The 57,124-nt window shown below is 51.3% G+C and carries 46 protein-coding genes and 3 pseudogenes; 5 read left to right on the top strand and 44 right to left on the bottom strand.

All coding sequences use genetic code 11. The features are described 5' to 3' along the window. The 4 genes from EDM59_RS31650 to EDM59_RS23235 form a co-directional block, all read right to left on the bottom strand. A partial coding sequence (locus tag EDM59_RS31650; RefSeq protein ID WP_148040854.1) for a beta strand repeat-containing protein occupies nucleotides 1-3,256 on the bottom strand: 3,256 nt, incomplete at its 3' end. A 126-nt stretch (nucleotides 3,257-3,382) separates the two neighbouring features. Further along, the gene (locus tag EDM59_RS23245; protein ID WP_122925797.1) at nucleotides 3,383-4,231 is read right to left on the bottom strand and encodes a hypothetical protein; all 849 of its coding nucleotides are present in this window, start codon (nucleotides 4,229-4,231) and stop codon (nucleotides 3,383-3,385) included. After that, on the bottom strand, nucleotides 4,203-4,535 hold the full coding sequence (locus EDM59_RS23240; RefSeq protein ID WP_122925796.1) for an alpha-helical endospore appendage domain-containing protein: 333 nt from the start codon (nucleotides 4,533-4,535) through the stop codon (nucleotides 4,203-4,205). The genes EDM59_RS23245 and EDM59_RS23240 overlap by 29 nt, the downstream gene beginning before the upstream one ends. Before the next feature lie 56 nt (nucleotides 4,536-4,591). Continuing rightward, nucleotides 4,592-5,668, bottom strand: coding sequence for a tetratricopeptide repeat-containing glycosyltransferase family 2 protein (locus EDM59_RS23235; RefSeq protein ID WP_122925795.1), 1,077 nt, complete (start codon nucleotides 5,666-5,668; stop codon nucleotides 4,592-4,594). Between the two features lie 144 nt (nucleotides 5,669-5,812). Between EDM59_RS23235 and EDM59_RS23230 the strand changes: the two genes are divergently transcribed. From EDM59_RS23230 to EDM59_RS23220, 3 genes are all read left to right on the top strand, one after another. Further along, nucleotides 5,813-6,925 (top strand): glycosyltransferase family 2 protein, encoded by a 1,113-nt coding sequence (locus EDM59_RS23230; RefSeq protein WP_122925794.1) that lies wholly within the window; start codon nucleotides 5,813-5,815, stop codon nucleotides 6,923-6,925. After that, on the top strand, nucleotides 6,922-8,493 hold the full coding sequence (locus tag EDM59_RS23225) for a glycosyltransferase family 2 protein (RefSeq protein ID WP_122925793.1): 1,572 nt from the start codon (nucleotides 6,922-6,924) through the stop codon (nucleotides 8,491-8,493). Before EDM59_RS23230 ends, EDM59_RS23225 begins: the two co-directional genes overlap by 4 nt. Nucleotides 8,494-8,640: 147 nt before the next feature. Then, complete coding sequence (locus tag EDM59_RS23220) at nucleotides 8,641-10,044, top strand: methyl-accepting chemotaxis protein (protein ID WP_122925792.1); 1,404 nt, start codon at nucleotides 8,641-8,643, stop codon at nucleotides 10,042-10,044. Between the two features lie 164 nt (nucleotides 10,045-10,208). On the opposite strand, the gene EDM59_RS23215 is transcribed toward EDM59_RS23220, so the two are convergent. The 19 genes from EDM59_RS23215 to EDM59_RS23130 all read right to left on the bottom strand — a co-directional run bounded on the left by EDM59_RS23215 (nucleotide 10,209) and on the right by EDM59_RS23130 (nucleotide 23,160). After that, complete coding sequence (locus tag EDM59_RS23215; RefSeq protein WP_246011198.1) at nucleotides 10,209-11,066, bottom strand: N-acetylmuramoyl-L-alanine amidase; 858 nt, start codon at nucleotides 11,064-11,066, stop codon at nucleotides 10,209-10,211. Then, nucleotides 11,067-11,531, bottom strand: a complete 465-nt coding sequence (locus EDM59_RS23210; RefSeq protein WP_122925791.1) for a phage holin family protein — start codon at nucleotides 11,529-11,531, stop codon at nucleotides 11,067-11,069. A gap of 176 nt (nucleotides 11,532-11,707) precedes the next feature. Beyond that, nucleotides 11,708-11,818 carry a CD1375 family protein gene (locus EDM59_RS31645; protein WP_281274591.1) on the bottom strand — a complete coding sequence of 37 codons (111 nt, stop codon included), beginning with the start codon at nucleotides 11,816-11,818 and terminating at the stop codon, nucleotides 11,708-11,710. Continuing rightward, nucleotides 11,818-12,000, bottom strand: coding sequence for a hypothetical protein (locus tag EDM59_RS23205; protein WP_122925790.1), 183 nt, complete (start codon nucleotides 11,998-12,000; stop codon nucleotides 11,818-11,820). The genes EDM59_RS31645 and EDM59_RS23205 overlap by 1 nt, the downstream gene beginning before the upstream one ends. Next, nucleotides 12,000-13,424 (bottom strand): Ig-like domain-containing protein, encoded by a 1,425-nt coding sequence (locus EDM59_RS31315; protein ID WP_221176065.1) that lies wholly within the window; start codon nucleotides 13,422-13,424, stop codon nucleotides 12,000-12,002. The genes EDM59_RS23205 and EDM59_RS31315 overlap by 1 nt, the downstream gene beginning before the upstream one ends. Nucleotides 13,425-13,481: 57 nt before the next feature. Further along, nucleotides 13,482-13,754 (bottom strand): hypothetical protein, encoded by a 273-nt coding sequence (locus EDM59_RS23195; protein ID WP_122925789.1) that lies wholly within the window; start codon nucleotides 13,752-13,754, stop codon nucleotides 13,482-13,484. 1 nt (nucleotide 13,755) lies between these two features. Further along, nucleotides 13,756-14,073 carry a hypothetical protein gene (locus tag EDM59_RS23190; protein WP_122925788.1) on the bottom strand — a complete coding sequence of 106 codons (318 nt, stop codon included), beginning with the start codon at nucleotides 14,071-14,073 and terminating at the stop codon, nucleotides 13,756-13,758. Then, nucleotides 14,070-14,642 carry a putative phage tail protein gene (locus EDM59_RS23185; RefSeq protein ID WP_122925787.1) on the bottom strand — a complete coding sequence of 191 codons (573 nt, stop codon included), beginning with the start codon at nucleotides 14,640-14,642 and terminating at the stop codon, nucleotides 14,070-14,072. The genes EDM59_RS23190 and EDM59_RS23185 overlap by 4 nt, the downstream gene beginning before the upstream one ends. Beyond that, on the bottom strand, nucleotides 14,639-15,454 hold the full coding sequence (locus EDM59_RS23180) for a baseplate J/gp47 family protein (RefSeq protein WP_122925786.1): 816 nt from the start codon (nucleotides 15,452-15,454) through the stop codon (nucleotides 14,639-14,641). The genes EDM59_RS23185 and EDM59_RS23180 overlap by 4 nt, the downstream gene beginning before the upstream one ends. Beyond that, entirely contained in the window at nucleotides 15,442-15,876 is a 435-nt protein-coding gene (locus tag EDM59_RS23175; protein ID WP_122925785.1) for a DUF2634 domain-containing protein, read from the bottom strand. The genes EDM59_RS23180 and EDM59_RS23175 overlap by 13 nt, the downstream gene beginning before the upstream one ends. Further along, a complete protein-coding gene (locus EDM59_RS23170) occupies nucleotides 15,876-16,124 on the bottom strand; it encodes a hypothetical protein (RefSeq protein ID WP_122925784.1) in 249 nt (82 codons plus the stop codon). Before EDM59_RS23170 ends, EDM59_RS23175 begins: the two co-directional genes overlap by 1 nt. A 2-nt stretch (nucleotides 16,125-16,126) precedes the next feature. Next, nucleotides 16,127-17,080, bottom strand: coding sequence for an XkdQ/YqbQ family protein (locus EDM59_RS23165; RefSeq protein ID WP_122925783.1), 954 nt, complete (start codon nucleotides 17,078-17,080; stop codon nucleotides 16,127-16,129). After that, nucleotides 17,077-17,676 (bottom strand): hypothetical protein, encoded by a 600-nt coding sequence (locus tag EDM59_RS23160; protein WP_246011197.1) that lies wholly within the window; start codon nucleotides 17,674-17,676, stop codon nucleotides 17,077-17,079. Before EDM59_RS23160 ends, EDM59_RS23165 begins: the two co-directional genes overlap by 4 nt. Next, complete coding sequence (locus tag EDM59_RS23155; RefSeq protein WP_148040853.1) at nucleotides 17,673-19,958, bottom strand: hypothetical protein; 2,286 nt, start codon at nucleotides 19,956-19,958, stop codon at nucleotides 17,673-17,675. Before EDM59_RS23155 ends, EDM59_RS23160 begins: the two co-directional genes overlap by 4 nt. Nucleotides 19,959-20,342: 384 nt before the next feature. Beyond that, nucleotides 20,343-20,723, bottom strand: a complete 381-nt coding sequence (locus EDM59_RS23150; RefSeq protein ID WP_122925781.1) for a phage tail assembly chaperone — start codon at nucleotides 20,721-20,723, stop codon at nucleotides 20,343-20,345. A gap of 15 nt (nucleotides 20,724-20,738) precedes the next feature. Then, a complete protein-coding gene (locus EDM59_RS23145; RefSeq protein ID WP_122925780.1) occupies nucleotides 20,739-21,191 on the bottom strand; it encodes a hypothetical protein in 453 nt (150 codons plus the stop codon). Further along, nucleotides 21,192-22,529, bottom strand: a complete 1,338-nt coding sequence (locus EDM59_RS23140; protein WP_122925779.1) for a phage tail sheath subtilisin-like domain-containing protein — start codon at nucleotides 22,527-22,529, stop codon at nucleotides 21,192-21,194. 2 nt (nucleotides 22,530-22,531) lie between these two features. After that, nucleotides 22,532-22,711 carry a hypothetical protein gene (locus EDM59_RS23135; protein WP_122925778.1) on the bottom strand — a complete coding sequence of 60 codons (180 nt, stop codon included), beginning with the start codon at nucleotides 22,709-22,711 and terminating at the stop codon, nucleotides 22,532-22,534. Next, nucleotides 22,711-23,160 (bottom strand): hypothetical protein, encoded by a 450-nt coding sequence (locus tag EDM59_RS23130; protein WP_122925777.1) that lies wholly within the window; start codon nucleotides 23,158-23,160, stop codon nucleotides 22,711-22,713. The genes EDM59_RS23135 and EDM59_RS23130 overlap by 1 nt, the downstream gene beginning before the upstream one ends. A 484-nt stretch (nucleotides 23,161-23,644) precedes the next feature. Here EDM59_RS23130 and EDM59_RS23125 point away from each other — a divergent pair. Beyond that, nucleotides 23,645-23,907: pseudogene (locus tag EDM59_RS23125) on the top strand (iron chelate uptake ABC transporter family permease subunit); the annotation flags it as partial. Between the two features lie 160 nt (nucleotides 23,908-24,067). On the opposite strand, the gene EDM59_RS23120 reads toward EDM59_RS23125, so the two are convergent. From EDM59_RS23120 to EDM59_RS23050, 16 genes and pseudogenes are all read right to left on the bottom strand, one after another. Continuing rightward, entirely contained in the window at nucleotides 24,068-24,733 is a 666-nt protein-coding gene (locus tag EDM59_RS23120; protein WP_122925776.1) for an MgtC/SapB family protein, read from the bottom strand. A gap of 82 nt (nucleotides 24,734-24,815) precedes the next feature. Continuing rightward, nucleotides 24,816-25,472, bottom strand: coding sequence for an ArpU family phage packaging/lysis transcriptional regulator (locus EDM59_RS23115; protein WP_246011196.1), 657 nt, complete (start codon nucleotides 25,470-25,472; stop codon nucleotides 24,816-24,818). A 266-nt stretch (nucleotides 25,473-25,738) separates the two neighbouring features. Next, complete coding sequence (locus tag EDM59_RS23110; RefSeq protein WP_122925775.1) at nucleotides 25,739-26,686, bottom strand: 3-hydroxyacyl-CoA dehydrogenase family protein; 948 nt, start codon at nucleotides 26,684-26,686, stop codon at nucleotides 25,739-25,741. Further along, complete coding sequence (locus EDM59_RS23105) at nucleotides 26,683-27,444, bottom strand: SDR family NAD(P)-dependent oxidoreductase (RefSeq protein WP_122925774.1); 762 nt, start codon at nucleotides 27,442-27,444, stop codon at nucleotides 26,683-26,685. Before EDM59_RS23105 ends, EDM59_RS23110 begins: the two co-directional genes overlap by 4 nt. A gap of 38 nt (nucleotides 27,445-27,482) precedes the next feature. Continuing rightward, nucleotides 27,483-28,760: a histidinol dehydrogenase gene (hisD, locus tag EDM59_RS23100; protein ID WP_122925773.1), complete on the bottom strand. Its 1,278-nt coding sequence runs from the start codon at nucleotides 28,758-28,760 to the stop codon at nucleotides 27,483-27,485. A gap of 154 nt (nucleotides 28,761-28,914) precedes the next feature. Continuing rightward, nucleotides 28,915-29,916 (bottom strand): LacI family DNA-binding transcriptional regulator, encoded by a 1,002-nt coding sequence (locus tag EDM59_RS23095; protein WP_122925772.1) that lies wholly within the window; start codon nucleotides 29,914-29,916, stop codon nucleotides 28,915-28,917. A 106-nt stretch (nucleotides 29,917-30,022) separates the two neighbouring features. Then, nucleotides 30,023-31,309 carry an L-rhamnose isomerase gene (gene rhaA / locus EDM59_RS31310; protein WP_221176066.1) on the bottom strand — a complete coding sequence of 429 codons (1,287 nt, stop codon included), beginning with the start codon at nucleotides 31,307-31,309 and terminating at the stop codon, nucleotides 30,023-30,025. Between the two features lie 111 nt (nucleotides 31,310-31,420). After that, nucleotides 31,421-32,782, bottom strand: a pseudogene (gene rhaB, locus EDM59_RS31305) (rhamnulokinase); the annotation flags it as partial. A gap of 25 nt (nucleotides 32,783-32,807) precedes the next feature. Continuing rightward, nucleotides 32,808-33,122, bottom strand: a complete 315-nt coding sequence (gene rhaM / locus EDM59_RS23085) for an L-rhamnose mutarotase (protein WP_122925770.1) — start codon at nucleotides 33,120-33,122, stop codon at nucleotides 32,808-32,810. A gap of 22 nt (nucleotides 33,123-33,144) precedes the next feature. Continuing rightward, nucleotides 33,145-35,214: a bifunctional aldolase/short-chain dehydrogenase gene (locus EDM59_RS23080; RefSeq protein WP_122925769.1), complete on the bottom strand. Its 2,070-nt coding sequence runs from the start codon at nucleotides 35,212-35,214 to the stop codon at nucleotides 33,145-33,147. Nucleotides 35,215-35,260: 46 nt separating this feature from the next. Then, the gene (locus tag EDM59_RS23075) at nucleotides 35,261-36,250 is read right to left on the bottom strand and encodes an ABC transporter permease (RefSeq protein ID WP_122925768.1); all 990 of its coding nucleotides are present in this window, start codon (nucleotides 36,248-36,250) and stop codon (nucleotides 35,261-35,263) included. A 2-nt stretch (nucleotides 36,251-36,252) separates the two neighbouring features. Continuing rightward, complete coding sequence (locus EDM59_RS23070; protein ID WP_183193014.1) at nucleotides 36,253-37,260, bottom strand: ABC transporter permease; 1,008 nt, start codon at nucleotides 37,258-37,260, stop codon at nucleotides 36,253-36,255. A 28-nt stretch (nucleotides 37,261-37,288) separates the two neighbouring features. Continuing rightward, nucleotides 37,289-38,836, bottom strand: coding sequence for a sugar ABC transporter ATP-binding protein (locus EDM59_RS23065; protein WP_122925766.1), 1,548 nt, complete (start codon nucleotides 38,834-38,836; stop codon nucleotides 37,289-37,291). Between the two features lie 368 nt (nucleotides 38,837-39,204). Then, nucleotides 39,205-39,849, bottom strand: a complete 645-nt coding sequence (locus EDM59_RS23060) for a response regulator (RefSeq protein WP_246011195.1) — start codon at nucleotides 39,847-39,849, stop codon at nucleotides 39,205-39,207. Between the two features lie 4 nt (nucleotides 39,850-39,853). Next, nucleotides 39,854-44,911: an AAA family ATPase gene (locus EDM59_RS23055; protein ID WP_183193013.1), complete on the bottom strand. Its 5,058-nt coding sequence runs from the start codon at nucleotides 44,909-44,911 to the stop codon at nucleotides 39,854-39,856. Between the two features lie 189 nt (nucleotides 44,912-45,100). Beyond that, nucleotides 45,101-48,637: a cadherin-like beta sandwich domain-containing protein gene (locus EDM59_RS23050; RefSeq protein ID WP_183193012.1), complete on the bottom strand. Its 3,537-nt coding sequence runs from the start codon at nucleotides 48,635-48,637 to the stop codon at nucleotides 45,101-45,103. 282 nt (nucleotides 48,638-48,919) lie between these two features. On the opposite strand from EDM59_RS23050, the pseudogene EDM59_RS23045 reads away from it, so the two are divergent. After that, nucleotides 48,920-50,272 (top strand): annotated as a pseudogene (locus EDM59_RS23045) (FAD-binding oxidoreductase). Nucleotides 50,273-50,550: 278 nt separating this feature from the next. On the opposite strand, the gene EDM59_RS23040 reads toward EDM59_RS23045, so the two are convergent. The 5 genes from EDM59_RS23040 to EDM59_RS23020 all read right to left on the bottom strand — a co-directional run bounded on the left by EDM59_RS23040 (nucleotide 50,551) and on the right by EDM59_RS23020 (nucleotide 56,834). Beyond that, the gene (locus EDM59_RS23040) at nucleotides 50,551-52,236 is read right to left on the bottom strand and encodes a methyl-accepting chemotaxis protein (RefSeq protein WP_183193011.1); all 1,686 of its coding nucleotides are present in this window, start codon (nucleotides 52,234-52,236) and stop codon (nucleotides 50,551-50,553) included. A gap of 127 nt (nucleotides 52,237-52,363) precedes the next feature. After that, nucleotides 52,364-52,927 (bottom strand): DNA-3-methyladenine glycosylase I, encoded by a 564-nt coding sequence (locus EDM59_RS23035; protein ID WP_122925761.1) that lies wholly within the window; start codon nucleotides 52,925-52,927, stop codon nucleotides 52,364-52,366. 150 nt (nucleotides 52,928-53,077) lie between these two features. Then, nucleotides 53,078-53,719, bottom strand: coding sequence for a flavin reductase family protein (locus EDM59_RS23030; RefSeq protein ID WP_122925760.1), 642 nt, complete (start codon nucleotides 53,717-53,719; stop codon nucleotides 53,078-53,080). Nucleotides 53,720-53,882: 163 nt separating this feature from the next. Further along, the gene (locus EDM59_RS23025; protein ID WP_122925798.1) at nucleotides 53,883-55,313 is read right to left on the bottom strand and encodes a polysaccharide deacetylase family protein; all 1,431 of its coding nucleotides are present in this window, start codon (nucleotides 55,311-55,313) and stop codon (nucleotides 53,883-53,885) included. 69 nt (nucleotides 55,314-55,382) lie between these two features. Continuing rightward, the gene (locus EDM59_RS23020) at nucleotides 55,383-56,834 is read right to left on the bottom strand and encodes a polysaccharide deacetylase family protein (protein ID WP_122925759.1); all 1,452 of its coding nucleotides are present in this window, start codon (nucleotides 56,832-56,834) and stop codon (nucleotides 55,383-55,385) included. Nucleotides 56,835-57,124: the final 290 nt, after the last annotated feature.

Genomic DNA, 57,124 nt, shown 5'->3' with positions numbered 1-57,124 from the left:
CGGTTGCTCCTGTTGCTCCGGTGGCTCCTGTGACTCCAGTGGCTCCTGTTGCTCCGGTGACTCCGGTGGCTCCGGTTACTCCAGTGGCTCCGGTGGCTCCGGTGGCTCCGGTGACTCCGGTGGCTCCTGTTACTCCGGTGGCTCCGGTGGCTCCCGTGAGTCCTGTAACTCCAGTGGCTCCGGTGGCTCCGGTGGCTCCGGTGGCTCCGGTGACTCCTGTTGCCCCTGTGATTCCGGTTACTCCGGTTGCTCCAGTTGCCCCTGTGACTCCCGTTTCTCCAGTGGCTCCGGTTTCTCCAGTTACTCCTGTGGCTCCAGTTGCTCCTGTGACTCCAGTTGCCCCTGTGATTCCGATTACTCCGGTTGCTCCAGTTGCCCCTGTGACTCCCGTTTCTCCAGTGGCTCCGGTTTCTCCAGTTACTCCGGTGGCTCCTGTGGCTCCTGTGACTCCAGTTGCCCCTGTGATTCCGGTTACTCCGGTTGCTCCGGTGGCTCCCGTGAGTCCTGTAACTCCAGTGGCTCCTGTTGCTCCGGTGGCTCCGGTTTCTCCAGTTACTCCGGTGGCTCCTGTTGCTCCTGTGACTCCAGTTGCCCCTGTGACTCCAGTTGCCCCTGTGATTCCGGTTACTCCGGTTGCTCCAGTTGCCCCTGTGACTCCCGTTTCTCCAGTGGCTCCAGTTGCTCCGGTGACTCCAGTTGCCCCTGTGATTCCGGTTACTCCGGTTGCTCCGGTGGCTCCTGTTGCCCCTGTGACTCCCGTTTCTCCAGTGGCTCCAGTTGCTCCTGTGATTCCGGTTACTCCGGTTACTCCGGTTACTCCGGTTACTCCGGTGGCTCCTGTTACTCCCGTAGCTCCGGTTGCTCCCGTGGCTCCTGTAACTCCGGTTGCTCCCGTGGCTCCTGTAACTCCGGTGGCTCCCGTGGCTCCGGTGGCTCCAGTTACTCCGGTGGCTCCGGTTGCTCCAGTTGCTCCCGTTGTTCCCGTTACTCCTGTAGCACCTGTGGCTCCCGTGGCCCCAGTTGACCCTGTGACTCCGGTGGGTCCGGTGGCTCCAGCTACTCCCGGCACTCCTGTCGCTCCCGTGGCTCCCGTTGCCCCCGTAACTCCTGTTGCTCCCGTGTCTCCAGTTACTCCCGCAGCTCCGGTTTCTCCCGTGGCTCCTGTTACTCCCGTGAGTCCTGTAACTCCAGTGGCTCCAGTGGGTCCAGTGGCTCCAGTGGCTCCGGCTTCTCCTGTTGCTCCAGTTATTCCTGTGGCTCCGGTGGCTCCGGTTACTCCCGGCGCTCCCGTGACTCCGGTGGCTCCAGCTACTCCCGGCGCTCCCGTGACTCCCGTGGCTCCTGTTACTCCGGTGGCTCCAGTTACTCCTGTTGCTCCCGTGAGTCCTGTTACTCCAGTGGCTCCGGTTGCTCCAGCTACTCCCGGCGCTCCTGTCGCTCCCGTGGCTCCGGTTTCTCCGGTTTCTCCGGTTTCTCCCGTGGCTCCTGTGACTCCGGTTACTCCCGTGGCTCCGGTTACTCCTGTGACTCCTGTGGCTCCGGTGGCTCCGGTTGCTCCGGTGGCTCCTGTGACTCCGGTGGCTCCGGTGACTCCGGTTTCTCCAGTTACTCCTGCTGCTCCTGTTGCTCCCGTGGCTCCAGTTGCTCCTGTGACTCCGGTTGCTCCGGTGGCTCCGATTGCTCCGGTGGCTCCAGTTGCTCCTGTGACTCCGGTGGCTCCGGTGGCTCCGGTGGCTCCGGTTGCTCCTGTTTCTCCTGTTACTCCGGTGGCTCCCGTGAGTCCTGTAACTCCAGTGGCTCCTGTTGCTCCGGTGGTTCCGGTGGCTCCGGTGACTCCAGTTGCCCCTGTGATTCCGGTTACTCCTGTTGCTCCTGTTGCTCCGGTTACTCCCGCAGCTCCGGTTTCTCCCGTTGCCCCTGTGACTCCAGTGGCTCCGGTGGCTCCGGTGGCTCCTGTTTCTCCAGTGGCTCCCGTAGCTCCTGTGCCCCCTGTAACTCCGGTTTCTCCGGTGGCTCCAGTGGCTCCTGTTTCTCCAGTTGCCCCTGTTACTCCGGTGGCCCCGGTGGCTCCGGTTACTCCGGTTGCTCCTGTTGCTCCCGTGAGTCCTGTTTCTCCAGTTGCTCCGGTGGCTCCCGTGAGCCCTGTTACTCCGGTTGCTCCCGTGAGTCCGGTTACTCCGGTTGCCCCTGTTACTCCAGTTGCCCCTGCGATTCCGGTTACTCCGGTTGCCCCTGTTACTCCAGTTGCTCCTGTTACTCCGGTGGCTCCTGTTACTCCTGTTGCTCCTGTTGCTCCTGTTGCTCCCGTGAGTCCTGTTACTCCAGTGGCTCCGGTTACTCCGGTTGCTCCGGTTACTCCCGGCGCTCCCGTGACTCCGGTTGCTCCGGCTTCTCCTGTCGCTCCAGTTATTCCCGTGGCTCCGGTGGCTCCGGTTGGTCCTGTTACTCCGGTTACTCCCACAGTTCCGGTTGCTCCCGTGGCTCCTGTAACTCCTGTGGCCCCTGTTACTCCGGTTGCTCCTGTGCCCCCAGTTGCTCCAGTTACTCCAGTGGCTCCCGTGAGTCCTGTTTCTCCAGTAGCTCCGGTGGTTCCCATGGCTCCAGTTACTCCTGTTACTCCGGTGGCTCCTGTTTCTCCCGTGGCCCCGGTGGCTCCCGTGGCTCCTGTGGCTCCTGTTACTCCCACAGCTCCGGTTTCTCCCGTGGCTCCTGTTACTCCCGTAGCTCCGGTGGCTCCGGTTTCTCCAGTTGTTCCCGTTACTCCTGTTACTCCCGGCGCTCCTGTTACTCCGGTTACTCCTGTTACTCCGGTGGCTCCAGTTACTCCGGTTGTTCCCGTTACTCCTGTAGCTCCCGTGACTCCAGTTACTCCCGTTGCTCCCGTACTATCCCAAGAACCCGTCGAACCAGTCGCACCTATCGCACCCGTTGTCCCTGTTGGGCCAGTCGGACCGCGCTGCGTCGAGGCATTCAGTACGGTTTGGACTTTTTGCTGGAGGATTATATCTTGTTTGATCGTGGCATCGAGCATTTCTCGAACACTCTGATCGATGGCAAGAAGGTCTTCAATCGTAGCATCTGATCCCGTCATGCCTGGCAGCGTGCCTAAAACATATTGAATCTTTTCTCCCTCTGCATTCAAAATGTGGCTGAGACTTAATTCTTCCAATGCAAAGGAAGAGAGAAGCAGGTTAATAGCTTCCTCACGTGTTACCGTTATGGTTGGACTAATATTGGGTATATTGGGAAACGACATGACACCCCTCCCCCTCTCTTGAAGACCTCCTCATTTTCCACGATCAGAAACGGGGTTCCCACGCTTGCTTATGTGCCAGAGGTTTCTCCGGATCTTCAAGTATGATCAAACGGCAACCGTTCTTTGCTACTCATCCCACTTTCTTGGATACCGATCTGTTCGCGACTTTTGCTTCCATCCGCCCCACACACTCTCATGTAACCACGGCTTTCCAAAAGAAGGTTGTAGAGGCTCCATATGGACTCTTACCATTGTTTGTTCAGAATTGCTCCCGCTCTCCTCTCCTTCTTTTGAAGTGATTGCCGTCTGAATGTCCGAAGGGGGGCGCAGGGAAGCACGCGAAAATCCCCACGTTTGTTGTGCCAATCGCAAAAGCTCCTCTTCCTCCTGGGACGATGCCTCCCTTTGGCTCTCTTCCGGAGACAACAGCATTTGAAGCAACTCCTCCTTTTGTCTCAGTAACCGAAAGATCTCCTCCAGCACACGCTGCATTCCTGCTTTCCTCTTCTCCAGCGCTTCTTGTTCTACATGCTGTGCGGCTTGTAAAAACAGCAACAGCACTCCCTCGGAAAAGGAATCCGCCGCTGCCACAGCCTTGTCATATCTCTCCTCTACAACCGGGGAAAGCTTTTCGTTTCGCCCACTCTTGCTCCTGGCCAGCAGACGAGGCAGCAGCCTCGCGAGCCGATTGAGAGAGACCCTATGCAACGAAGCGATGACTTCCAAGCAATGCTGTACCGACTCGAGCCAGTGGAAAAACAGTGGAGTCCCTTCTCCGGGGAACTGCCCTTTCTTTATTTGCTGGGTAAAACCATTCATCAAGGCCGTCAAAGCATTCTCCGCCGCGCGTTCGGCCTCGAACAATCTCCAAAAGTGATCTCGCTGCTCTTCCTCTCCTTCATTGCGGAGCCATTTTTGTACTTCCTTCTGGAGCTGATCCTCTAGCTTAGTCGTCATCATCGTCGTCGCAGGCATCGTCGTCCTTACTCCGCTTGCTTTTGCCTTCCAGCTCCAATATGTTGTCAAACTTGAATTGCAAAAGGATTTGCTTGCTGACGATACTCCGCAGCATCCGTTCCACGCTCTGGTTTACCCGAAGGAGATCTTCCAGACTAACATCGTCCTTTTCCAAAAAATGCTGAATTTTTTCGCCCTCTGCATTCATAATATGGGACAAACTGATTTCTTCCATCGCGATTGAGGTCAACAGCAGATGAATGACTTCTTCTCGTTTTAGGTTAATGCGAGGGGTAATATCCGGAATATTGGGCAGCGACATCCCTCCCACCCTCCATTTCTCGAAAGTAAGTTGACTACCAAACCCCTACAAGTCAATCACTGCGCCTGGGAACGCGCTGCAAAGTAGGCTTCGTTGTACACCACGCTTGGATGCTGTGGATGGTACATTTTGGCCATCTCATGATGAATCCGCGCTTTCTTCTGATCGCCAATCCGGTCGTAGCAATAACAGAGCTGCAGATGTGGCAGCCACGTCCAGGCAGCGTTGTCTGTCATTCCCATGGCATCCTGCCGCTGTTCCAGCAAAGTCGCTTGCCGATACCAGTAAATCGCCGTCTGAAAGTCCGCTTTATCCGAGAAATAGCCCCCGAGCCTGCAGCAAAGCTCAGCCCGTGGAGCATCGTAGGCCAAGGCGCGCAGCAGCGATTGCACCTGTTTCTCTGACAGCCCCAAATGAGCGTAGCACTCCGCCAGCTTGTAGCAGGCTGCCAGCTGGTCCTCTACCCAGCCTTTGCCACCGTCCAAAAACAGCTCGTATTGCTCCGCGGCTTCCGTATAGCGCCCATGATCTTTGAGCTCGTTGGCAAAATAGTACGTATCTCGCGGGCTAAACTCTTCCTGCCTCTCCCTTCGTTTGAGGTACATTTGCAGATTTCGGTCTGTGTAGGCACGCTCTTTCCGGTGCGTAACCGCAATCTCGCTGTGCAGCACTCGTCCCCCGACCGCCAAATACTCATGGACAGCACCCTGCCATTGAAAGCGGCAAGCTCTTCGCACAAGCCGATTTCTGCGCAAGTACTGAACGGGCTTTCCCTCCGCATCCAATGTGAGATGATAGGGCATGGAGACGGCGTCGTAGTCAAAATCCTGCTGCTCCTTCAGGAGGTGGAAACGAGCACGGTCCTGCTCCTCCAATACGTCATCTGCGTCCAGCCAAAGGATATAGTCCTTCGTGGCCTTTCCAAACGCAAAGTTGCGTGCAGCAGAAAAATCATCGATCCAGGCAAAATCGTAAAGCGTGGCACCAAAGCTTCTGGCAATATCCTTGGTGTGATCGGTGGAGCCTGTATCCACGATGATCATCTCATCCACCAAATCCCGTACGCTCGACAAACATCGAGCCAAAGTCCCCTCCTCGTCACGAACGATCATGCACAAGCTGATCGTGAACATGCAGACCGCTCCCTCCCCCCAAAACATTACTACCATCCTATTTCCGCTTGCCTTGCAATATGTATCCCGGCATTTCATAAGAGATGGAAGGAAGGAATATCTTGTAAAAAACAGGATAACCACGGAAGGAACGGTGAGGGCTTGATGACAGCTCCCTTGATCTCTCTGTGCATGATCGCGAAAAATGAAGCGGAGCAAATTCCGTTGGCTCTGCAAAGCGTGCTTCCCAGCGTAGACGAAATCATCGTGGTCGATACGGGCTCGACGGACGGGACTCCCGACCTCTGTCGTTCTTTCGGGGCTACCGTAGTGGATCATCCCTGGGAAGGAAGCTTTGCACAGGCACGCAATCGCGGACTGGAGCATGCAACGGGGAAATGGATCCTGTGGATGGATGCGGACGAGGAGCTCGACGCCGACGACCAGAAGAAGCTGCGGTCCCTGGTCGAAGCGAGCGATGCAGCTGCACTGTCTTTGAAGCTCATTCACTACTTCGGTCCTAGCAAAGATACCCTCCGCCCTCATTTGGCACATCGCTGCCCGCAAGTACGACTGTTCCGCAATCAGAAAGGTTTTCATTTTGTTCGTTCGATCCACGAGGGATTGCAGACTACTGAAAGCGGCCTACTTGACCCGCCGATCCCCCTGCTCCCCGTCCAGATTCATCACTACGGCTACATGGACGACGCCTTTTCCAGCAAAGCCAAATCAGCGCGCAACAAGCACTACCTGCTTCAAGAAAAAGCCCAAGGCGATTACGATCCTTGGTGCGACTACCATTTAGCCGCAGAAGTTTACCGCGAAGGAAAATGGGAAGAAGCCTTCTCGTTGGTCAACCTGTCCATGGAAGGCTTTTTGACTCGACAACAAATCCCGCCTTCTCTGCTCTACAAATTGAAATACGAAATCCTTTTTCATCACGGCAGCATGCGGGGAGCATGGCCTGGCATCGAGCGCGCCATCCAGCTCTATCCCACCTATGTTGACCTGCATTTTTACAAAGGTGTCTTCTTGCTGGAACACGGTTTTTACCCGGAGGCTGTCAAAGCGCTGGAGCAATGCCTCTATCTCGGTGAAGACCAGTGGGAGCATCTGAGCCTTCGCGGTGTTGGCAGCTTCCGCGCTTATTCTGCTCTCGCCCGCTGCATGGAGAAAATGGGCAAACCAAATGATGCGCGCGTATACTCGCAACACGCCGCTGCTTCCACTGCTTTCTTTTCCCCAAACAGATTGCTGGAACAAGAGGTGACTCGATGAACATGAAACCACGGGTTCTGATCGGCAGCCCCATCTGCCAAAAGCCAGAGATTCTCCGCATGTTTTTCTATTCGCTGGAAAAGCTGGACAGCCAGATGGCAAGCATTCACTACGCCTTTGTCGATGACAATACACAGGCTTTATCCAGCAAAATGCTTCGTGCATTCACAGACCGATTTCCGGATCGCTCTGTCATCTTTCCAGGGGAGACCGAGCGCCAGCCTTACATTTGTGATGAGAACACGCACTATTGGAACCAAGACTTGATTCGAAAGGTCGCCGAATACAAAAACCGGATCATCGACTATGCCAAACGTCAGCATTTCGATGCCCTTTTTTTGATAGACTCGGACCTGTTGCTCCAGCCGGATACACTGGAGGTTTTGCTCAACAGTCAAAAAGACATCGTATCGGAGATCTTCTGGACGAGTTGGCAGCCCAATGCTCTCCCTGCCCCGCAAGTCTGGCTCTCGGATCAGTACACACAATATGAACACGCACCGAACGAGCAGCTCTCCGCTCAGGAAAAGCTCGTACGACAAATGGCTTTTTACAGCAAGCTGCGCGTTCCCGGCCTGTATGAGGTAGGAGGGCTGGGGGCTTGCACATTGATCCGGCGCTCTGCTTTGGATGCCGGCGTTGATTTTTGTCCCATCAAAAACGTCAGCTTCTGGGGCGAGGACCGGCATTTTTGCATACGAGCTGCTGCATTAGGATTTTCCCTCTATGTGGATACCCATCGTCCCGCCTTCCACGTCTATCGGGAGTCGGACTATACGGAAGCTGCAAACTGGATGAAAAAAGTCTATGGCGCCGCCCCAGTCCGTACCGTTACACCTTCTATTCCCATCAAAAGAGCCTCCGCCCGGGAGCGTCCCAAGATCACGCTTTCTATGATCGTTCGCAACGAAGCAGACAAGTATCTCATCCAAGCCCTCTCCAAGCATCGCGAATACATCGATGAGGCCGTCATCATCAACGACGGAAGCACGGATCACACCGTAGAAATCTGCCACGAGCTGCTGAAAGGGATTCCGCTGTACATGACTCACAACGAAACCTCTCCGTTTTTGAATGAAGTAGCCTTGCGCAAGCAGCAATGGCAAGAGACCATCCGGCGAAATCCCGAGTGGATCCTGAACATGGACGCAGACGAGGTTTTTGAAGATGGCTTCGCCGAAGGGGTTCGTGAGCTGCTCGTGCGCGAGCGTGGCGACGTCTGCTGCTTCCGTTTGTACGATATGTGGACCGACACGCATTACCGGGAGGATTCCTACTGGCGTGCCCATGAAGTATATCGCCCCTTCCTTCTGCGGTACCGGCCTGACCACCACTATAGCTGGAAAGAGCAGCCCCTGCACTGCGGACGCTTTCCCAACAATATTTTCGAGCTGCCCTCCTTCCTCAGCCGTTACCGCGTCAAGCACTTAGGCTGGTCCTCCCAAGAGATTCGCCATGAAAAGTACGAACGTTACAAACGTTTGGACCCCTCTGGGTTGTACGGGTGGAAAGAGCAGTATGAATCTATCCTCGACCCGCAGCCCAGGTTGATTGCCTGGAGTGAGTAAAAGGATGAAAAGTAAGAATACATGACATGAAACTGCCTGTTTTGGCGGTTTCTTTTTTTACGAAAGAGAACTTGTAAAAAAACCAGACATTAATGTAAGATTATATAACATAAACATAACGTGAACTTACAGAGGGGACTGAGTCATGTGGGGTTATTACTGAAAATCGTCAACGCGTACAAAAATCCTTCCGCCAATGAGACCGCTGCAGAAAATCAACTCTTGACCGACGATATCGTAGTCGCGACAGACCGGCTAGAATCCATCGTAGAGCGCATCTACAACGAATCCGGAAGAATCGAGAGGGCTTCGGGCAATGTACTGACGATGAGCGAGAGCATTTTGCGCAATCAGACAGAAGCTCTCGACGGTGTAGAGACCTTGACCCACTTCCTGCAAACGGTTCAGCACCGCGCTGAAGATACGTCTGCACAAGCGAAGACGATGCGCGAGACGAACGCCTCTCTGGAAGAAGACCTGCGCCATGCTACAAAAGCACTGGATCACACCAGCGAAACGTTTGCCAGCCTGTTCGAAAATACGATGCGTACGACCCAATCCGTTCACTTTCTGCTCGAGCAAATGAAGCACGTCGCGGAAATCCAAAAGCTGCTGAAAACGATGGTGGAAGAGACTAGTACACTGGCTATGAACGCCTCGATGGAAGCCTCTCACGCTGACGCTTCTGACCGCAGCTTTGCCATCGTCGCAGACAGGATCAAAGAGCTGGCTGACCAAGGCAAGCGCAATCTCCTCGACATCGATCCCCTCCTCCACAACATCCAGAGTGCCTCCCGAGAAGTCCTCACTGTCCTGGACAAAAATCGAAGCCTGATCGCAGCAAACAAGCAGGAGCTGGAGGACAGCCATCGTTTTCTTGGCCAGGTTCAAGGCCGTTTCGATGTCCTCGAACAAATTATTTCCGAGAATGAGGCTTCTTGCCTCAAGCAGGTCGAGACTGTGCAAAACATGACCGGGCAGCTATCGCATCTCCTGAACAAGTCAAAGGAAAGCACTCAGCTGGCTTCCGATGTACAGAGTATTTCTGCCAGTCAAAACAACATCGTCAGACAGCTGCTCGAAGCGAGTAAACATCTCACGGATATCTCCGATGAGTTTTCCGTAGTAGTCAAGCAGCACAGTGATCCTGCAGAGATAATCGACAATCCACAATTTACGATCGACACCTTCGCCCAGTGGAAAAGCCAAATGGAGGCGTGGGCGAGCCAGGAAGACCTCCTGTGCTCCTCCCCCGATGCGCTACAGGAGATTTTTCAGGCATGGATGGGCGAAACGGCTGCGCTGGAGGCCGTATGGCTCAACAATGCGGATGGCGATTTCCTGCACTCGCTGCCACCGGCTGGCATACTCAACGCCAAAAGACGCCAGTGGTTCACCGGCGCACTACAAGATGGTTTTTATATCTCCGCCCCCTACATTTCCGCTATCACCAAGCGACCGTGTGTGACCATCTCCACCTGCCTCGTGGACAAAGACGGAACCAGCGGTGTGCTAGGTGCAGATATTCACTGCAACGTGATCGAAAAATAAGAAAAAACCCCGCTTCTATCGTTTTCCTGCCAGATCAAATGGCATAGGAAACAGGGCGGGGTTAGTTATTCACAGGCAATTGAGGAAATTGTGAATAAGTCTGAATTATCTGTGGGTATCAAGCAAAACAGCTGTGGATAGTTTGTGGATGCCATTTTCTCGTTTTATCCGGTATTCTGCGATTTCGGTACTAAAGTAACAGTTCTGCTGGCCGACTCCCAGGAAGCTTCCCGGTTCAAGACTTCGGCAAGCTTTCTGGCTGCGGCGTAAGCGATCCCGTTCTCGATAGAAACATCCAGCTGCTGCCCATTCACCGTCACCCTTTTCGTGTCAGCTTCCCATCCCACTACTCCCCCAACCGCCTCCGCAACCATCCGGACAGGCAAATAGGAGACACCAGCACGCAAAATCCCCTTAGCTGGAAGTGCCACCTGTATGTTGCAGTTATCCACATGATCCTGTGGTTTTTGTGGATTACTTGTTAGTAAGTTGTGGATATCTTGTTTAAAACGATTCCATGCCTCTGCTGCTCCCGTACCGAAATATTTATGGGCGTAATCGTCTGCTGTAAAAAAGGCCGGACAGTTTTTGCCCGTAATATCGTAATGGCGCCATAGTCTCTCGATTCCCCATTGATATCGCTTCAGGATGTCTACCGCAAGCTCCAGCGTCTTTTTGTACATCGCCTGAAAGCTTCCATCCGTATTGACGCACATCTCGATGCCAATCGTGCAATTATTGGGGTACGCACTGAGCCGCTTTACCGCTTCCGGCTTATACGATTTAGCCCCCACATGATAGCCCATCTCGTTTTCTGGAAGGCACCGGATGATTTCCACGTCATCCACAATGTAATGGGCGCTCGCCTCCGTCGTCGGCTGGTTGAAATAGCTGCGGTTGGCCCTTGCATCTGCCCCTTTGCTTTCATTCGCCGTCCAATGGATGACCAGCGCTTTCGGCGTCATGATGATTCCGGGCCTTGCCGTCTTGTTGGTCAAAAGCATTTCCGTGATCTGCAGCATTCATTTTCCCTCTTTCTGTTTCATCGCGCGTTCGGTTTTTGCTTTAATCTCGGACTCTACCAGATTGGCGATCGCCTTCGGTACGGGCCAGCCTGCGCGTGCCGCATTGGCTGTCAGGCTGTTCCATGTGTGATAAATCAGCCCAAAGGTCACGCCATAAAAAAGAAACCCCGGCGTTGCCATTACCCGGTCCAAGAGGTTCGCTAAAGCAGGCAGAGCCAGGAAAAATAGCGTTCGCGGTATGCGGCTCAGTCCGTACTCGGAAGAATAGGTCTGGTCCTGTTTTTTGGCTGCTTGGATCCCCGTCACCCAGTCAAGGGCAATACAAAACAGGAGAACCACCAAAATATCCGTTCGCCCAGGTCCATACAAATAGTGAAAGATAGGGGCAGTGATCGTTCCTGCTGTCGCTGCCCACCCATGTGACGGGGATGCTGCATGCTCGAAGATCTCTAGAAACTTCATGTGCTCATCTCCCTCCTCACCCCCTTGGGGTCATTGTTCATTTCCGGTCTGCGCGGGATGCATGAAGCTATTCGTAAAAAGAAATACCCTCAGGATGTCCCGAGGGTCGTTGATGAATTGTTTACTTTTCCTTAGTGATGAAGCTCCAAATGTTGAAGCTCCAGAGGCGCATCCTGCTAAGCGCTGTCAGCATGGAGCATCTCCTGCACTTCCCCGCGTAGATTTTCTGGTACAGAATCGATCGTACGACGTCCAGCTTTCACAAGACTGTAGTATATCAAGGCCATCAGGTCGTGCCTCCCTTCAAACCCTGCAGCTCTTCATACAGGAAGGCTGTCGCTTCCATGACCGCGAGCGTTTCCTCTTTCGCTGCTGCAAGCGCTGCTTCCAGACGTGCGATCTTTTGAGCTGGGGACTCTTTCTCCTGTTCTCGAATGATTGAGATCGGGGTCTGATCATGAATTTGCATCAGTCAAACGCACCTCCATATCCGTTCAGTCTGACTCGCTCCGTCGCTGTACCTTTTGCGATAATGACCCAGATGTTAATCGCCCAGTTCGCAGCCGTCTTGTTCGTGTTTGTGAAGACAAAGCCGCGATTCGCTTTTACAGCGCTTGTAGCGTCTTCCCACGTAGGCGAAGCATCCAGCGCATTATTGCAGACTTTAACGCTTTGAATCTCCGCACCTTCTGGGATATAGCGCTCAAGCGTCACAAGCACCCGCTGCGGCATGCCGTCCAGAATAAAGTGGCCTTGCACGTCGGGACTGTCGAGGTTGAACATGAACTCGATATGCGTCTCGGTGCGGGTAAAGGTGTAGATTCGCTCAGAAGATAATCCAGCGCTGTCTGTCGCCTTGATCTTGATCTGATGCTGTACATCGAGATCTAGTCTGATCCAGGCATCATGACTAATTTGCACTGTGTAGTTTTGTCCAGCCGTACTTGTGAATGATCGGATCTCTTTACCGTTCAGGTACTCCGTGAAAGTGAAGGTATTCCCTTCTGAGTCTACAGCTGAGTATTCGATCGTCGGGGGTACCAGAAGTGTTCCGAGTTCATTGTCTTCACCGTTAATTGTCGGTGGCCGGTTCCATATGACCCGGAACTTTCGTGTGATCTCGGCACTCTTTCCCCCTTGGTTGTCCTCGGACCAAACAGCAAGGATGTGGTCGATGTTCTCGGCTAATTCATCCCCTGAAACATTCGTAGAACCATCCCAAAGCCTCTTATTGCTGTACTTTAATGCCTTGTCAAAAGTGAGACTACTACTACCATCCGAAACACCAGAAGCGAGAGCCCTTGCTGAGCCGTTATTGATTTTGTACATTACGGTCATTACATTTCCGCTGTCAGCATCTGTGGCGTTACCTTTTATTGGGTAGTTGTTTCCTTCCGCTAATAAAAGATTATTGGAAGGCGATGAAAGTACGATTGTTGGTAAATTATTTTCAATATAATCAACTGTAACAGTATATTGATAATAATACGTATAGGTTCTGGTATCACTAGCAGGTCTTGTGACATTGCCGGAATAATAATACGAATATCCACTTCCCTCTCTCAAAGATAATGAGAGAGTCCCAGAATACCCGCCAGAATTATAAAATACAGTAGTAGGGAGACGGCTAAGTTCATCGATACTCGACGCGGTACCACCGCCATAGCTACTAATATATTTTGTATCAGCAGGTGTGTAACTCCCACCCGTTTGAACTGACCTAGAAACAGCTCCATTAGATAGATTAAACGTAATGGCATCCCCGGCGGCAGAATAAGTAACATTTCCGGCATTTACAGTGACACTCGAGACCGATTTTAAATTTGGAATCACCCACGTTTGAGTTTGATTTCTTGATGTGCTCTCTGGAAATGTTTTTGAACTTTTAGTCACTCCTTATCCACCCTTCCTGCGTAATGGCCGTTATCTACAGTTTCCCATTTCATGGAACTACACCTCCAGCCTACTCTGTGCCTCGTTGTAAAAGCCTCTTAATACTGTGATTGAACTCACTGTAGACAGGTCATCATTAAAATTGTTCCGGGTGAAACCATCCGGCAACGTAGACTCAAGAGTATTCATACGAGTCTTTAAATTTGAAACGTCAGCTGTTAGTTCAGCTATCTGTGTGTGAGCATCAGCGATCCCCTGCTCCCAGCGATTGATGTCGTACTCCGTGACTGGATCGTGAAAGGTCCAGTTTGTTTTTGCTTGATAGGACATCCTACAGCCCTCCTTTTACTTCAATGGCGAACGTGATGGAGAGGAACTGCGCTCCGTTCATTTCGATCATGCCTGTTTTCTCCGCGATTACCATTCCCGTCTTCGTCCTCAGCTTTACGTTAGTGATCGCAGGCACACCCGCAACATGCGGCGCAGTTACCTCCAGTGCGATTCCGTTCAGAATCCCTGCGATCGGATTCGAAACAATCGTCATAGCCTGCACAGGAACAGCTACCGAATTATTAATCAGGATGTCACCGCCCTGTATGCGAGTCAGCAGCTCATTACGCACTGTCTCCAGGTAGCTTGGTAAAATCATGCTAAAACCACCTCGGAACGTTTGATAGGGGTCATTCCGACCCGAAACTCTGAAACCTCGTGATACTCCTTGATACCTACGATCATCGTGTCCCGCAGCTCGATGTTTTCCGATGCCACAGGCTCGAAGGAAACACCACTGCAGTGAATCGGTCGTACCCTCTCCACTGCCTGCACGGCATTTTTCGTATCAAACGAGTCCTCAATCTGATACACGTAACGAATGACCTTTTGCGAAAAGTCCTCAACCATTCGAACATTCTTAAAACTCGAGGAAGAAAGCCCGATCGCCCGCAGTACGCTGGGGGTAAACCCGAGGTACGCCCAGTGCTTCTGCTGGATGTTCTTTCTCCGCTCTTCGATACTGAGCAGTTGCTTCTTGCCGAAGTAAATCCAGTCCCACACATCCAGCCCCCAAGTTGCAGAAAGGGGAAAAAATTGCTGCTCCATATTCTGCCGTTTTTCCGCGTGCGAATCGATTGCTGTCTTCGTTCCCTCGAAGTGATACTCCGCGACTTTATTCTCGTACCACTGAGGGGGCAGCAACTTTTGATAACGTTCAGGAATCATGTGGTCACCGCCAAATTCAGGGAAGCTACTGCATCAGCCGGGACAGTCAGGTTCCCTTCCCCACCGTTCAGGGTGTAGGAAGCGAAGTCCTCGACTCCATCCACAAAAAAGAGCGTCCCGATCTGCTGATACACGATCTGCGGGCGCCCTTTCAGGTATGTTTGGATTTGATCTGTGATTTGCTGCTGTACGTTCTCAAGCACCGCGTCTGCCCGCAGTGCGAGGCGAACAGCGACATTTACCGTAAATAATTTCGCTGACAGGATTTTCAGATCGTGCAGCGCCTTTCGCTTGTCTTCTAGCTTCTTCTGTACGAGCTCTGCCAGCTCAGTAGTCGCCGGCTGTCCCTCCATATCCGTGATGTAAACATCAATGGAAAGGTCATGGCGCGCCTTCTCGATCGCCACCGCCCCACCTACACCATCCACGTTTCTCGCCCACCGCTCGTAGTCCTGCCGACGGCCATCGCCTTCCTCCGTCCGAGCGCGATCAATGAGCCGCTGTCGATAAGCCTCATCCTCCTCCCCTTCATTGCGGGGGAGTCCAAAAAACACTCCGTTCGCATCCAAAAAATCGCCATCCGCCCAGGGCAAAAACCGCTGGAGAAAGCCGTACTCCAGCAACTGCTGCTGCTCGCTGATTTCCTGCGCGATCGGGTACTCGAGGTCGTAAAAAATCTCGCCTTCCTCCATCGCGGGCGGCGTATCTCCGCGCTGCTGGGCAAGCGCTGCCATCCTGTTTGCCATCCGCTGATAGATTTGGTCAGCAGACTCTCGCAAAATCGGCATTTCCGGTTTCTCTATCGTTGCCATGCGTTCACCTCCACTTTAGTAGAGCCGCGTGACCCTACTATTTCTCCCTGCAAAACAACTCGATTTCCCTCAAAACGAATATCCAGCACTTCGGCCCGCTCGATCTCTTTATGCGCTTCCAACGCTTCCTGCACCTGAGCCTTGATAACCGCCAGAGAGATTCCCGAACGCAGCCTCCCCCGATTCGTCAAAAAGTCGACTCCATAGCGCTCCGAGTAGATGGCATAACGAAAACGCTGCGTGTGGAGAATCTTTTTCGCCGTCTCCTCCAAAAACTGTTCATACGAAGTCGTCCGTAAATAGCGTCCATCTGGTCCCTGCAAAAGCTGGCCCGTCTCCCAATTGAAGCGGTACGTCCATGGGACAGGAGCCGCTTCCGATTGCGTCACGGCTGCTTCGGTTCCTGTAAGCTCTGGGAACATCACTCAACCACCCCCAGCAGCAGGTACTGGTCATTGGAGCAGCGGACCAACGCTACCTTCCTCCCGACATCCTCCAGCCGCAGCTGTGCGCTCCGCAATACGGCAAGCTCATATGCCTCCAGTGGCGCTGGGTCCTCATCCAGCTTGACGGCCAAAGGAGACAACGACAACAGCTCGCCAAATTCCCCCTGCGTATCCTCCAATCCAGACTGGGCTTCTCGCCGCAGCCGTGCAATAACGGAATACATCCTCACGCCCTCCTTTCCAACTGCAGATCCATCGTGTACCAGCCACCTCGCCAACGTGCCTGACAGCCGGTGACGATCCAGTCCGTGATGGTCTGATTGTCTTTTTCCATGATCTTGATGAGCCAACCAGCGCGGAGTCTGGCCGCTAGCTCGTCCTCATGTCTGACCGTGATCTGGCGAGTACGAGGAATCTTTGACAGCTCAGCCAGCTGCTTGTCGGCGAGTGAGGCTAGATTCTTCTCTTCGCCTGCATCGATGACTTTTTGCATGCGTCCAATCTGCTTTACCAAGGTGTCGTTTGCCTTCGTCGTGCTGCTTGCTACCTGATCCCCTTGATACCGCTCGACCGTTACCACGGTGTACACTTCCTCGATGCTTTCTCCGGTTGTACTGCTCTCCAGCATGCTCGCCTTAAATAGCGGAATGACGCTGTTTTTTCCCTCGGGAATGACAGTCAGGCTATCCCGCTGATGCTGCACAAAATAACGAATGCCTGTCTGTTCATAGGCCTGCTCCGTTAATGAGGTAAACAGCGAGGCGTACGATTGAGCAGCGAGACGTTCCTTGGAGGAAAAACCGAATGGCGGGCAGCTGAACTTGATCCCCGCCCCAGAAATGATGCGCGCCAGCTCTATCCCGACATCTCCATTGAGCTTGATGCGGGAGATTTCATTCTTTTGCAGATACCAGCTCAGCTCGTACGCCGTGCCAGAAACATCACCTGTCCTGTCATCTCTGCTCAGCTGAATGAGCGGCCCGTGGAAAAACTGCTGCGACTCCAACAGCTCGTCACCGCTGAAGAGCATCAAAAAGCCCGCCGATGCGAGCGACGGGGCTTCCTTGATACGTATATCGCAATTTTGTGCCAGCTGACCTCTGGATGACGACCAGGAGACCTCTTGGACCGCTGAGGTAAGTTCAAACCGTGTTTGTTCTTTGCCGTAGATGACCCTCATTGGTATCCCCTCACTCCATGGGCGAACTCCAGCTTTTTACGAATCATATCTACTTTTTCTTTCTGCTTGGGCAGATCCATAGTCCCTGTGGAAGGCGAGGTCTGCTTCTTCGCCTGCTTGCCGCTCGTATTCGGACGTGCAGGCTGCTGCTTCGCAATGACGGTTCCCGGGCTGAGCAGCTGCGTCTGGTTGCTCCAGCTGATAAACTCGTCCCGGACAAATAACGGAAGCTCAATCGTGCCGTAAAAATCGACGTGCTTCCCGCTGAATCTGCCGTCGCAAAATCCGATCAGGACGTTCCAGGCCAGATCCAGTTCGTCAATGGTCAGCAGTACCTCAGAGCCAGTCAACCGATCCAAGCCTGCCAACCAAGAACGCGGTCCCTGATACCCCTGCACCTCGATAAACGGCGCTGCGCTGTCTCCCGGCAGAAAAAAGTCAAACGAGATGGCTTTCGGCCGCCGGGCAGAAATTCGGTTTCCCGCCAGAAGTGTAATCGACGTAGTGCTCTCCACCTCGTTTCCGTAACCGCGAAACTGGATCTCAGCAGGCGTAACCGGAAACGTCAGCGTATATTTCCCTTGCATCCGGATCATACCGGCACACCTCCCCTCGTCTCCAATGCGTCCAGCAGCGCTTTCTCGATGATGCTCTTGATTTTCTGGCCAACAGTAGGGTCTCCGAGCATTTTCAGCATGGTCGGGATGTCCTGCAAAACACCATCTGCATGCAGCGGAATCGTGATTTGCGGAACTGTTATCGTGACATTTTGAGAGCGCACAGGCCCTTCTCCGGCTGGCGAGCTTCCAGGAACAGACGGGCCGCTTGGCAGTGCTTGCATAGTATGAACAGGCTGCTGCTCTGCTTGACTCGAAAACATCGATTTGATTCCATCGAAAGCGGCACTTCCGAGCATGGAGCCTCCGAAGCCTCCAAGGAGACCACCGATGACTCCCCCTGCTGCTGTTCCTATGATGGGGACGATAGATCCTATTGCCGCGCCTGTTGCAGCACCTGCTGCCGTTCCTCCCCAGCTCCAAATCGCCTCGGAACCAAGCTGTCCCGCTGCCTCTAATTTGTTTTTTGACTTAAACAGGGAGGTAAGCCCTAATGCCGTCCCTAGTAAAGGGATTTTTTTGAAAATCCCTTTCGTATTCTGGAGACTAAGGCTATCCTTCCACTTGGACAACTTGTCTTTTGCACGGGAGAGCAGCGACGGATTTTTCGCAGAATCATTACCGCCATTTGTTTCATTGCCGGTATCAATCTGTTGCTGGTTTGTTCTGCTCTGAGCGTCGTTTACATCTGCTCCCGTCACTTGCCTCTGCCCTTGATCTTGAGCTTGAGTTCGAGTAGGATCGCCTTCTGTTGAGCCTCCCGCGTCTGTACCAGGCGTAGCAGAACCATTTTTCCCTTTTACAATGTCTCTTGCTATGCCAATTACATCACCAAACATAGGAACCAATCCCGTTACTGCCCCGATACTGCCAAGGCCGGCAACGCCAATGACCACCATTTCAATAGCCTGCCGGAGTGAACTGTCAAGACCATTAAAGCCTTTGATTACACTAGCCGTAGTAGTAGAGAGTTCAGAAAACAGATTGGAAGTGTCTTTCGCAATGAGAGTCGCTGCATCAATCGCCTCTTGTCTAGCGGTTGCTTGTGCCTGGGACTTCTGAAAATAAGCATCCGATTGTATAGCAGCTTGATAAGATTTCTCTGCATCATTGCCTACTTCTGTTCGCGTTTCTCCAGATGCGATTTTCCCTACTCTTTCTAACAAGAAAGGAAAATCCGCGCCGAGTTCCTTCCCTTTCGTTCCTCCAAGATCCTCCAATACCTTCTGTTGAACGGTCTTGTCCTTTATGGATGAGAGGGATAACATCATTTTCCCAAGGGCAACTTTCTGTTCCTCGCGATCTCCCGACTTCAATGCCAGTTCAATGGAGGAAGCCTCTTTCTCAGCCATCCCGGCAGCTTCCTTGCCTTTCCCTTGAGATTTAAACTGAGTTGTAAGAAGCTTGGTCAGTTCTCCTTTTTCGGAAAGCTTGAGCGTACTTTCACTCAATGCACCCAGAGCTTTGTCGTTATTCCATATCCCCAGGCTGCCAATCTCACTGACCACCGATGCCATTTTTTCCGGTGTGTCCAGCAATGCTCCATTCTTCGCGCTAAACTCGACGATGGATTCCACGAACTTGCCGTCTAAATCACCAGCATGGTTGCTCATATACTGAATGGCATTTGCCAACCGATATCCCGTATCGATCCCGGTTCCTTGCTTCATGGCGGCCATCATTTTCAGGTGATCTTCTGGCGCAAATCTGGTTGTGACGCTTAGCTTCGCGGCATGCTCAGCGTACTTTTCCGCTTGCTTTGGGTTGAGCTGTTCACTTTTTGAAATAAGCGACATAGCTTGAGCCCGGTTTAAATCCGGGTTTACGATCGCCAATTTGCGAGCAAGTTCATCAAACTGCTTCATTTGCTGTGGCGTCTTTCCTTTAGCCGCATAAAGCCGGCGTTCCTTAGCCGCTGCCTTCGCCTCATTATTGATTTCGTCCAGAGATGCACCCATTGCAACCTTTGATAGATCATTTGCCAAACCGACGATCTTTTGGTTCAATTCCCCGACTTTGTTGGAAAAGGTCGTTAGCTTTTCAAAAAACGTTGGCACCTTCTCCTGGCTTGCCTTGCCCATTTCCTCCCTCAGCTTCTGCACCTGCAGCTGCATCTGCTCCATCCCGCTTGCAAACTGCTGGGACATCTGCTGCATGGACCTCCCTGTCTGCCCCATTGATCGCGAGAACCTCGTTGATTCAGCGGATAACAGTCGCATCTGCTTTCGCACTTCCTGCAAATCGTTCCTGTCTGAAAACATTTGCATTCACCCCCTGTCTTTTCTTAACGTAGAATTTATAAGCGATAGGCTTATGAATGCCGGAGCGCATGACGAAGTGCCTCAGCGTCCGCTTCTGGCATTCCTTCGGTAAAACTTTCCTCTAAAACGCGGTCGCCCCCTCTTGAATAGGCCACGATAGAGGTTTTCTTACCTTGTTGATAAAGGCTCATTCGCCCACGTCGGTATAGGAAAAGCCAGGGCATCAGCTCCCTGTCCTCTCCTCCTCCGACTCGATGATCTGACAAGCAAAGAGAAACAGCTTTTGCTTGTACCGATCGACTTCGTATTCCAGCAGATCTGACGGCAGGCCCCTGCCCTTCAGATAAGCCCGGCAGAGGTGCCAGGCTTCCCCGTCAGATCGAATCAGTTTTTTGCTTCTTCGATGGCTTCTTCCTCAGATTGCCCGGCATTGACCTGGCGCACAGCCTGGAGCAGCTGCGTATAGCCATCTGGATTGTCGCGGAAAATCTTTTCCACGAGCTCGTATTTGCTCCCGACCTTGTACGCTTTTTTCAGTTCTTCCTGATTCCACGGAAAATCGTGCTCCGTCGCTTTTACCAGACGCGCGTCGTTGTAAAGGAACCAGTCCGTCTTCTCGCCTTTGTCTGCCATGCGCTCGCATTCGCGCAGCTCGGACAGGTTCAGTTGGCGTACCTTCCACGTGTCCCCGTCGATGACGACCTCGATTTCTTTCCGTGGTGCTTGCTCCTGGGCTTTCGCCAAATATTTTTGCAGCTTGCTCATTTCGCAACTCTCCTTTTACTCGGTATAGTCTGGCAGCTCGTCCAGGTAATCCGGCTTGTCGATGGACATTCCTTTGAGATCGTAGGTCGCATGATCGGTGCCGTCTGCCTTGGCTTCCCACAGCGTGATTTCTTCCGGGTTCAGGACGATGTTGGAGATGCGGACGCGCTCGGAGTTGCCCGCTTCCTTGTCCAGCGTTTCTCCGATCAGGAACGGCAGCACAGGAGTCTTGCCGCTCGTCAGCTGCTCGACGCAGTAATATTTCAAAGCGGCGTTGGTTGCCGTAATTTTCAGGGTGACCTCGACGTGCCAGTCATTGACGGTCTGGATCTTGCCTTTTTGCAAACGGTTCGTGTCACCGTACTCCACCTTGAGGGTCATTTTCCCTTCGAGCGTCCCGTAGATCGGGTCTCCATTTTCATCGTAAATTTGGCAGTTCTTCAGTTTGATATCGCGTGCAATTGCCATTTACAGCACCTCCCAGTCAATGTCAAAGTATTCGATTGCATCCAGCGGCTTGGCGGACAAGAGGAACCCTCTTCGGTCGCCCACTCCGTTCTTTTGATCCGCAAACGTCCAGCCGGAGTCAATCGCGCCCTGCTGCTCGCGGACCGTCATGTACGCATGGACGGCTGATACAAATACGGCCCCGCCCAAATCGTTGTTGCCAAGCTTGCCCTTGTACTTCTTGCCCACCTGGCTGATGTCGTTGACGATCTGATCGAGCGTCATGCTGACACGGATTTTCCCGTAGTCCTCGCGTTCGTTGGTACCGACCACCGCCAGTGTATTGACGGCACTCTCGATGATGTACACATCGCCATCCCGGGTCGCGATCAAGGTGCCGGTGCCAAGCGCATTCAGGATTTCGGTGTGCCCCCAATCCTTCAGCGCTTTTTTCAGCGGAACGACGACGGCTGTCAGCGATTCGTGCGCTGGTGTCGCAGCAATCATACCTGCTACCCACGCAGCCCACTCCAGACTGCCGTACGTTTTGCCGTTGTTGTGCTGCCCGGCAATCGCGCTGTTTACGACATAACGGGCATTTTGTGCCACGGAGCGCTCTACATGCTTGGTCATGTTGTCGTCGTCAACGGCTTTGCCCCCGATGACCAGCGTACTCAGCTTTTTGTTTTGCGTACGACGATCCCCCATGAACTGCTTTGCGGCCGCCTGCACAGCCGCATCGTCAAACGGCAGGTACATCGTGTCAAAATCTGCACCGGAAACGGCTGCAAACAGCTTCGTTGCTTCTGCCGAGGTCAAGGTCGACGTACCGCTAGTGCCACCTGTCAGCGAGGTAGCAGAAACCGCATCAACAGCCGTGTCACCCAGCTTTTTCACACGCACATAAATCGATTGACTCGCCTTTGTCACCAGCTCCTGCGTATCTGCGAAAGAAAATTTCTCGGTACGAACCGGTCCGGCTACCTGCAGCTCCATTTTTCCCGGCTCAGCCGACGAAGCGAGGATCGTGACCTGCAGATCGTTGCCGCGAAGACCCGGATACAGGGCTTCGATCCGCAAAGCCTCCGGTTGTTCGTAGCTCGCTGCTACAGCACTTCCGTTTGTCATGCGGTACCCGAGGATGCTCGCACCGCCTTCTGCTGTCAGCTCGATTGTATCGACCTCGCCAAACGTTTCTGCCACACGTTCTTCATAGGTGGCCAGCTTCACCAGCGTATCCGGCGCTCCCCATTCAGCCTGATAAGGAACCAGCACGACACCTGTGCGCGCTTCTACACGTTCCTTTGCTTTTGCGATCAATTCGACCGTCACTCCCGGTCTTTCTCGTTGAATCGTCATGTTTACATCCCGCCTTTGTATGTGGTCAATTTGTGTTTCACAATGCTTTCTTCAAGCATCGAGTGCTCGTCCTCATGAAAAAGAGCACCTGCTACCTCGAACTTTTCAGCTCCCAGATAAGCGGCACTCTCGATCCATTCCTTTTTCTCCGGGGCAGTTGTACGCTGTACTTTTCGTGCCACTATAGCGATACCCCCTGAATATCAAATACGTTTACTTTCTCCACGTTCTCTCGCGGCAAAGGCACGTTGTACGTGAAGGAAAAGGTGATTTCCAACCGATCCTTTTTGTCCCGCCAGATCCGTAGTGTGGTACTTTCGATCTCGATCGTCATGTCCACTGTTTTTCCCCGGCAGCTGAACTGCTTCTGACGCAACAGCTGCTGCAGCGGCTCTGCCGAAAGCGGCTGGTAGATTCCGTCACGCTGGGGATAGTGGAGGACGATGACACCGTGGGCAGCAACCTGATAGGACGTCAAACTGTTCTGCGTCTCACTCGTACCTTGGGTCAAAATGAAAGCAGCTGGCGGAACGAATCGATTCGCCATCCACTCATGTACGTTGACCAGGGTAGTCAGCCCAGGGTACGCCTCGTTTACAAGCTCAGTTATGACAGAGCTTTCTCGATCCATTCGATTCTGCACCTCTCCTTCCCTAGAATGTTGCTCATTGCTAGCTGCATTGGCATTCACCTCCTTGGCTGAAATCTCTTTTTCGACGGAGTCATCAACGTCCGCCGGGCAGGGTGCGAGTGGACTAGCCTTCAACTCGCAAAATGGTATGGTGCTTGTTTATCACCAGGGTCCCTGCTCGCCAGACACTGACAGAGCGCAAGAAAAAGAGCCACCCGATTGGCTCAGGAGGCTCTAGTGAAGTATTTGTTTGTGTTTCTTTCTTTCGCTTGGCTTAAGTATAAACCACCGGACTTTCCGATGGGGAAAATGAACGGGAGTGTAAAGTTCTGTAAAGATTTGTCTGCCCTCTTGCTTGAAAAATCCTTCACTCTCGAATGGAGCAGCTAAGAGCCCGGAGCCAGGAACCTGTTACTTCTTCCGAACATTCCTGCGTTAACGAAAATAGGTTGTATCCATTTGCTGAAAATGCCAGGCAGGATTCATCGGAGTGTCTCTCGCTGCCTCCGCTGTCGCTACCGTCGGAACCATCGGCTTGATCGCTCCCCATACAGCGCGTCTGCTGATCGGACATCATACCGAAGGCTTCTATGTTTTTCTGCTCTGCTCGGTGCACTGCTGCTGGTGCTGGCGGATCTGGTAGGACGCACAATCATGCCTCCGAAGGAAATTCCCTCGGGTCTCATCGTGCCCCTGCTTGGAGCTCCCTACTTCCTCTGGTTGATGCGATCTCGTTCTGCCAAATAAGTGCGAAACAAAAAAGGAATATGCCCCACCTTCGAGACCTTAGTTACTTTCGTCAAACAGCAGAACATCGCGGAGTTCAAAAAGAAGAAGACGATCTGAGAGAAATCGCTTTGACAGCGTTTCTTTCGATCGTCTTTTTTCTTTTCCGTTTGCTATTCGCTTATTGGACCTCGACAGCCCGCACGCCTGCGTATCTTTGCAGCATCGGGAGCAGCTGAGCGATCTCGTAGGAGCCAGGCAGCTTGACGGTAATATCCAGCGTGATTTCTCCCGCTAGCTCTGCCTGGTTTTCCGCGTGAAAGCTGATGATCGTAATCTGATTGTCTTTCAGCATGTCGAGAACTGGCTCCATCACACCTGACTCACTGGAGAGACGGATCAGGATTTGCTCCGTTTTTGGGGTAGCCAGCCAACGAAACCGTCCGTGCAAAACCTTTTGTGCGACGAGCACGAGTATGGTCGTTCCGATTCCGAGCGTGTACAGCCCAGCACCGATGGCCATGCCCATCCCGGCAGTCGCCCAGATTCCGGCAGCTGTCGTCAGCCCTTTGACTGTCTGACGCTGCATGAAAATCATCCCTGCCCCGAGGAAGCCGACTCCACTCACGACCTGCGCCGCGATCCGTGAAGGGTCCAGCCCCAGATTGCTCCAGCCCATCTGATCCTCAAAGCCGTACTTGGAAAGAATCATCATGAGGGAGGCGCCAACGGCTACAATAAAATGGGTGCGAATCCCCGCCTCTTTCATCCGATTTTTCCTTTCATAACCTACGAACGCCCCGCAAAGGCCCGCGATCACAATCCGAAGCAAAAAATCGAATTCCATTTTATCTTCCTCCCTCATTGCCGTAATATTCCTGCAATTCGTTTGGAAATTATAGCATGGCTCCTACAGGGGGGCAACGTTATTAGCAGGAACGAATTTGCTGGGCCACTCCGCCGTACATGGCCCATGCCATCTTCGTGACAGCGCTTCTTTTGATTTCGTAGTAGCGCTGACGAGACACCCCGATTTCCTTTGCGATCTGATTATTCTTGTCTCCATCCAGCAGGGCCTCCAGAATCAGCCGCTCTTGCTCATCTGGAATCGTCTCTACCGCTTCATCGATTCTGGCGATTTTGTCCTGGAGGCTCTGCAGCCTCTTCCACTTGCGCTCTCGACGCGCGACTTCGGCATGCGTCTTGTCTCCGAATCCCCCTATTGCTTTCGGCATGGCGGAGTCCAGCCCGTATTGAGCGACCATCCCTTCCCCTGCCTCACGTAAAAAGCGCTGAATGCGGATGACCTCCAGCTGCATGTAATTGTAGTCGCGGATCTCCTCTTCCGTCCGCTGCACCACATCAAGGGCTGGCTCCCATTTTGGGGCAGGATTTCGCCCAGGACGCTGCTGCCCCGAAGCCTGCTGTCCCTCTGCGAACTTGTCCCATTCCGGGCAAGCTTCGACTTTCCCCACATGCTTGTCGTGCACCTGGCAATGCGTCTTTCTCCCCCACCCTGTAGCCGGGCAGCCCTCGCATACGTGCTCGCGCAGTTCCTCTTTGCTCATACATGCTCGTGTTGCCATATGGATTCCTCCCTGTCACCATCTATGTGATTGACGTGATAAATGCGAAAACAGGAACATTTGTTCTCTTTTGTAGTACAAGTATCTCATACAAAATTCCATTGTTCAAGATCTCTCTACTAAAAAATAGAAAAAAACACGCCCTCCCAAATGGAAGAGCGTGCCGTCCCGTTATTTTTCCACTTATCCACAGTTACCTCTCTTTTTCTGTGTATAAACTGTTTGTAATTAGGATTTATCTGTGTATAGCTTGTGGACAATTTCCTTCAATCCGTTTGCCGATCCTTTTTCAGCCACTCAATCAGCTCTCGTTCGCGGGCCTTGTTCATCCTTTGCGACTGCTCCGGCGACCACTCGTAAAAGCCCTGTCCGTTTTTCTGCCCGTAGCTGCCTGCATCTACAAGACTTCTCATGGTCGAAAGAGACTCCTGCTGCGTCCCCAGATCCGGGAACAAGTAGCTAGAGATGGCATCGAACACATCCAAACCTCCCATATCGGCTGTCATAAAGGGACCTGTGACGGGCAAGCGGCGTCCGATGCTGTAGCGGACCGCTTTGTCAATGTCCTCGATCGAGGCAGCCCCTTGCTCATAGATGTACTGGGCTTCCCGGAAAAGCGCGTACTGCAGGCGGTTCCCCACTGATCCGAGAATGTCCTTTTTGACGAGGATCGGCTTCTTGTCCATCGCTTCGAGCAGCGCCATCGCCCGCTCTACAGCGGTATCTGCTGTCTTTTCTCCGCGGATGACTTCGACAAGCGGGATGAGATGCCCGGGATTCCAAAAGTGCGTGACCAGCGTCCGCTCGGGGTGCTCGATCTGGCTCGCAATAGCTGTCGGACTCAATCCCGACGTGTTGCTCGCCAGGATCGTGTCCGGGGAGCACAGCACCTCCAGCTCCTGGAACATCTTTTGCTTCATCTCCAGATTTTCCGGGATACCCTCGATGACAAAGCTCGCCCCCTGGACGCATTCCGACAGAGAGGTGGTGAAGCAAATGCAGTCTTGCACCGCAGCCTTCTCCTCCGCAGGCACGACCTCGTATTCAGCGAGAATCCCTAGCTTTTCGGCTACCCCATCCTTGCCGCGCTGAATATCCTGCAGACTCGTTCCCCAGACCTTTACATGCAAGCCTGCCATCGCAGCGGACAAAGCGATCGAGTGCCCCATCGTACCTGCTCCGATGATCGCCAAGCTTTCCACTGGCTTCCTCATATCGCGGTCCACCCTCCGTCCACCTTGATGGTTTCGCCCGTGATGAAGGTTGCCATGTCGGAGGCGAGGAACAGAACAGCTCCGGTAATATCCGATACTTGCGCGAGCTGTCCTAACGGAATTCTCCGCAAAACATCCTGGTAAAACTCCCGGTCCTCGAACATTTTCTTCGTCAGATCCGTCTCGACAAAGGTCGGTGCAACCGCGTTGACCTTTACCCCATAGGAAGCCCACTCCACTGCCAACGCTTTCGTCAGCTGCACGGCACCGCCTTTGCTTGAGCAATAGGCTGAGCGTTTGATATACCCGACGAACGCCATTTGCGACACCATGTTAATGATGCGTCCCCCACCGTTTTCCGCCATATGCTTCCCGGCGCGCTGCGAGCAGAAGAACGTTCCTTTCAGATTGGTGTCCAGCACGCGATCCCAATCCTCTTCCGTGACGTCAAAGGCAGGCTTGGCGATGTTGATTCCTGCATTGTTGACCAGTACATCGAGTCCACCAAGTGTGGCAATCGTGTCATCGACCATCTGGTAAATACTCTGCACATCCTGCATATCTGCCGACAAAAAGTAAGATTCTGCTTGGAACTGGCGTAATTCTTGTACCGCTGCTTCCAAATCTGCCGCATTACGTCCGGTGATCATGACTTTTGCACCGAGCTTGGCAAAGGCGAGAGCAGCGTCCTTTCCAATACCTTTGCTGCCTCCCGTGATGAGGACCTTCTTTCCTTTCAGCTCTTGAAAGTATGTCATCTCTCCTGCTCCCCTCTCTGGCTTCTGGCTATCTGGCCTTACTTCTTGCCGTAACGTCGCACACGAAGCAGCGCCTGCTCGGCATGTCCTGCGAAGTTTTCCAGCTGGCACAGACGCGCTGCGTATTCTCCGATGTAGGCACTCGCTTCCTCGCTTACTTTTTGGTAGGTAACCGTCTTTAGGAATTTCCCGACCCACAGTCCGCCTGTGTAACGAGCTGCACCTTTGGTTGGCAGGGTATGGTTGGTTCCGATGACTTTATCGCCATAAGCCACGTTGGTCTCCGGGCCGAGGAACAGGCAGCCGTAGTTGGTCATGTTGTTCAGGAAGAAATCCGGGTCCTTCGTCAAAATTTCCACGTGCTCAAACGCGAGACGGTTTGCCTCAACCAGCGCTTCCTGCTCATCCTCTACCAGGATGATTTGACCGTAATCACGCCAGGAAACACTTGCTACATCTGCTGTCGGAAGCACGGTAAGCTGACGCTCGATCTCCTTGATCGTCTCTTCTGCCAGCTTTTCCGAGGTCGTGATCAAAGCACCTGGAGATGTCGGTCCATGCTCGCCTTGACCGAGAATATCGGTCGCGATCATTTCGGCATCTGCTGTTTCATCTGCAACAACCAAGGTTTCTGTAGGCCCTGCGAACAGGTCGATGCCCACACGACCGTACAGCTGGCGCTTCGCTTCCGCTACGAAAGCATTTCCTGGTCCCACGAGCATATCGACCGGCTTGATCGTTTCGGTACCCACTGCCATTGCGGCCATCGCCTGAATGCCGCCGAGAATGTAGATCTCATCTGCTCCTGCCATATGCATTGCCGCTACCGTAGCTGCTGGAATTTCTCCGTTGATGGGAGGTGTGCAAGCGATGACGCGTTTGACACCCGCTACCTTTGCGGTCAGCACGCTCATGTGTGCCGAAGCGACCATCGGATAACGTCCGCCCGGGATATAGCAGCCTACACTTTCGACCGGGATGTTTTTGTGACCCAGAATCACACCTGGCAAAGTCTCCACTTCGATGTCGAGCATGGATTTGCGCTGTTCCTCTGCAAAACGGCGTACGTTGCTCTGTGCAAATTTGATATCATCGATGGTCTGCTCCGGTACACCGCTGATGATTTCCGCGATTTGCTCTTCTGTCAGGCGGAACTGCTCGGGACTCCATTTATCGAATTTGGCAGAAAGCTCCCGTACGGCTGCGTCACCTTCCTGCTCGATTTTTAGAATCGTTTGGCGTACGGTTTCTGCCACCTGCGCGTCGTTTTGTGCAATTTCGTCCTTCGCTTTTCCTTGTTTCAAATATCTTGCCATGTTCGTTCCCTCCTGTTTTTGCATACGTATGCAGTTTTCAGAAATTTTTTCTCACTCTTTCTGCATACGTATGCATTTTGGAGTGAGAAAGATTTCCGAACATTTGTAATCTATGCCCAAATTGTAAAGATAACCGCTTCCATTTGTCAACGGCTTAAATTTTTTTCCGAGTCGTGCCGCGCTCGATCAAGCGTCCGGAAACCAGCTTTGAAACGGGTTCTACCGCTTCGATTTTCATTTCGTTCAGCAGGGTATTAATCGTCAGCTCAATCATCTCGTCAACAGGCTGCTCCCATGTCGTCAGCTCGTGGGAAGGCCAGGATGCCATTTTGATATTGTCAAATCCGACGACCGCGATGTCATTCGGAACGTTTAGCCCCATTGCCTCTGCAGCATCCAATGCACCTAGTGCCGTAATGTCATTGGCCCCGAAAATGGCATCTGGCCGTTGGCTGCTCTTCAGCAGCCGAATCGCAGCATCGTAGGCTTTCTCGTAAGTATAGTCCCCCTCTTCCATCATCGGCTCTATGCCCTTCTCCTGCAAAAACTCGCAGAAGCCCCGTTGCCGATCCTGACTGGTCGAGGTATTGGTTCTGCCTGTGATGTACGCCATTTTCCGATAGCCCTGCTCGTACAAATAGCTCGCGATCTGCCGGGCAGCCGTGTAGTTGTCGCAGCTCACGGAATAGCAGGGGACGTCTTTGCTGTAGCGGTTGAACAGAATCACAGGGATGTTGTTCTCATGCAATTGAGTTACGACTTTGGAGGACAAATACGCGTCTGTTACGATCACGCCCTCGACGCTGTACTCCAGAAATTGCGTAATTTCCTCTTGCTGGATCTCATCGTTTTCTGTGTACACGAACAAAACGTGATACCCTTTATCACGCAGACCTTTCGTGAATTTGCCCAGCACTTCATGGTAGAACGGGTTTTCCATATCGCGCATCGCCAAACCGACGATGTTGGTCTTGTTCATGATCAAACCGCGTGCGAGCGCATTTGGGCGATAGCCGAGCTCCTTCGCTACCTCCAGCACCTTTCGCTTGGTCTTCTCCGATACGTTTGACCCGGGGGTGAAAACACGCGAAACAGTAGATTGAGAGACTTTGGCTACTCTCGCAACCTCCATCGCATTTACCGGCTTTTTCTTCACAAAGTTCCCTCCGAATCCAGAGTGTGGAACCTTTATTTTAGCATGATTCCCCTCCAACAAAAACAGCACGATCCTCGTAGACCGTGCTGCTTGCGAGTACAGATTTTCAAGACGAAATGGCGGCTTTAGGCTGACCGCCGCGCAAAGAGAGCACTTCCCGCTCGTACTGCTTTACTTCTGCCAGCCACTCCTCACGCACAGGAACCCCCTGCCGCGCACAAAACATATCCCATACAGCTCCGAACGGATAAGATTTGAACTCCTCCATGAGCGCGAGCCGCGTCGTGTAATCGCCTGCAAGCTCGACCTGACGCAGGTAATCCGTCGGCTCCAGCATGGCGCGCAAAAGCGCCTTTTGCGTATTGCGCATACCAATCACCCAAGCCGCGATCCGGTTGATGCTGCCGTCAAAAAAGTCCAGACCGATGTGAGTCATGCCGAGCAAATCGTGCCGCACCAGCTCCCGAGCGATGTCCAAAAGCTCATCGTCCATGATGACGACGTGATCGCTGTCCCAACGAACCGGACGGCTGACGTGCAGCAGAATGCCCTGGGAAAAGAGCGCGAGTGACGAGAGCTTGCCCGAGATCGTTTCGGTCGGGTGGAAATGCCCGGCGTCGAGGCAGATGATTTTACCGTTCTGCAGCCCATAGCCCATATAAAATTCATGGGAGCCCACCACGTAGCTCTCGGACCCGATCCCGAACACCTTGCTCTCTACCGCATCCAGATTGTGGGCAGGATTGAGCTCTTCGCGGAAGATTTCGTCGAGAGCGTCCTTCAAACGCTGGCGTGGAGCCATCCGATCTACGGGAATGTCCTTGTATCCGTCTGGAATCCATACGTTCGTCACGCAGGTTTGCCCGAGCTGCTCGCCAAAGTACGCGCCGATTTTCCGAGATGCCTTGCAGTGATCGATCCAAAATTGGCGGATTTCCGGGTCCGGATGACTCAGCGTAAAGCCATCCGCGGATTTTTCATGAGAGAAGCAGGTCGGATTAAAGTCCAAGCCTAGCTCTTGCTCCTTGGCCCAGCTGACCCACTTTTCAAAATGCCGGGGAGCCAGCTTGTCGATCTCCACCTGCTCATCGGTATCGGCGTAAATAGCGTGCAGATTGACTTTATGCTTGCCGGGAATGAGCGAAAACGCCTTCTCCAAGTCCTGCCGCAGCTCCTCTGGCGTGCGCGCAGCTCCCGGATAATTCCCCGTGACAGCGATTCCTCCCGTCAGCTCCTGATCGCGGTTAAGAAAGCCGCGAACGTCATCGCCTTGCCAGCAGTGCATGGACACCTTGATCGCGGAAAGCTTCTCCAGAACGGCCTCCACATCGATCCCGTGCTTTTCGTACAGCTTTTTCGCCTCTTGATAGCTCGCTTCTACTCCTGTACTCACGCTAGTCACTCCTTTCCTTTCGCCGGTTGTCACTCGTTTGAATTCCTCGATCCATTCCGCTCGATGGCAAGCCGTCTCCGGTTCGTATCCCGCGCTCGCAAATGTATGGCGGATCAAGCTTCGCGCCTCGTGAATATCGCTCACTTCACCCGTAGCGATCATCTGTACAGCAAGATTGCCTAGCGCCGTCGATTCCGTCGGCCCGGCCGTTACCTTTTTGCCGGAGACGTTCGCCGTCAGCTGGCAGAGCAGCTGGTTGCTCGACCCGCCGCCCACGATGTGAATGACCTCGATGGCGCGCCCCGTAATCGCTTCCATTTCCTCGACGCACAAGGCATACAGGATCGCCAGATTGTCATAGATACAGCGGGCCATTTCTCCCGGTGTCTGCGGAACGAGCTGCCCCGTTTCCCGGCAGTAGCTCTGGATTTCGCCGACCATGCTGCGCGGATTTAAGAAACGGACATCTGTAAAATCGATGAAGGTCGTGAAGGCAGGCTCCTCTTTCGCCAGCTCGACAAATTTAGCAAACGAAATGGCCCCCTCATAATGGCGATGGACCTCTTGGATGAGCCACATTCCCATGATGTTTTTCAAAAAGCGGTACGTATGGAAGGCGCCCCACTCGTTCGTAAAATTGCGTTCGCGTGCCTCTGCGCTGTGGATCGGACTGTCCAGCTCTACTCCCATCAGCGACCATGTTCCGCTGCTGAGGTAGGCAAATGACTTGGCGGGATCCGCTGGAACACCAAGCACCGCTGACGCCGTATCATGGGTCGCGACGCAGATTACTTCGCAGTCAGGCAAATCGTATGCTTCCCGCCATTTTGACTGGACCCTGCCTAGTGACGTACCCGGCTGGACCAGCTCCGCAAATTGGGAACGGTCCAGACCCAGCAGCTTCAGTAGATCCTCGTCGTACTCACGAGTCTGCAGATGCAGCAGCTGCGTCGTCGAGGCGTTTGTCACTTCGTTGATCCGTTTTCCCGTAAGCAAAAAGTACAAGTAATCCGGCACCAGAAGAATCTGGTCGGCTTGCTTCAGCTGTACAGGATCGTGCACCGCCAGCTGGAACAAGGTATTGAAGGGCTGAAACTGAATGCCCGTTTTTTCATAGATGGCTTCGGCTGGCAGCTGTCGCGTCACCTTTTCGATGGCATGCTTCGTCCGCTCGTCGCGATATGCATAGATCTCATGCAGTCGCTGACCCTCGCCATCCAGCAGTACGTAGTCAACCGCCCACGTATCGATGCCCAGCGTACATGCTGTGATGCCCTGCTGTTTCGCCTTCTGCAGACCTGTCATGACTTCCTGGAACAAATAGTCGATGTTCCAGTAGCAGTGCCCATCGGTTTCTTCAAAGCCGTTTTGGAACCGATGGATCTCTTGCAAATGGATACGCCCGTCCGAAACGGTTCCCAGGACCAGCCGCCCGCTCGAAGCCCCAATATCTACGGCAATATGGCTTCCCACGCCATGCACCTCCCTCTCCTAGCGTCTACTTTAAGTAAAAGACTTCTTTCAGTTCGAGAGAGACAGGGCTATGGTCTTCGTTCGTTTCCATGACATCCTTCATATACGCCCACCACTTCTGGCAGATTTCCGTTTCCGCCGTCTTGCTCCAGCGCTCTTCATCCTCAATCACCAGATAGGCAAACAGACGGCCAGTGGTCGGGTCGAGAAAGATGGAGTAATCATGCGCCCCGTACTCTTTGAGCATCTCGATCATCTCCGGCCAGATTTCGTCGTGGCGGCGCTTGTATTCCTCGTGGCAATCCCCGAATACATGCATGACAAACGCTTTACGAATCATCTTTGTTCCCCCTGTCCCGTGCTTATCGTGTAAACGCGGCAGGTACGCCGCCGTCAATGGTCAGCATGCAGCCCGTGGTCTTCTCCGATTTGGAAGAGGCGAAAAAGAGAATGCCCTCCGCGATATCTCTCGGATAAATGTTCACGAGCAGCGTCGTGCGCTTGCGGTAGTAGTTTTCCAGCTGATCAGGCTCGATCCCGTAGGCAGCGGCACGCTCATTGCGCCAGCTGGAATTCCAGATCGCCGAGCCTTGCAAAATCGCATCCGGCAAAATCGTGTTGACGCGAATGCCATGCTCTCCCCCCTCTGCCGCGATGCAGCGGGCGAGGTGAACTTCCAGCGCTTTTGCCGAGCTGTAAGCCGTTACGTTCTTCCCTGCGTAGACGGAGTTTTTCGAGCCGACGAACACCATATTGCCGCCGATGGCCTGTGCTTTCATCTGCTTGAACGCTTCGCGAGCCACGAGGAAGTATCCGGTTCCTAGTACGGCGATATTCAGATTCCATTCCTTTAGTGTCGTTTCATCGAAGGGACTGGAGGTTGCGAGGCCCGCATTGTTCACGACTGTATCCACCCCGCCATAAGCGAGTGCCGCCTGTGCCAGAGCCGCTTGCACGTCCGCTTCGCTCGTAACGTCCATCTTCACCGCAATGGCACGCCCCTCACCAAAACGCTCGTTGATTTCCTGTGCGACTTTTTCTGCGCCTTCGAGGTTCAAGTCTGCCAATACGACGTGAGCACCTTCTGCTACGAAGCGGCGGCACGTCTCGCTTCCGATTCCGCCCGCTCCCCCCGTGACGAACACCACTTTGCGGGAAAACTCTGCTTCTGGCGGAGCCAAAGACAGCTTATAGAGCTCCAGCGGCCAATACTCCACGTTGAACGATTCGTTTTCACTCAAGGAGACAAAGCTGCCCAAAGCTGTCGCTCCGCGCATGACCGCGATCGCACGATGATAGAGGGCGCCGCTTACCTGTGCATGGGACCAGCTTTTCCCGGTATTCACCATGCCGACACCCGGGATGAGGATGACACGTGGTGCCGCTTCCGACATCTGGTCTCCCTCGTTTTTGTTTCGTTCAAAATAGCTCGTATATTCTTCCTTGAAGTGAGCGATCCCCGCAAGCAGGCTTTGCTTCAACCCCTCTACATCTCTGGATGCGGGATCCCACTCTACGTACAGCGGAACCATTTTCGTGTGCACCAGATGATCCGGGCAAGCAGCACCGACCTGCGACAGCTCACGTGCATCACGGCTATTGACAAACTGGAGCACATTTTCCCCATCGTCATAGGTCAATAGCATCCGCTTCGTATCACTGACAGCCCCGCGAATGACAGGCATGACATGCGCCAGGATTTGTTTTCGTTCTTCCTCTGGAATGGTTTCAAAGCGCTGTCCACCGAATATGGACTCTTCGTTTATCTTCGTTTCAATGTACGCTTCTGCTTCCTGTATAATCGCGATCGTTTTCGCATAGCACGCCTCAGACGTATCTCCCCACGTCACCAGCCCGTGCTTTTCCATCAGCACCAGCTCTGCCTGCGGATTTTCCAGTACCCCTTTGGCAATCATTTTGGACAGGGTAAAGCCGGGACGCACATAGGGAACCCAGACAAATCGATCGCCGAAAATCTCGCGCGCCACTTCCTTCCCGTTGTCCGCGCAGCAAATGCTGATGATCGCGTCCGGATGGGTATGATCCACATGGGGAAACGGCAGAAAGGCATGCAGGAGCGTTTCGATCGATGCGCGCGGATGCTTGCTGTCTACCATGCAATGCGCCAGATAGGCGACCATTTCCTCATCGGGCATTTCCTCCCGTTCCAGGAGCGGCTGGATATCCTCGAGCCGCAATCCCGTGAAATTGCCCGCTTTCATCGTGGCGAGGTCCGAGCCGCTGCCCTTTACCCACATCACATCAATCTCTCGGCCGCGAAAGTCCGTGATTTTTGTTTTTGAGGAGGTATTTCCTCCTCCCCAGTTGCACACCCGCCGATCCGTACCGATCAGATTCGAGCGATAGACCAGCTCCTCCAGTCCGTTTTGGCATTGTGCTGCCTGTTCGCGATTCCATAAGCTCTGTATCATCTCGTACCTCCACTTTTTTCTGATTGATGGACTCCTTATTGGAAAATCAGATTTTGACCCATTTTCGCAAATACCCTTTGAGATTTGGCACCATGACGGCCAGAATCAGCAAAAGTCCGATGATGACGAGCAGCATCTGCGCGGGTACGTTGACAAGCCCCAGACCGTAACGCAGGAAACCAATCAGGAAAATGGCGAGAATCGCGCCGATCATTCTTCCTTTTCCGCCTGACGTACTGATTCCGCCCAGAACGACCATCGCAATCACGTCCAGCTCGTAGCCCGTCGCGATATTCGGCCGGGTGCTGCCCATCCGCGAAGTGAGGAACAGCGCCGTGACGGCTGACATGAGACCCGCAAGCGTAAAGACGAGAATTTTGATTTTGTCCACCTGTATTCCGGAAAATTGGCTGGCTGTCAGATTGCTCCCCATCGCATAAACACGTCTGCCAAATGTGGTTTTGTGCAGCAAAAGCGCAAAAATCACAGTAAAAACCGCAAAAACAATCAGGATAAACGGAACAGATCCCACATATCCCCACCCGAGAAACTTGAACCATTCCGGAAACTTGCCGGCAGCCTGGTCTTCCAGCAGGATGTACGCGATCCCGCGGTAAATGATCATGGTCGCCAAGGTCACGATCACTGCTGAAAGCTCCTTGAATCGGGTGATCAAGAGGCCGTTGACGTACCCGCACAAGGTCCCTACTGCCAAGCAGATGACGACTGCCAGCTCCATCGGAACCCCCATCGTGTACAGATCAGCCATCACGACAGATGACAGCGCTACGATGGAAGCGACAGAAATATCGATGTCTCCGAGAATGATGATAAAAACCATCGGCAGGACGATAAACGCCTTGTCGAGGAAGGTCATCGTCGCATCCCGCAGACTGTCCGCGTTCAAATAATAGGGAGAGAGATTGGCGTTGATCACATTCACCAGAATAAAGATGAGGACGAGCATCCATTCCCACTGCAGAAAAAAGGTTTTCCACGAGAACTCCTTTTTCCCGATGATGACTCTCTTTTCCATCGCTAAATTCTCCTCCTCATCAGGTTGCTCTGATCGACGCCTCGTTTGACCAGCGCATTGATAACGACTGCGATGAGGATGATCGAGCCCTGAATGCCCATTTGCCAAAACGGCGAGACGTTGATCAGTGGCAAGGCGTTGTTCAAAATCCCCAGCAGAATCGAGCCCAAAATGATGCCCGAAATTTTTCCGGAGCCCCCTGCGATGCTGACTCCCCCGAGCACACATGCCGCGATGACGCTCAGCTCGTAGCCCGAAGCGGTGTCGCCTTGTGCGGAAGCAAATTTGGATACCCACAAAACGCCCGCGAGTCCAGACAACCCGCCCATGATCGTATACACGAGCCACAAAATTTTATCGTTGTTGATCCCGCTGATTTTCGCGGAATCCGGGTTGCTGCCCACTGCGTAAATCTGTCTGCCTGTCCTGGTGTATGTAATGAAGTAGAAAAAGATGAGGTAAATGACAATCGCAATCACGATGAGGGTATTGAGCCCGAAAATGGAGCTAGTCGCAATCGCTTTGAAGGAATCCGGCATTTGGTGCGCGCTGACCCATTTGCCGCCGCTAACCATGAACGTCATGCCGCGAAATGCGTTCATCATGCCGAGCGTTGCGATGATGGGAAGTATGCCTGCCTTGGAGACGAGCAGGCCGATGATCATCCCGCTGACGATACCGACTGCTGTCCCCAGCAAAATGGCGAGCAAAGGATGCGTATCCGGATAAGCGCTTACGGTCATGGCAGAAATCATCCCGGACAAAGCGAGCGTCGCCCCGATCGACAGGTCAATTCCTCTCGTCACGATGACCAGCATCATGCCGACTGCCAAAATGCTCAGAATGGCCGTATTCGTGACCATGTCGTTGATATTTTCCAGCGTCAAAAAGCTGGGATTGCGCAGCTGTACCCCTACGCACAAAAACAGAATGAATACGAGCAAGCCCAGCTCCCGAAACTTGGCGATGCTGGCTCCTGCGGAAGTCTTTTGCAGCGAATATTCTGGCACTTCTTTCACCACCTTTTATCCTTGTCCCTTACGTGCTGAGCGTCTCTGACGCACTGCTGTGTGCCGTCGCCGCTTCTGGAATAGCGCTGTTTACCATGGCTGCCTCCAGGATGGCCTCCTGCGTCACCGTTGCACCGTCCAGGCGGGCTGTCACTCTGCCCTCCCGCATAACGACGACACGATCGCTCATGCCGATCACCTCTGGCATCTCGGATGAAATCATAATGACGCCATACCCCTGCGAAGCGAGGTCACTAATGATTTCATAGATCGCAGACTTCGCCCCAACGTCTACACCCTTCGTAGGCTCATCCAGAATGATGATATCAAGATCGGCGGTCAACAGCTTGGCGACGACGACCTTTTGCTGATTCCCACCGGATAAGGAGCTGGCGAGATCAAAGATGCTGCGAGCTTTTACCTGGACTTTTTCCGCGAGTGCGTGTGCCAGCTCCGCTTCCCTTTTCTCCTGAATCCAGCCCTTGCGCGACAGCTTGCCGAGTGCCGACAGGGTAATGTTGCGCTCGATTCCCCACTCCAGGACCAATCCTTGCTTTTGCCTGTCCTCGGGCAAGTACCCGATCCCGAGCTCCATCGCTTGCAGCGGGTTTTTGACTTGAATCGCTTTGCCTTTTAAGTACACCTGGCCCTTATCGAACGAGGTAATTCCAAAGATGGCTTGGCACACCTCGGTTCTCCCTGCCCCTACCAATCCGGTCAAGCCGACGATTTCGCCTCGATGCACCGAAAAGGATACGTCTGCAAAAAAACCTGTTTTGCCAAGACCTTCAACGCGGAGCAATTCTTCCCCGCCCTTTGCTGCCTTTTTGGGGAACAGCTGTGTAATTTCCCGTCCGACCATGGCTACGATCAGGTCGTCGTTGGAAATGTCGGAAATGCCCCAGGAGCCAATGTATTTGGCGTCGCGAAACACGGTTACTTTGCTCGCCAATCGGTACATGTCTTCAAAGCGGTGCGAAATAAAGATGATCGAGGCACCGTTATCGCGCAGCTTTTCCGCGATCTTGTACAGCTCTTCGCTCTCTCTTGCCGTAAGCGCTGCTGTCGGCTCATCCATGATGATGATGCGCGCATCCATTGAAAGCGCTTTCGCAATTTCGACGATTTGTTGCTGGGCAACGCTGAGCGCCCCCATCTTCGTTCTGGGATCAAAGCTTGCCCCCAGCTCCTGCAGCAGCTTTTTCGCTTCTGCGTGCATGTCGCCCCACAGGATCCGCTTTGTGCGTTTGGTGATCTTCTCATGTCCCATGAAGATGTTTTCCGTTACACTCAGGTCGGGAAAACAGGTCACATGCTGATAAATCGCGGCAATTCCCAATCGTTGGGCGTCCTTTGGATTTTTGATTTCCGTTTTCTGCCCGTTTACAAAGATTTCGCCTTCATCCGGGAGATGAACACCCGTAATGATCTTGATGAACGTGGATTTGCCAGCACCGTTCTCACCCATAAGCGCGTGAATTTCGCCCGGCTTTAGCTGAAAATGCACTTGATCCAGCGCCTTTACGCCTGGAAACGTTTTCGTGATTCCTCTCAATTCAAGAACGTAATCTGACATAAACGTCCTCCTATTCCTGTTGGAAACGAACCCTCTGTGGTTGAACAAAACGGACATGACTGTTTTGTTTGTACCTGTTTGTTTTTATATCTTTGATTATACAGCTTTGGTTTTTGTTTGCATATGATTAATTCTGTATTTTTTTATTATTCTTTGTTTTCTCTGAAAATGCGTGAAATCGGACTTTCCCATTCGAATCGCATACATATTCTCTTCTACGAGGGCATTCCTCTAGTGCAACCGCAAAAACACCTCCAAGCGTATCTCCGCACCTTACGACACGGTTCCATACTCTTGAAGGTGTTTTGATTTTTCCCTTCTTTTTCGGAGGCAACCTCCATAGTCGTAGTAGCATTTCCTACTTCGTTTCACTTCAAGGCTTGCAAACGCACGATTGCTTGCACGCGATCGTCGACTTCCAACTTCCGATACAGATTGCTAATGTAGTTACGGGCAGTTCCCTCCGCAATGCATAATTCAGAAGCAATCTCACGGTTGTTATACCCTTTCATAATCAGCTCTGCTATTTCTCCCTCGCGCTCTGTCAATTGGAAATGATGCTTCTTCACAGTTGGTGAAGATTGCTCGAGCATCAGCTCTGACATTCGAGCAACCAATTTGGAAGCAACAGCCGTCGGCAAAATAAACTGGCCAACGACCGTATCACGAATCGCTGAGATCATTTTGTCCGTATCCATATCCTTCAATAAATAGCCGCTCGCTCCATTTGCCATACCGTCGATGATATACTGGTCTTCCAGAAACGTGGACAATATCAGGACGAACGTCTGCGGGAAGCCTTGTTTGATTTGCTTCAACGCCGTAATACCGTCCATGATGGGCATTTGCACATCTAAAATGACGAGATCTGGACGCAGCTTTTCAGTCAATGTACAAGCTTCCGCCCCATTACTAGCCACTCCCACGACTTCAAGGTCGTCCTCCAGATCGAGAATCGTGCGCAGCCCTTCCCTCGTTAGCATTTGATCGTCGGCAATGACAATTCTGATCATCTTGTTACTCTCTCCCTTGCACTCCATATGGAAGCTCGATACGCAGCAAGCATCCTTTATTCGCTTGGGAATCAATATGGAGTGTTCCTTTAAGCTGCTGAACGCGGTCATTCATCATTTTCAGACCAAATCCCATTTCGAGATTACTGGCCCCCACTCCGTTATCGGTAAGGCTGAAATGGACAGTCGCTCCATCGTCGTGCAATCGAAACTGAAACTTATTGCTTTTGCCGTGCCGAATACCGTTCGTCAAGCCCTCCTGCAAAGCGTGGTAGAGCACTTTTTTATGAAGCAGGGAAAGGTGCTCCACAGAATCCATGTGCGCCTCGATAACCGCTCCTGTATTTCGCTCTGTATCTTGTACAAGCTGTTCCATCACTTGAAGAATGTCATAGTATCTGTCCTCTTTCAACATGTGAACCGAATTGCGAATCTCGCTCAAACTGTGCCGAACAAGGTCCTGCGCTTCTTTCAACCGTCCGACGGCGCTGTCCCGATCTTTATTCAGCAGGCGTTTTCCCGCCTCAATCTGTAAAATGGTCGAGGTCAGGGTGTGTCCGACGATATCGTGGATCTCCTGCGCGATCCGATTTCGTTCCGCATATACCGTCATTTCTGCCAAAGCTTCTGAGGTAGCCTTCATCGACTTTTCCAAGCTGAGCGTTCGCTGGACAACTTGTTGCTCCAGATTGTCATTTAAGTACTGCATTTGCGAAAACAACTGAGCATTGGCAATCGAGATGGCACATTGAGAGCTAAGCAGCTTCAGCACATCAAGTCGCTCCTTGGTAAATACGCCTTTGGACAAATTGTTCTCCACATACAATAGACAAATCAATTCATTTTTATAGGAAATCGGCAAACAAAGGACGGATTTGCATTTTTTACTCTTGATGTATTCATCTCGCTGGAACATGCTGTTCCCTGCTCCATCATGAAGGATCACTGGTTGCTGGGTTCTTGCTGTAAATTCGATAATCGATGAAGGAACGAGATGCTCCGCAGCGTATAGGGGGATCGATTGGATTTGCAACTTATCTGCCGTTCCAAACGCCTCCACCATCCAACCTTCATTTTTGAAAAGAAGCGCCCCGTACTCTGCTCCAGCGTTTTGAAGCATGATGCGCATCAGTGTGTCCAGTAGTCTGCCCATCTCCATTTCACCCGACAAGGCTTGAGCCGAGATCACGACCGAAAGATAATCAGCTCGCTCCACCTCCGTTTCCCGCTTTTTATTGAGTAAATGACCTACTTTTCGCTCCATGTCAGCCGTTTTGGCCAAGGCACCCCATTGCAAGTAGGCTTCATAAGCTTCGTTGATGTACAGCTTTGCCAGCATGGGCTTACCGACTTTCATCCCGTAGGAAGCATAACTTTCTGCAATAATGCCGACGTCATGAATTAGCCCGTAGCGCCGAGCAGCCGTGATTGCCTGCTCAAAGCATTGCTCTGCCTGATGATTTTTCTGTTCGATTCGGCATAGCTCTGCCTTGACCAACAAGTACTTGTGCAAATAATTATCCGGACAGCGATCAGCAATGCGCTTCAGCCTTTTCATTTCCTGGCGAATCTTGCGCAAATAGCCTGCCTTCTCCTGCTTGCTCGCAGAGTCATAGATTTCCTTTAAAACTAAAACATGATAGAAATAATGGCTCGATGGCTCACTCGATTCTTTACTGTTATCCTCTATCTCCATGGCTAATTCGAGCGCATGCAGGGCTTTCTGATAATCACCAAACAAGTAGCCGGTAATATATTGATAGATGTAAACGATCGCGTGCAAAAAGGGTGCGGAGTTTTCAGGAATCTCTGTCATAAATGCCTGTCCCTCGATATCGACTCCTTCAAACTGGTCATTTGAAGCCCGGTATCCCATCAGCGTTGTGAGCATTTTTGACAGGACGGCTGCTTGCTTCCAATGATAGCTTGCTTTATTTTGCTGAAATTTGCCCGTATAGGCGAGCAGCTGCGCATAAATTTCCTGCAACGGATGGCTGAATTGGAACAGGAGACCGCAATTAAACAACAGACTGTTATTGGCATGCCACAGATCTCCAGATTGCAAGGCTGCTTTTCCGACATGCTCGGAAAACGTATGCAAGAAGCTCGGATCATGCTGCCTCCAGCTATCATAACAAAGGGAGAAAGCGGTATGAGTCTGCACATACAATCCCAATCTGGACTCTGCGACCTTGCATGCCTGAACTCCCCATTGATAGGCGGCTTCATAACGACGCTGTCCATAGTTTAGCATCATGGCATACCCCACAAAACCTAATGCGCCCTCTGGAATCAAGCCATGATCGAGCGTGATTTCCATCATCCTCAACGTGTCATAGGACCATGCTTTTTTATCCAGAGAAAAACTTGCGTTGCTGGTATACGCCAAAACCTTCATGGCAGCTTTCTGGCGTTCATCCGTCATGGCTGGGAGCTGACTCATGGTTTCGATCGGACGCTTGCGAAGCTTCCATTGCACCCTCGCCCATAGGCGCAGCACATCCAGCGAGCTCGGGGTGGAATGATAACGGAAGCCAAGCAGCTTCATCGTCCTTTCAGCCAATGCGATCATTTCCCGATAACTGTCCCGGTTCAACTCTAGCTGAATCATCATCAGGCAGACCAGTGCTTTATCAAAATCAGTCACAGCTCTCTCCAGAGTCAGGTCAAACAACTCTTGGGCAACTGTGAAATTCGAACAGAGGAACTCCGCTTCCGCCCTCTCTCGAAATGCTTGAAAAGTAGTCGAATAGTTGTTTTCCCAACTGTCTACTGGCAGCAGTTCCGTAGCGAAGCGCAGGTAATTCACAGCGGCTTCCATGGCAAAGGACTGCTTTGCTTTTAACCCAGCTTGCAGATTCCAGATCGCCAGCTCCATTTTTTTACCTAGTTGAATAACATGTTCCTTCGCTAGATTCAAGTGATGCAGCGCTTCAAATAAGTGGACAGCCTCATCTGCGCTTTGTCCCTCTGCCAAAATCAAGCCAATCTGCGCGTGTAATGCCATTCGATCAGATTCAGGAACCGACTCATAAGCAGTTTGCTGAATATCTTCATGTTCAAACAAATAAGTATTGCGCTTTCGATCCCCCAGTCGTAACAAGCGATTTAGCTCGACACTGTTTGCCCACCCCCGCAGCTCTTCGATGGAGAGCTGTGTGATCTGAGATAACGTACTCAATTCAAACCGCTTCCCTAAAAACGCCGCTCTGCCTAAGAGATAAATCATTTGTTCCGAGAAATTCTGCAACGAATTTGCGAGCGTAGTTGCAACCTGATCTGCAACATTCTGTTCTGCAATGAGGGAAAGCTTCCACCGCCATGTCCGCTTATTTTCATCGAAGAAAATCAGTCTCTGGTCTAGCAACTCTTGGATAAACTGAATGAGTAAAAAAGGGTTACCTCCTGTTTTATGAAGCAGCATGGCAACGAGTTCATCTATCTCTTCTGTCAACCCCTGAAAAAAAGAGCGCAACATGTGCTGAACCTCGTGCTGTCTATATGCCCTAAGCTCAATTTGCTCCATGCGTGTCCCTTGTTCTGCGAGCTGCTTGCGTAATTTTTGCATCGGATTTGACTCATGCCATTCTTCATCCCGCGAAGAGCAAATGATCAGCAAGTTTCTGGTTTCCCCGTCACCTGCCAACTCATGAATATACTGAATCGATGCATCGTCTGCCCAATGCATGTTGTCCAAGAATACAACAAACGGGCTCCCTTTCTTGAAAAACAATTGAAAAAACCGATTCAGGACAAACAGGAATCGATTTTTTGCTTCTGCCAGCGGCAATGTCTCCAACGCGGGCTGTTCGCCGATCAAGAGTTTCAAGCGCGGTACCAGATCAGTCAGTTGCCTTCCATGACCTTGTACTGCATCTAAAACCTTCTTCTTCCATGCTTCTGCCTGTTTTTCGTTAACCGTTAATAATTGATCTACCAATTGTTCGATCACTTGCACCCAAACGGTATATGAAAGTGTATGGGGAGCCCATAATTGACTCACCACAAACACCCCTTCGGCTGGTACTTCCTGACGAATCGTCTCCAGCACAAAAGAGGTTTTTCCTATTCCCGTTATCCCACTCACCCATACAACTTCTTTAGCACCTTCCGTTACGCGGTGTAACGCCTGCTGTAGTGCCTCTTGCTCAGCAACCCTGCCGTAGTGAAGACCCGTTATCGCTGCGCTTTTCGATATATCTCTACTTCCAACCGCAAAGAATGGGACGCTTCCTAATTCGTGAAAACGACTCAAACACTCTTCCAGATCAGCACGAATTCCATAAGCGCTTGCGTACCTTGCTTCCCGCATTTTCTCCATGCATTTTTGAACGATATCCGAAATGACTTCAGGAATGGCTCGATTTTTAACATGAACTGGCTCAGGATTCGTAGCAAGATGATGGTGTACGATATCCAGCGCATGCTGGGACGAAAAAGGCAGACTCCCCGTAAACCATTCGTACAAGATCACGCCTAACGAATAAAAGTCCGATCGATGGTCAGGAGCCATCCCGGTTCTCCCCGTCTGCTCCGGGGATACGTAGTGGAGAATCGAGTTATCCATACTTGTTGAGTTCGGTGGGACGCTTTGTTTTCCCGCATTCGAACAGGAACGTAAATCTATTACCTTGACCTCGTTCAGGTCATCGTTGATCCAAAAAGAAAGAGGCGTCATTTTATGTAGAATGATATTGGTCTGATGTAGTTGCCGCATACACTCTGCCAGAGCAATCGCGACACTGAAAATATCGTCTAGCTCCAAGGAAGCTCTCCTGGTACGCAGCAATTGATCCAAGGTGGTTCCACCAGGATCCTTCAGCAGCAAAACGGGGCGCATTCCTGCCATTTCTAAACTGATTGGCTCGAGTCCTCCCCCACATTCCAGCAATTGTTCGTACTCATGTTCAAAAGAACTGATCATAGGTTTTTCAGGAAATAATTCAATCGTGGTCTTGGCAATAATCGTCTCGTTATCTTTTACACGTACCATGCGATAGATATGTACTTCATTATTACTAGTTATTTCTTCGGCAAATCGATATCCTGGCAACACAAACATGGCCACACCTGCTTCACTAGCATTCTCGTTCTTTGAAATCGTCATAATCTTGCAATAAAAGATCCCTAAAATAGTTTACTATAGAAGCTGTGCACATGTTGAAAGAGTTTTATCGCAATCTCTCCCTCCGGTTATAAAATACCGCTGTATCCAGAGAAGTCCCTGAACACAGCGATATGTTTGATGCAGCTATTTGCGTACTGTTACCCGAATCGTCGCCTTTTTACCTGCAAAGCTAGCTGTGATCGAAGTACGTCCTTCCCCAACAGCGGTGATGACGCCGTCTTTTACGGTGACAATCTTTGGATCAATAGAGGTCCACTCTACATCTGTACCCTTAAGCGCTTCCTTGAAGCCTTGGTCGTAATAAGCAGTTACCAGCGAGTTAGCCTCTTGGTCTACTTTCAAGCTCACGGAAGCTTGACTCACCCGGATCACATTTGGTTTACGCTCGGTGACAACTAGCCATTTTCCAGTAATCATCTTACCTGCGTATCTTGCTGTAATTTTGGCTATTCCCGGTTTTTTCGCGATGATCAAGCCATCCTCGGTAATTTCCGCGACATCGGAATTATTCGTGCTCCACTTCGCTTCATCCGTAACGTCCTTACTTTTTTTGTTGCTCAAAGTAACGGTCAGCTTTAGCTGCTGCTCTTCCTTGCGTTTCAGCACACCTTGCTTCGCAGTAAGCGTGAGCGATTGAAGAGTAGCATTCGATACGTTGACAGGAATGCGCAGCTCTTCCCCTAGATAATGAACCGTAATGACTGCCTCACCCTGTTCATTTCCAGCCACGATCTGCCCTCGCTTAACCGTGATGAGATCGTTATCAACGGTGTAGGAAGTGTTTTCACTTCGAGTAATGTCTTTGCGCTTGCCATCACTGATGCTGTACACTTTCAATCCGATGCTTCGTTTCGGCTTAACCCAATAGATAGACTCCGCTGCGTCCAGAATGCCGGCATTCTCTTTGACAGATACACGCAGTTTCAGCTCTAGGCCTTGATAACGAACCGTGATGACTGCATTTCCATTCTTCGCACCTGCCGTAATCTCTCCCGGCTTCACAGAGACGAGCTTGCTGTCGCTGCTATATTCGATGTCTTTACGTTTAGTGATCTCTGTTTTTTCCTTACCCATGACTGCATATACTTTGAAACGAACCGAATTCTTTGGTTCCAGATGGAAAGAAGTCGAGCTAGCCTCTAAGCGAAGCGTACCCTCTTCTTCTCCTACGGTTACTTCCACGCTAGCGGTCTTGTTGCCATCCACAGTCGTGACCGTAATGGTTGCATTCCCTGGAGCTAGCGGAGTGACTTTTCCTTTCGAATCGACCTTAGCCACTTTCGGATCACTGCTCGTCCAGTTCAGTGCCTTGTTCGTCGCAGAGGCTGGCATTACGGTTGCTGTCAGAGCAGTTGCTTCTGCTCCAGCTTGCAAGATGAGCTGGTTCTCACTCAGACTAACTCCTGTAACCGGCACTTCCGGATTGCTCGGAGTAGAAGGCGTTGGGGCAGACCCTCTCTTCACGTCGATCGTGTACGTTTTCGTCGTCTCATCGTCTTCCGCTGTTACCAATACCGTAATCGGGTTGCTTCCTACCTTCAAAGCGATCGGAGCGGAAGTGGTACCGTTGACTACGAGTACACCATTAATATTCACGCTTGCGTTGCTGTCAGATGCGGTAGGCGTAATCGTGAGTTTGCTTACGCTATTCGGCACGCTTGTCGTGTAGTTTGTCTCATCGGCTGAGAATGCCGGTGACAGTGTGCCACTCGATAGCTCTAATTCGTCCAAGTCGGCATCTGTGCTTGCCGCTTCACGCGTAATGTCCAAGAAATACTCTTGCACGGAGCTATTTTCAGCAGTGACTTCTATTTTAATTTGCTTTTCACCTACGCCCAGATTGTTCACTGCATATCCTTGTCCACTGGTTACCGGGATTCCTTCTACTTTGATCGTTGCCTTTTCGTGCTTTCCTGTTGGTGTTATAGTCAAACTCATTTCTTTGTAAGGGATCGTGACTGAGTACTGATACGTGGAAGGATCAAATACCGGACTCAGCGTCCCTTTGGAAACGCCCAGAGCGCTCAGGGTATTGTCGCTGCTTTTCGCGCGAGTCACCGTCAGGGTGTACGTTCTCACAGGCCCATTATTTGCTTGTACCTCGATGCGAATGGTATTTTCCCCTACCTGCAAAGCGATCGGTTGGGAATCCCTACCGCTAACTACTGGTTCAGAGTTTACTTTGATTGTTGCGATGCTGCTTAAAGCGACCGGTGTCACTGTTATGCTGTCCACTTCATTGCCCACGTTTCTGGAGTATGAGTCAATAAGGGAATTAAATGTGGGCATAACAAAGCCGTTGGATAAAGACAAGTTACTTAAATAATTGTTATCGAAGGCTGGAGATAATCGGCTGATTCTAATCCAATATTTTTTGGCATCACCATTTTGCGCTGTTACAATAATCGGAATGTACTTCTCTAATCCTCCTCCGGTCAAGTAAGAAGCAGGAAAAGTATACGGGGTGTTGTTGGTGTGCGCTGTACCATCTACTGTTATACGAGCCGTATTGTCCGACAAATGCGGTGTTATCTGAATATTCGCTACATCATATTCCAGACTTACTACATAAGACGTCGTAGACGGGGAAAATACGGGGGAAAGCGAGCCGCTGGACAAAGTAATGCCAGCCAAATTATTATCAGCGCTTGGAGCAGCCCGGTTTACCTTTATCGTGTAGGTCATGGGTGACTGGCTACCTACAATACCGCTTGGAGTCACTTTGATTGCGAATGTTTTCTCTCCCACTGCCAAGGCTGGAGAAGTATACCAGCTCCCGGCCGCCAGAGTACTGCCGTTCACCTCAACCTTTGCCGTGCTCTGAAACGTAACTGGCTTCATCTTAATAGAGGTGACATTTGTATCGACATTTACCGTATAGTTTAAAGTGTTTGATGAAAAGCCAGGGCTGAGTGTCCCCCCCTCAAATTCCAAGTCGGTTAGTGTGTTATTTACAAAAATTTCGCGTTTGACATTCACTGTATAGGTCTTCGTTGTGGTCCCATCCGAAGCTGTTACTTTGAACTCAATGCTGTTATCTCCCAAGTTGAGAGATTTCACGTACCCCGCTCCACTTGCATGCGTAGAGCCATTGACCTGAAGGGTCGAGGAGGAATCCGCCAAACTTGGGATGAGCGTAATTTCCCCCACCTGATTTCCCACTGCCAACGTGTAATTTGTGGTGTCTGGTGAAAATACTGGATCAAGTGAGCCAACTGACGATGTCAAACCAGACAATTTTTCACTCGATATGGGAGCTGCTGCTCTCTTCACATTCAGAACATACGTCTTTTGGCTGTTGTCTGTGGCCGTTACTTGAATCGAGATAGAATTTTGACCCTTCTCTAAAGCAAGTAATTTTTCCGTTTCTTGAGGCAGATCCATATGCCATTCAACAATACGCATGGTTGCAGCGGGATCTACCGTTTTTGCCTTTATCGTTATCGTACTGACTTCCACTGGTACATCTGCACTGTAAATTTCTACATCCGGATCAAAAACGATATCTGGAATCGAAGTCGCAAGCGTACTTAACTGATTGCTCGGTGCCTCCGCAGCGTTTGCTTCTTCCAGCCCTAAAAATGATTGTTGCGGAAATGCCGTGAATGCCAACAAAAATGCCATCATCACGACAAAGACACGTGTAAACCGAGAACACATAAGATAACTCCCCTCTTTTTCCTTGCTCGGAATCAACTTCTGAAAACTCCCATGTCTATTCAAACTTTTACATACCCCCATTATTGAATTTCCTAGTAGCTATCACTTCTATTATTATATTTTCTCGTTTTTTTCCCGGTAGTGAGCCCAGTCACTACTTTTGTCATCAATGTCATGTGACAAAACTTCCATTATCTCTGTAAGCTGTGCAGTGTCTTTTTCCAGGGCGGCTCATCAGCATATAGCAGTCACCCCAGATCAACTGCGAAAGAGGCGTGCATTTTGGAGAAAACACAGCTTACCGGGCGCATCGTGACTCCCGCTGATCCCGATTATGCATGGGCACGTACAAATAATAACCTGAGCTTTCCCCAATTCCCCAAAATCATTGTGTTTTGCAGAAATGTCGAGGATGTTGTGAATGCTTTGAAATGGGTACGGGAAAACCGGGTCCCCTTTCGTATCCGCAGCGGCCGTCATAGCTATGAAAACTTCTCGCTGGTAACGGACGGGTTGGTCATTGATATCAGCGACATGAATGCGATCACATTCGACGAAACAAGCATGACAGTCAAAATAGAAGCCGGCGCGAATCTCGGCCTCGTCTACCAACGACTATGGGAGCACGGCACCACAATCCCAGCTGGTACGGAAGGCAGCGTTGGGCTTGTGGGGCTTTCTCTGGGTGGAGGAATCGGGATGTTGTCGCGATTGTTTGGGCTTACCTGCGACAATCTACTGGAAGTTGAAATCGTGACAGCCAGTGGACAGCGGGCTGCCCAGCTGGTTCGGGCAAACCCTCATCAGAACCGTGATCTGTTTTAGGCATGCCGTGGCGGCGGCGGGAACTTTGGCATTGTCACTTCCCTTTCCTACAGAGTACATCCCATTTCCAAAGTATCTATTTTCTCTATCACATGGGGGTGGGAGGACCTCGAAGCTGTATTTGACGCCTGGCAGAATTGGGCACATCACGCGGATATACGGCTGACCTCCGAAATCGAATTAAAAGCAAAGAAAGCCAACCAAATCATTGCCCAGGGTGAATTCGTGGGCCCGGCCTCGAATTTGCGGACTCTCTTACGGCCATTGACTAGTATTGGTTCCCCTACGAAAATAGCGGTGAAGGAAGTTCCCTATATCAAAGCAGTGCGATTCTTTGACGATCCGAGCGGAAACCTTCCTGCACATCGTAAGCGTTCTGGCTCCTTTTTAAAAAAGCCTTTCCCACCAGATGCCATCGAGACGATGAAGAAGTTTCTCGAAAATGCCCCCAATGAAGAGGCGGCCGTCTGGCAACAGGCACTTGGCGGTGCAACCAAGCAGTTCTCCCCCTCTGAAACAGCGTTTTACTACCGTCATGCCATCATCGCTCAGGAGTATAAAAGTACTTGGAGCCAGCCTGTGGAAGAAGCGGAAAACATTCGCTGGATTGAAGAGCTTCGGCATGTTTTATCGAAGTATACGACTGGCGATTACGTGAATTGGCCAGATCTCCACATCAAAAATTGGCAAGCAGCGTACTACGGGAAAAACCTCAAGCGGCTTCAGGCTGTCAAAAAATCCTATGATCCATCCAATCTGTTCCGCTTTCCGCAAAGCATTCCTTTGCCACCTGATCCTAAGAAAAGGTAAAGCTTATCTCTTATGGGGTTGAGCTTTCTTTCTATTACGTCATACAAAGCAGGGAAGGCGCCTGACCCGGACAGCTTTCCTGCTTCCCCCTTCATTTCTATTTCATCGGCCCATCATTCAAGCATCTGGGCTCCTGAAACGAAAAACCTCTCGCTCAGCGAAGCGAGTGACATGCAAGAAACCGCTTAGTTGCGAGAATGAAAAAGAGCCACATCTTCTGTTACAGGTCTTGTCCTGCCCCTGACTCACAGAAGATGTGGCTTTTTCTTTTGTCTGCTTTACACGTCAAACTTGCTGACCAGCGCTTGCAGTCGAAGTGCCTCCCGATTCAGCTTTTCCGCAGAGCTGGCTACATCCTCACACGATAGCAGCTGCTCATCTACCGAGTTGACAGTGGTTTTTGCGTACGCCAGTGCCTGGTTCGCGATCTCTTTCATAATGATGACCGCTTCACTGACTTGCGTCGTATTAGCTGCCATTTGCTCCGCAGATGCGGAAACCTCTTGCACTTGATCCGTTACCTCGATGATGCTATTGCGGATGGTTGTAAAAATATCGCTCGCTTCACTGGCCACCTGCATGCCAGATGCGGTTTCCCTGCTGCTTTCACTCATTGCTGAAACGGCAGTCGCCATGTAGGTACGGATCTCTTCTATTAAATCGGCGATCCGTGCCGCGGACTCTTGGGACTGTCCTGCCAGCTTTCGGACTTCCTCTGCTACGATGGCAAAGCCCTTCCCTTGCTCGCCTGCCCGTGCAGCTTCGATCGCTGCATTGAGTGCGAGGATTTGCGTCTGTCCTGTAATGGCTTCCATGACCCGCAAAATATCCACGATCTGCGTAGAATGAGCATCCAGTGTTCGAATGATCTCATTTGTCTGCTCCGTCTGGTTGTTGATCTGCTCCATTTGTGCAGCTACTCGCGAGACAGTGTCATCTCCCAGCTTGGCGAGCTCTGACATCGTAAGCGACAGCTCCGCTACCGCAGATGATGACGTAGCCACCATATGAATCCCTGCATTGACTTCTTCCATGCTGCGAGCACTTTGGTTCGAGCCGTGCTGCTGTCGTTCTGCGCCATCAGCGATCTCCTTCACCGAGCTGACAATCTGCCGCGATGATTCAGCGGTACGCTCTGCACCTACAGTCAGTTCCTCCGAAGAAGCGGCCACCTCATCAGCGGTTTTCTTCACTTCCTGAATGAGCACATGCAGGTTCGTGCGCATTTTTTCAAAAGCAGCCCCTAGTTGACCCACTTCATCTCTGGATTGAATCACTACCGGCTGATCCAGCTTGCCATCTGCGATTACTAACGCCTTCTGGTTCAACAAGCGAAGCGGCTTGATGATGGAGCGGTTCAAAAAATACGCGATCACACTGCTCACCACTAGCACAACAAGGAAAAACACGAGCATCAATCGATTCGAAAGCTCGATGGAGTCTTGAATGGAGCTGACAGAACCTGTTATTTGCTGCACCTTTTCCTGGAGATAGGCATCTACTTCACTGTTGACCTTTTCTGCCTGAGCATCAAAGTCATCCATTAGCTGATTGCCCTTCTCGTGACCTTGGTCGATAAAGACATGTGCCATTTTTTGACCGACGGCATAGAAATCATCGAAAGCCACTATTATCTTTTGCAGACGCTCCTGATCCTCAGGATTAACCTGCTTCATTTCCTCAGCAGACTTCCGGAATATTGCTGCGTATCTGGATGCTTCGTCCAGACCATCATCCATTCCATTTTGTCCCCGTGTGGCGCTAATATCAGTCAACCATTGTTGAACCTGAATGACGGACATCTTCATTTCCTCAGCCATAAGAGCTGAACGTAGCGTTTTGGCTTCCATGATCGTGGTGGTCTCACTTTGCTGCAAGGAAACTACGTACTGATAGCTGCCAACTGCTGCGAACATGACGAAAATTAGAGAGAATGCACATACAATTTTTTTGGCGATTGACACAGTATCCTCCTCAAACATCCATGATGCACCTGTATATATTCGTAAATTGTAATGCGTTTGAGGGGATCAAAACAATCGCCAGCCTAGCATTGTAAACGCTTTGTAACCAATATTTGTCTGAAGGATGTCATTTGCTTACTTTTGAATAGCAATCGCAAGCTGTGATATGGTCATTAACCATGCCTACTGCCTGCATAAAGGCATAGCAGATCGTAGAACCCACGAAGGTGAATCCTCGCTTCTTCAAATCCTTGCTCAGTTTGTCGCTCACGTCAGTAGTGGCTGGTACCTGAGACATAGCTGTAAAATGGTTCTGAATCGGCTTTCCCCCTACAAAAGACCAGATATATTCTCGAAAGGAGCCGAATTCCTCTACAACGCGGAAAAAGGCCTTTGCATTGGTCACAACAGCTCTGACCTTCAATCTGTTTCGCACAATCCCTTCATTATTTAGCAGCTCTTCTATCTTGTTTTCATCGTAGTGAATGATTTTTTCAGGCTCGAAGTTATCAAATGCCTTCCGATAATTCTCCCTTTTTTTCAGGATCGTATACCAGCTTAGCCCTGCCTGTGCTCCCTCGAGATTGAGATACTCAAATAGGAGCCGGTCGTCATAGACGGGTACTCCCCATTCATGATCATGGTAGTCGATATACAAAGGATCCTCGTTTACCCAGCCGCATCTGTTCATCGTTTACTGCCCCCTTAATCTTACGAACGTATATTCTTATTGTTAGGATAAACAAACATAACCACTTCTGCAAGTTTTCTTAGAAAAAAAGAACCCGTTTTGACGGGATTGCCTGTCATCGCGGGTCAGGGTTGCTTTCTATTCAATCAATCAGCATGTCTCACTTTGCCCGGCCCTTTTAGGCGGACCAAATACCGGTGCCAATCTGGAGTCCGAAAGCTGCTCTCCCAAGCCAAAGTACTGGCAGAAATTCATGATCAGCGGTTTCCATTTTGCCGGATCAATGTAATTCGGGTGACCATCCATGAGAAGACCTGGCTGAATATGAACTTTTTCAATGTAAACTTCCATGGCCACCAGCGAGCTCGGCTCCTCCATCGGATGCAGCTTTACCAGCCTAGCCTCCATTTGAACGGGACATTCCTTTACTCTAGGCGCTCGCACGACCTCTGACGGCAATGAAGAAAGGTCGGCGACACCAAGCTTATCTGCCTCGAATTGGTATCCCCGTGCGGCTTTCTTTTCCGGAACCGGATTTCTTCCCGTTAACAAAGTAAGTCTTTCGATTGCCGGCACCATGTCTACTGACGGAAGATTGAGCACACATTCTTTTTCTCTCAGCAAATTTTGCACGGTCTGTGACTGGCTGCTCATCCCGAGCATGCACGATTGGCCTAGCCACCAAGCTGAGGACATCGGCGCTACATTTGCTGTACCCGTTTCATTTCTTGTAGTGATCAACACAACTGCGCTTCCAAAGTATAACATTTTTGGCTCAATCACCATGTGCATAAGCCTTCCACGTCTCCTCTGCATTCCAGATTTTCATAACTGTAGCACAGAGCTTTTGCGTGATATAGGCTTTCGGAGTATGACAGCAAGATCGCAAAGCAATAAATTTTGTCCGGCTACCACACGAGAAGAAGCTGCCGAATTCTTCCGGCAGCTCCTCTGTCTATTTCACCATCTCAGCCATTTTTACAAATGTGTAGCCCTTGCTCTTCAAGCTCTCCAGCACGACTGGCAAAGCTTCAATCGTATGGATATCATCGAGCATGTGCAGCAGAATCACACTGCCATTTTGCGTCTGGGTCAGAACACCGTTTACAATATCCTTCGCACTGTTTTTGGAATCCCAATCGAGCGTAGTGACATCATACATCGCAATCACTTTGTAGCCAGTCGCTGCAATCACTTTTCCGGTTTGATCGTCCACGACACCCGTCGGCGGTCTGAACAGCATGACAGGCTGCTGCTGGATCGACTCTGTGATGACCTGATGGGCTTTCACGATGTCCTTTTGCAGGTCCTCCGGCTTCAATGTCGTTACCACCGGGTGGCTGTAGGAGTGGTTTGCGACATCATGGCCGCCCTCGACCATGGCTCGTGCCAGATTCGGGTTATTTTCTACCCCTTTTGCCCTCAGGAAAAAGGTCGCTTTCACATCATGCTCTGCTAAAATATCCAAGATTTTCGTAACGGTCTTATCGCTTCCCCAGTCATCAAAGGTAAGCGCGACCTGCTTTTTGTTTGTGTCCGATTTATAGACCAGCTTGTACTGGGCATTCTGGTAGTTCATGTTCACTTTGGCGGCATCATAGCCCGGGATTTTTTCCAGCGGCTTTCGTTCACCGCCGTTTTTGACCAATTCACTGAGCGTCGTAAACTTGTAGCCAATCTCCTCGGCTGCTTGTGCCATCAGAGGGATCGCGGAAATCACTTCCGGGTTGATGTCGGTATTTAACGAGATGATTCCACCTCTAGATATGTATCGTGTGACGTAATCGCCGATCGTTTTAGCGTCCCTACTCAAATCTCGGTCCTTCGGGTTGATATTGTAGCTGACAACGGCGTCCATCCCCAAATGAGCAGCCGCCAAACGGACATCATCTGTAAAATCTCCGGACTTGGTGCGAACGTAGCGCGGAACAATCCCTGTCTCTCTTTTGATCACTTCATTACTCAGCTGGATTTCGCGATAAATCTGTTCGTAGCTGAGCTTGCTCGTGTCTAGTTGATTGAGCGTATTGTTTTCGATCTCATGCCCACGGGTCAAGATGTCTTTTGCAATTTTCGGCTCTTCGGCGACCCGCATGCCCGGTAAAAAGAAGGTCGCTTTGATCTGGCTTGCATCCAACTGATCCAGCAAACGTTTCATGGTCTTTTCATCGCCCATGCCATTAAACGTTAAAGCCAATTCTTTTCTGGCTGTGTAGACGTAAGAAATCGCTTTGCTTTTTTCTCCTGTGTAGCGGGTAATGCTTTGTTCTGTGTCCGTTTTCCCCTTCGAGTTGTCAACCGATTCATCTTTGGTTACAAACATGGAGCAGCCCGATAAGAGCATAAGCACCATGCCCATCACGAATCCTTCACGTACACGCAGCATGAAGCCGGCGCTTCTTCCTCTGGTCATGCTTTTTCTCCCTTTTTGCTATCCATCGACAGATAGTCTCTCTTATTTCCCTTGCTCGGACTTCTCTACCAGGTCCGTCATGGTTACCAGCGAGTATCCCTTTGCTTGCAGACCTTCGATTATTCTCGGTAGAGCTTTGACAGTTTGAATATCATCCAGCATGTGTAGTAAAACAATGCTGCCGTTTTTTGTTTTCTCGAGAACGGCATTCACAATGTCATCCGCACTCTTGCTCTTGTCGTGATCCGAGGGAATCACATCGAATAAGGCAACGGTCTCGTAACCCGTCGCTGCAATGACTTTGACCACCTCATCGTTGACTGCTCCTGCTGGAGGTCTGAAATACATCGTGGGCTTTTGCTGAATGGCTTCTGTAATGACCTGATGTGCCTTGACGATCTCCTGCTGAAGCTGTTCTGGCGTAATATGGGTGTTATTGGGGTGCGAGTACGTGTGATTCGCTACTTCATGCCCTGCCTCTAGAATGGCTCGAGCCAGATTCGGATTTTTAGCTGTGCCGTCAGCCCGCAGAAAAAAGGTGGACTTGACCTGGTACTTTTCTAGGATGTTGAGGATGTTCGTTACTGTCGCATCGCTGCCCCAATCATCGATCGTAATAGCTACCTTTTTTTCATCGGTTTCCACTCTTTTCACCACTTTGGCGCTAGCGCTGCTGTAGTCGGGGTTGATCTTGGCTGCATCGTAGCCTTCGATCTTTTCCAAAGGCAATTTCTCCTGACCATGAGCCAGAAGCGTCTGGAGGGGCACAAACTGGTACCCTGCTTCAGCAGCTGCTTTGGCGATCAGTGGAATGGATACTGACAAATGAATATTTTCATCGATATCCAACGCAATAATTCCGCCACGATTCATATACTTGCGCACATATTTGTTCTTTTGCTCTTCCGTTTCATCGTGCCAGTTATGCAGGAACAGACTGTAACCGATGACAGCTTCTTGACCGTTGTGCGCCGCTGCCAGACGAATGTCGTCGGTGTACGTCCCAAGCCATGTCCGCGTGTATTTCGGCGTAACGCCAGTATGCTTGAGGATTAGCTCCTTGCTTTCCTTTATCTGCTGATAGATCTGTTCGTAGCTTAGTTTTGCCAGATCATGTCCATGCACCGCATTATTCTCAATCTCGTGACCCCTCACCAGGATTTGCTTGGCTAACTGCGGCTGTTTGGCTACTTGCGCTCCCGGCAGAAAAAACGTCGCCTTGATGTTGTATGTATCCAGATCGTTTAAAAGCTGTGTCAGCTTTTTCTCGTCACCTAATCCATTAAAAGTCAAAGCGAGCTCTGGCTTAGTCGTATAAACCATGGAAACAGCTTTGCTTGGCTCTCCCGTATAGCGAACAACGGAGGGTGCTGGTTGTGTATCGGCGTATGCCGTAGCCTCCATTACGGAACTGCTCAAAAGCAGGGCCAGTGCTCCAGTCACACCCAGCATTTTCCCCCAGAGACTTTTTCTTTGTCCTTTCCAAAATGTCATGATTCTACTCCTTCTTAATCAATTTAAAATAGATGTCTTACTGTAAAAGATTCGAATGATCTTACGGATGATTGCAGCTCGAAAGGGTTTGATTATAACAGGAAGGAAGAAGAGGATGTGTGATCATATAAACAGTCATAGATTTCCTATACTCTAAAATTATACACTTTTTATTAATTGTGGTAGAGTGGTTTCCCTTTCCATTTTCAACTTCTATGAACGCAATAAAAAAACCAGATGATTACACTCATCTGGTCCATTTCCGTCGCACCTTCAAAACTGGATCTGCA

It is taken from the genome of Brevibacillus nitrificans (assembly GCF_003710965.1).
In the GTDB taxonomy this organism is placed as follows: Bacteria; Bacillota; Bacilli; order Brevibacillales; family Brevibacillaceae; genus Brevibacillus; species Brevibacillus centrosporus.
This window is presented reverse-complemented; position numbering and strand designations above follow the sequence as displayed.

Coding starts and splice junctions, on each gene's coding strand:
- EDM59_RS23245 (WP_122925797.1), bottom strand. CDS start 4,231: ATGCCTGCGACGACGATGATGACGACTAAGCTAGAGGATCAGCTCCAG.
- EDM59_RS23240 (WP_122925796.1), bottom strand. CDS start 4,535: ATGTCGCTGCCCAATATTCCGGATATTACCCCTCGCATTAACCTAAAA.
- EDM59_RS23235 (WP_122925795.1), bottom strand. CDS start 5,668: ATGTTCACGATCAGCTTGTGCATGATCGTTCGTGACGAGGAGGGGACT.
- EDM59_RS23230 (WP_122925794.1), top strand. CDS start 5,813: ATGACAGCTCCCTTGATCTCTCTGTGCATGATCGCGAAAAATGAAGCG.
- EDM59_RS23225 (WP_122925793.1), top strand. CDS start 6,922: ATGAACATGAAACCACGGGTTCTGATCGGCAGCCCCATCTGCCAAAAG.
- EDM59_RS23215 (WP_246011198.1), bottom strand. CDS start 11,066: ATGCTGCAGATCACGGAAATGCTTTTGACCAACAAGACGGCAAGGCCC.
- EDM59_RS23210 (WP_122925791.1), bottom strand. CDS start 11,531: ATGAAGTTTCTAGAGATCTTCGAGCATGCAGCATCCCCGTCACATGGG.
- EDM59_RS31645 (WP_281274591.1), bottom strand. CDS start 11,818: ATGGCCTTGATATACTACAGTCTTGTGAAAGCTGGACGTCGTACGATC.
- EDM59_RS23205 (WP_122925790.1), bottom strand. CDS start 12,000: ATGCAAATTCATGATCAGACCCCGATCTCAATCATTCGAGAACAGGAG.
- EDM59_RS23195 (WP_122925789.1), bottom strand. CDS start 13,754: ATGTCCTATCAAGCAAAAACAAACTGGACCTTTCACGATCCAGTCACG.
- EDM59_RS23190 (WP_122925788.1), bottom strand. CDS start 14,073: ATGATTTTACCAAGCTACCTGGAGACAGTGCGTAATGAGCTGCTGACT.
- EDM59_RS23185 (WP_122925787.1), bottom strand. CDS start 14,642: ATGATTCCTGAACGTTATCAAAAGTTGCTGCCCCCTCAGTGGTACGAG.
- EDM59_RS23180 (WP_122925786.1), bottom strand. CDS start 15,454: ATGGCAACGATAGAGAAACCGGAAATGCCGATTTTGCGAGAGTCTGCT.
- EDM59_RS23175 (WP_122925785.1), bottom strand. CDS start 15,876: ATGTTCCCAGAGCTTACAGGAACCGAAGCAGCCGTGACGCAATCGGAA.
- EDM59_RS23170 (WP_122925784.1), bottom strand. CDS start 16,124: ATGTATTCCGTTATTGCACGGCTGCGGCGAGAAGCCCAGTCTGGATTG.
- EDM59_RS23165 (WP_122925783.1), bottom strand. CDS start 17,080: ATGAGGGTCATCTACGGCAAAGAACAAACACGGTTTGAACTTACCTCA.
- EDM59_RS23160 (WP_246011197.1), bottom strand. CDS start 17,676: ATGATCCGGATGCAAGGGAAATATACGCTGACGTTTCCGGTTACGCCT.
- EDM59_RS23155 (WP_148040853.1), bottom strand. CDS start 19,958: ATGTTTTCAGACAGGAACGATTTGCAGGAAGTGCGAAAGCAGATGCGA.
- EDM59_RS23150 (WP_122925781.1), bottom strand. CDS start 20,723: ATGAGCAAGCTGCAAAAATATTTGGCGAAAGCCCAGGAGCAAGCACCA.
- EDM59_RS23145 (WP_122925780.1), bottom strand. CDS start 21,191: ATGGCAATTGCACGCGATATCAAACTGAAGAACTGCCAAATTTACGAT.
- EDM59_RS23140 (WP_122925779.1), bottom strand. CDS start 22,529: ATGACGATTCAACGAGAAAGACCGGGAGTGACGGTCGAATTGATCGCA.
- EDM59_RS23130 (WP_122925777.1), bottom strand. CDS start 23,160: ATGGATCGAGAAAGCTCTGTCATAACTGAGCTTGTAAACGAGGCGTAC.
- EDM59_RS23120 (WP_122925776.1), bottom strand. CDS start 24,733: ATGGAATTCGATTTTTTGCTTCGGATTGTGATCGCGGGCCTTTGCGGG.
- EDM59_RS23115 (WP_246011196.1), bottom strand. CDS start 25,472: ATGGCAACACGAGCATGTATGAGCAAAGAGGAACTGCGCGAGCACGTA.
- EDM59_RS23110 (WP_122925775.1), bottom strand. CDS start 26,686: ATGAGGAAGCCAGTGGAAAGCTTGGCGATCATCGGAGCAGGTACGATG.
- EDM59_RS23105 (WP_122925774.1), bottom strand. CDS start 27,444: ATGACATACTTTCAAGAGCTGAAAGGAAAGAAGGTCCTCATCACGGGA.
- hisD (WP_122925773.1), bottom strand. CDS start 28,760: ATGGCAAGATATTTGAAACAAGGAAAAGCGAAGGACGAAATTGCACAA.
- rhaM (WP_122925770.1), bottom strand. CDS start 33,122: ATGATTCGTAAAGCGTTTGTCATGCATGTATTCGGGGATTGCCACGAG.
- EDM59_RS23080 (WP_122925769.1), bottom strand. CDS start 35,214: ATGATACAGAGCTTATGGAATCGCGAACAGGCAGCACAATGCCAAAAC.
- EDM59_RS23075 (WP_122925768.1), bottom strand. CDS start 36,250: ATGGAAAAGAGAGTCATCATCGGGAAAAAGGAGTTCTCGTGGAAAACC.
- EDM59_RS23065 (WP_122925766.1), bottom strand. CDS start 38,836: ATGTCAGATTACGTTCTTGAATTGAGAGGAATCACGAAAACGTTTCCA.
- EDM59_RS23060 (WP_246011195.1), bottom strand. CDS start 39,849: ATGATCAGAATTGTCATTGCCGACGATCAAATGCTAACGAGGGAAGGG.
- EDM59_RS23055 (WP_183193013.1), bottom strand. CDS start 44,911: ATGTTTGTGTTGCCAGGATATCGATTTGCCGAAGAAATAACTAGTAAT.
- EDM59_RS23050 (WP_183193012.1), bottom strand. CDS start 48,637: ATGTGTTCTCGGTTTACACGTGTCTTTGTCGTGATGATGGCATTTTTG.
- EDM59_RS23035 (WP_122925761.1), bottom strand. CDS start 52,927: ATGAACAGATGCGGCTGGGTAAACGAGGATCCTTTGTATATCGACTAC.
- EDM59_RS23030 (WP_122925760.1), bottom strand. CDS start 53,719: ATGCACATGGTGATTGAGCCAAAAATGTTATACTTTGGAAGCGCAGTT.
- EDM59_RS23025 (WP_122925798.1), bottom strand. CDS start 55,313: ATGCTGCGTGTACGTGAAGGATTCGTGATGGGCATGGTGCTTATGCTC.
- EDM59_RS23020 (WP_122925759.1), bottom strand. CDS start 56,834: ATGACATTTTGGAAAGGACAAAGAAAAAGTCTCTGGGGGAAAATGCTG.